General features: G+C 63.0%; 58 protein-coding genes (2 of these 58 running past the window's edge). 41 read left to right on the forward strand and 17 right to left on the reverse strand.

The genetic code is table 11. The annotated features are described in order from the left end of the window. The 3 genes from R3C98_RS04695 to R3C98_RS04705 all read right to left on the reverse strand — a co-directional run. On the reverse strand, positions 1–526 hold the 5' portion of the coding sequence (locus R3C98_RS04695; protein WP_371312956.1) for an enoyl-ACP reductase. The gene continues 293 nt to the left of window position 1, outside the view; 526 of the gene's 819 nt are visible here — the first part of the coding sequence; it begins with the start codon at positions 524–526; its stop codon lies beyond the left edge, outside the window. A 71-nt stretch (positions 527–597) separates the two neighbouring features. Next, on the reverse strand, positions 598–1,134 hold the full coding sequence (fabA, locus tag R3C98_RS04700) for a bifunctional 3-hydroxydecanoyl-ACP dehydratase/trans-2-decenoyl-ACP isomerase (RefSeq protein WP_371312957.1): 537 nt from the start codon (positions 1,132–1,134) through the stop codon (positions 598–600). Positions 1,135–1,216: 82 nt separating this feature from the next. Further along, the gene (locus tag R3C98_RS04705; protein ID WP_371312958.1) at positions 1,217–1,720 is read right to left on the reverse strand and encodes an SH3 domain-containing protein; all 504 of its coding nucleotides are present in this window, start codon (positions 1,718–1,720) and stop codon (positions 1,217–1,219) included. 140 nt (positions 1,721–1,860) lie between these two features. Between R3C98_RS04705 and R3C98_RS04710 the strand changes: the two genes are divergently transcribed. Further along, positions 1,861–2,847, forward strand: coding sequence for a 2-hydroxyacid dehydrogenase (locus R3C98_RS04710; RefSeq protein WP_371312959.1), 987 nt, complete (start codon positions 1,861–1,863; stop codon positions 2,845–2,847). A gap of 22 nt (positions 2,848–2,869) precedes the next feature. Here R3C98_RS04710 and R3C98_RS04715 read toward each other — a convergent pair whose 3' ends face one another. Further along, positions 2,870–3,400 carry a phosphoribosyltransferase gene (locus tag R3C98_RS04715; protein WP_371312960.1) on the reverse strand — a complete coding sequence of 177 codons (531 nt, stop codon included), beginning with the start codon at positions 3,398–3,400 and terminating at the stop codon, positions 2,870–2,872. After that, positions 3,397–4,128: a zinc-ribbon domain-containing protein gene (locus R3C98_RS04720; protein ID WP_371312961.1), complete on the reverse strand. Its 732-nt coding sequence runs from the start codon at positions 4,126–4,128 to the stop codon at positions 3,397–3,399. Before R3C98_RS04720 ends, R3C98_RS04715 begins: the two co-directional genes overlap by 4 nt. 62 nt (positions 4,129–4,190) lie before the next feature. On the opposite strand from R3C98_RS04720, the gene ftsE reads away from it, so the two are divergent. The 14 genes from ftsE (at position 4,191) to R3C98_RS04790 (ending at position 15,779) form a co-directional block, all read left to right on the forward strand. Then, positions 4,191–4,949, forward strand: coding sequence for a cell division ATP-binding protein FtsE (gene ftsE / locus R3C98_RS04725; RefSeq protein ID WP_371312962.1), 759 nt, complete (start codon positions 4,191–4,193; stop codon positions 4,947–4,949). Beyond that, on the forward strand, positions 4,949–5,818 hold the full coding sequence (locus R3C98_RS04730; protein WP_371312963.1) for a cell division protein FtsX: 870 nt from the start codon (positions 4,949–4,951) through the stop codon (positions 5,816–5,818). Before ftsE ends, R3C98_RS04730 begins: the two co-directional genes overlap by 1 nt. Beyond that, positions 5,815–6,405 carry a YdcF family protein gene (locus R3C98_RS04735; protein ID WP_371312964.1) on the forward strand — a complete coding sequence of 197 codons (591 nt, stop codon included), beginning with the start codon at positions 5,815–5,817 and terminating at the stop codon, positions 6,403–6,405. Before R3C98_RS04730 ends, R3C98_RS04735 begins: the two co-directional genes overlap by 4 nt. A 28-nt stretch (positions 6,406–6,433) precedes the next feature. Next, a complete protein-coding gene (locus R3C98_RS04740) occupies positions 6,434–7,180 on the forward strand; it encodes a lysophospholipid acyltransferase family protein (protein ID WP_371312965.1) in 747 nt (248 codons plus the stop codon). A 14-nt stretch (positions 7,181–7,194) separates the two neighbouring features. After that, entirely contained in the window at positions 7,195–8,217 is a 1,023-nt protein-coding gene (locus R3C98_RS04745; protein ID WP_371312966.1) for a DUF2125 domain-containing protein, read from the forward strand. Next, positions 8,214–8,855: a DNA-3-methyladenine glycosylase gene (locus R3C98_RS04750; protein WP_371312967.1), complete on the forward strand. Its 642-nt coding sequence runs from the start codon at positions 8,214–8,216 to the stop codon at positions 8,853–8,855. The genes R3C98_RS04745 and R3C98_RS04750 overlap by 4 nt, the downstream gene beginning before the upstream one ends. 141 nt (positions 8,856–8,996) lie before the next feature. Next, complete coding sequence (locus R3C98_RS04755; protein ID WP_371312968.1) at positions 8,997–9,560, forward strand: HNH endonuclease; 564 nt, start codon at positions 8,997–8,999, stop codon at positions 9,558–9,560. Between the two features lie 84 nt (positions 9,561–9,644). Beyond that, positions 9,645–10,466 carry a UDP-2,3-diacylglucosamine diphosphatase gene (locus R3C98_RS04760; RefSeq protein WP_371312969.1) on the forward strand — a complete coding sequence of 274 codons (822 nt, stop codon included), beginning with the start codon at positions 9,645–9,647 and terminating at the stop codon, positions 10,464–10,466. A gap of 97 nt (positions 10,467–10,563) precedes the next feature. Beyond that, positions 10,564–13,317 (forward strand): helicase-related protein, encoded by a 2,754-nt coding sequence (locus tag R3C98_RS04765; RefSeq protein WP_371312970.1) that lies wholly within the window; start codon positions 10,564–10,566, stop codon positions 13,315–13,317. Positions 13,318–13,326: 9 nt separating this feature from the next. Beyond that, positions 13,327–13,611: an RNA-binding S4 domain-containing protein gene (locus R3C98_RS04770; RefSeq protein WP_371312971.1), complete on the forward strand. Its 285-nt coding sequence runs from the start codon at positions 13,327–13,329 to the stop codon at positions 13,609–13,611. Beyond that, positions 13,608–14,045, forward strand: a complete 438-nt coding sequence (locus tag R3C98_RS04775) for a TerB family tellurite resistance protein (protein ID WP_371312972.1) — start codon at positions 13,608–13,610, stop codon at positions 14,043–14,045. Before R3C98_RS04770 ends, R3C98_RS04775 begins: the two co-directional genes overlap by 4 nt. A gap of 93 nt (positions 14,046–14,138) precedes the next feature. Beyond that, positions 14,139–14,480 carry a ferredoxin FdxA gene (gene fdxA / locus R3C98_RS04780; protein ID WP_371312973.1) on the forward strand — a complete coding sequence of 114 codons (342 nt, stop codon included), beginning with the start codon at positions 14,139–14,141 and terminating at the stop codon, positions 14,478–14,480. A 251-nt stretch (positions 14,481–14,731) separates the two neighbouring features. Next, positions 14,732–15,253, forward strand: coding sequence for a CarD family transcriptional regulator (locus tag R3C98_RS04785; protein ID WP_321488073.1), 522 nt, complete (start codon positions 14,732–14,734; stop codon positions 15,251–15,253). A gap of 256 nt (positions 15,254–15,509) precedes the next feature. After that, a complete protein-coding gene (locus R3C98_RS04790) occupies positions 15,510–15,779 on the forward strand; it encodes a hypothetical protein (protein WP_371312974.1) in 270 nt (89 codons plus the stop codon). Positions 15,780–16,136: 357 nt separating this feature from the next. Here R3C98_RS04790 and R3C98_RS04795 read toward each other — a convergent pair whose 3' ends face one another. Together R3C98_RS04795 and R3C98_RS04800 are read right to left on the reverse strand one after the other, a co-directional pair. Beyond that, complete coding sequence (locus R3C98_RS04795; protein ID WP_371312975.1) at positions 16,137–16,544, reverse strand: hypothetical protein; 408 nt, start codon at positions 16,542–16,544, stop codon at positions 16,137–16,139. A 326-nt stretch (positions 16,545–16,870) separates the two neighbouring features. Beyond that, positions 16,871–18,439: a long-chain-fatty-acid--CoA ligase gene (locus tag R3C98_RS04800; protein WP_371312976.1), complete on the reverse strand. Its 1,569-nt coding sequence runs from the start codon at positions 18,437–18,439 to the stop codon at positions 16,871–16,873. A 106-nt stretch (positions 18,440–18,545) separates the two neighbouring features. Between R3C98_RS04800 and R3C98_RS04805 the strand changes: the two genes are divergently transcribed. From R3C98_RS04805 to R3C98_RS04890, 18 genes are all read left to right on the forward strand, one after another. Beyond that, on the forward strand, positions 18,546–19,460 hold the full coding sequence (locus R3C98_RS04805; RefSeq protein WP_371312977.1) for a DUF2785 domain-containing protein: 915 nt from the start codon (positions 18,546–18,548) through the stop codon (positions 19,458–19,460). 69 nt (positions 19,461–19,529) lie between these two features. Then, positions 19,530–20,816, forward strand: coding sequence for a glutamate-5-semialdehyde dehydrogenase (locus R3C98_RS04810; protein ID WP_371312978.1), 1,287 nt, complete (start codon positions 19,530–19,532; stop codon positions 20,814–20,816). Continuing rightward, positions 20,813–21,409: a nicotinate-nucleotide adenylyltransferase gene (locus R3C98_RS04815; RefSeq protein WP_371312979.1), complete on the forward strand. Its 597-nt coding sequence runs from the start codon at positions 20,813–20,815 to the stop codon at positions 21,407–21,409. Before R3C98_RS04810 ends, R3C98_RS04815 begins: the two co-directional genes overlap by 4 nt. Next, complete coding sequence (locus tag R3C98_RS04820) at positions 21,406–22,149, forward strand: ThiF family adenylyltransferase (protein ID WP_371312980.1); 744 nt, start codon at positions 21,406–21,408, stop codon at positions 22,147–22,149. Before R3C98_RS04815 ends, R3C98_RS04820 begins: the two co-directional genes overlap by 4 nt. 82 nt (positions 22,150–22,231) lie before the next feature. Further along, entirely contained in the window at positions 22,232–23,227 is a 996-nt protein-coding gene (locus R3C98_RS04825; protein WP_371312981.1) for an alpha/beta fold hydrolase, read from the forward strand. A gap of 61 nt (positions 23,228–23,288) precedes the next feature. After that, positions 23,289–23,837, forward strand: a complete 549-nt coding sequence (locus R3C98_RS04830; RefSeq protein WP_371312982.1) for a lipocalin family protein — start codon at positions 23,289–23,291, stop codon at positions 23,835–23,837. Between the two features lie 51 nt (positions 23,838–23,888). Further along, complete coding sequence (locus R3C98_RS04835) at positions 23,889–24,353, forward strand: YbgC/FadM family acyl-CoA thioesterase (protein WP_371312983.1); 465 nt, start codon at positions 23,889–23,891, stop codon at positions 24,351–24,353. A 238-nt stretch (positions 24,354–24,591) separates the two neighbouring features. After that, positions 24,592–25,305: a protein TolQ gene (gene tolQ / locus R3C98_RS04840; protein WP_371312984.1), complete on the forward strand. Its 714-nt coding sequence runs from the start codon at positions 24,592–24,594 to the stop codon at positions 25,303–25,305. A gap of 4 nt (positions 25,306–25,309) precedes the next feature. Next, entirely contained in the window at positions 25,310–25,747 is a 438-nt protein-coding gene (locus R3C98_RS04845) for a biopolymer transporter ExbD (protein WP_034761129.1), read from the forward strand. Positions 25,748–25,763: 16 nt separating this feature from the next. Continuing rightward, positions 25,764–26,684, forward strand: coding sequence for a cell envelope integrity protein TolA (locus R3C98_RS04850; protein ID WP_371312985.1), 921 nt, complete (start codon positions 25,764–25,766; stop codon positions 26,682–26,684). Between the two features lie 22 nt (positions 26,685–26,706). After that, positions 26,707–28,068 carry a Tol-Pal system beta propeller repeat protein TolB gene (gene tolB, locus R3C98_RS04855; protein ID WP_371312986.1) on the forward strand — a complete coding sequence of 454 codons (1,362 nt, stop codon included), beginning with the start codon at positions 26,707–26,709 and terminating at the stop codon, positions 28,066–28,068. Positions 28,069–28,296: 228 nt separating this feature from the next. After that, entirely contained in the window at positions 28,297–28,842 is a 546-nt protein-coding gene (pal, locus tag R3C98_RS04860) for a peptidoglycan-associated lipoprotein Pal (RefSeq protein ID WP_371312987.1), read from the forward strand. A 78-nt stretch (positions 28,843–28,920) separates the two neighbouring features. Then, positions 28,921–29,481, forward strand: coding sequence for a peptidoglycan-associated lipoprotein Pal (pal, locus tag R3C98_RS04865; RefSeq protein ID WP_371312988.1), 561 nt, complete (start codon positions 28,921–28,923; stop codon positions 29,479–29,481). A gap of 110 nt (positions 29,482–29,591) precedes the next feature. Continuing rightward, a complete protein-coding gene (gene ybgF / locus R3C98_RS04870; RefSeq protein ID WP_371312989.1) occupies positions 29,592–30,644 on the forward strand; it encodes a tol-pal system protein YbgF in 1,053 nt (350 codons plus the stop codon). Continuing rightward, a complete protein-coding gene (gene tilS / locus R3C98_RS04875) occupies positions 30,632–31,687 on the forward strand; it encodes a tRNA lysidine(34) synthetase TilS (RefSeq protein ID WP_371312990.1) in 1,056 nt (351 codons plus the stop codon). Before ybgF ends, tilS begins: the two co-directional genes overlap by 13 nt. Before the next feature lie 94 nt (positions 31,688–31,781). After that, complete coding sequence (ftsH, locus tag R3C98_RS04880; RefSeq protein WP_371312991.1) at positions 31,782–33,710, forward strand: ATP-dependent zinc metalloprotease FtsH; 1,929 nt, start codon at positions 31,782–31,784, stop codon at positions 33,708–33,710. A gap of 406 nt (positions 33,711–34,116) precedes the next feature. Then, the gene (locus tag R3C98_RS04885; protein WP_371312992.1) at positions 34,117–34,707 is read left to right on the forward strand and encodes a hypothetical protein; all 591 of its coding nucleotides are present in this window, start codon (positions 34,117–34,119) and stop codon (positions 34,705–34,707) included. 236 nt (positions 34,708–34,943) lie between these two features. Then, on the forward strand, positions 34,944–35,537 hold the full coding sequence (locus tag R3C98_RS04890) for an N-acetyltransferase family protein (RefSeq protein ID WP_371312993.1): 594 nt from the start codon (positions 34,944–34,946) through the stop codon (positions 35,535–35,537). Between the two features lie 14 nt (positions 35,538–35,551). Here R3C98_RS04890 and R3C98_RS04895 read toward each other — a convergent pair whose 3' ends face one another. The 4 genes from R3C98_RS04895 to sdhC are packed head-to-tail and all read right to left on the reverse strand — an operon-like array spanning position 35,552 to position 38,969. Further along, positions 35,552–36,334, reverse strand: coding sequence for a succinate dehydrogenase iron-sulfur subunit (locus R3C98_RS04895; protein ID WP_035569426.1), 783 nt, complete (start codon positions 36,332–36,334; stop codon positions 35,552–35,554). A gap of 15 nt (positions 36,335–36,349) precedes the next feature. After that, positions 36,350–38,137: a succinate dehydrogenase flavoprotein subunit gene (gene sdhA, locus R3C98_RS04900; RefSeq protein ID WP_371312994.1), complete on the reverse strand. Its 1,788-nt coding sequence runs from the start codon at positions 38,135–38,137 to the stop codon at positions 36,350–36,352. 24 nt (positions 38,138–38,161) lie between these two features. Next, a complete protein-coding gene (gene sdhD, locus R3C98_RS04905) occupies positions 38,162–38,557 on the reverse strand; it encodes a succinate dehydrogenase, hydrophobic membrane anchor protein (protein WP_371312995.1) in 396 nt (131 codons plus the stop codon). A 13-nt stretch (positions 38,558–38,570) separates the two neighbouring features. After that, complete coding sequence (gene sdhC / locus R3C98_RS04910; RefSeq protein WP_371312996.1) at positions 38,571–38,969, reverse strand: succinate dehydrogenase, cytochrome b556 subunit; 399 nt, start codon at positions 38,967–38,969, stop codon at positions 38,571–38,573. A gap of 108 nt (positions 38,970–39,077) precedes the next feature. Here sdhC and R3C98_RS04915 point away from each other — a divergent pair, with 108 nt between their 5' ends. The 4 genes from R3C98_RS04915 to R3C98_RS04930 all read left to right on the forward strand — a co-directional run bounded on the left by R3C98_RS04915 (position 39,078) and on the right by R3C98_RS04930 (position 45,085). After that, positions 39,078–40,820, forward strand: coding sequence for a DUF885 family protein (locus R3C98_RS04915; RefSeq protein ID WP_371312997.1), 1,743 nt, complete (start codon positions 39,078–39,080; stop codon positions 40,818–40,820). A 70-nt stretch (positions 40,821–40,890) separates the two neighbouring features. After that, the gene (locus R3C98_RS04920) at positions 40,891–42,750 is read left to right on the forward strand and encodes an ABC transporter ATP-binding protein (protein WP_371312998.1); all 1,860 of its coding nucleotides are present in this window, start codon (positions 40,891–40,893) and stop codon (positions 42,748–42,750) included. Between the two features lie 6 nt (positions 42,751–42,756). Further along, positions 42,757–43,476 carry a type 1 glutamine amidotransferase gene (locus R3C98_RS04925; RefSeq protein WP_371312999.1) on the forward strand — a complete coding sequence of 240 codons (720 nt, stop codon included), beginning with the start codon at positions 42,757–42,759 and terminating at the stop codon, positions 43,474–43,476. Positions 43,477–43,570: 94 nt separating this feature from the next. Continuing rightward, positions 43,571–45,085: a phosphomannomutase/phosphoglucomutase gene (locus R3C98_RS04930; RefSeq protein WP_371313334.1), complete on the forward strand. Its 1,515-nt coding sequence runs from the start codon at positions 43,571–43,573 to the stop codon at positions 45,083–45,085. 14 nt (positions 45,086–45,099) lie between these two features. Here the strand turns inward: R3C98_RS04930 and R3C98_RS04935 are convergent, their stop codons facing one another. After that, positions 45,100–45,738: a glutathione S-transferase family protein gene (locus R3C98_RS04935; protein WP_371313000.1), complete on the reverse strand. Its 639-nt coding sequence runs from the start codon at positions 45,736–45,738 to the stop codon at positions 45,100–45,102. Between the two features lie 169 nt (positions 45,739–45,907). On the opposite strand from R3C98_RS04935, the gene R3C98_RS04940 reads away from it, so the two are divergent. From R3C98_RS04940 to R3C98_RS04955, 4 genes are all read left to right on the forward strand, one after another. Continuing rightward, entirely contained in the window at positions 45,908–47,218 is a 1,311-nt protein-coding gene (locus R3C98_RS04940; protein WP_371313001.1) for a UDP-glucose/GDP-mannose dehydrogenase family protein, read from the forward strand. A 31-nt stretch (positions 47,219–47,249) separates the two neighbouring features. Next, positions 47,250–47,900: a fructose-6-phosphate aldolase gene (gene fsa, locus R3C98_RS04945; RefSeq protein WP_371313002.1), complete on the forward strand. Its 651-nt coding sequence runs from the start codon at positions 47,250–47,252 to the stop codon at positions 47,898–47,900. A gap of 4 nt (positions 47,901–47,904) precedes the next feature. Then, positions 47,905–48,723, forward strand: coding sequence for a bifunctional hydroxymethylpyrimidine kinase/phosphomethylpyrimidine kinase (gene thiD / locus R3C98_RS04950; protein WP_371313003.1), 819 nt, complete (start codon positions 47,905–47,907; stop codon positions 48,721–48,723). An 84-nt stretch (positions 48,724–48,807) separates the two neighbouring features. After that, positions 48,808–49,626, forward strand: a complete 819-nt coding sequence (locus R3C98_RS04955) for a PhzF family phenazine biosynthesis protein (protein WP_371313004.1) — start codon at positions 48,808–48,810, stop codon at positions 49,624–49,626. 72 nt (positions 49,627–49,698) lie between these two features. On the opposite strand, the gene purH is transcribed toward R3C98_RS04955, so the two are convergent. The 5 genes from purH to R3C98_RS04980 form a co-directional block, all read right to left on the reverse strand. Further along, the gene (gene purH, locus R3C98_RS04960; RefSeq protein ID WP_371313005.1) at positions 49,699–51,300 is read right to left on the reverse strand and encodes a bifunctional phosphoribosylaminoimidazolecarboxamide formyltransferase/IMP cyclohydrolase; all 1,602 of its coding nucleotides are present in this window, start codon (positions 51,298–51,300) and stop codon (positions 49,699–49,701) included. 55 nt (positions 51,301–51,355) lie between these two features. Further along, complete coding sequence (locus R3C98_RS04965) at positions 51,356–53,248, reverse strand: polysaccharide biosynthesis protein (protein WP_371313006.1); 1,893 nt, start codon at positions 53,246–53,248, stop codon at positions 51,356–51,358. Then, positions 53,245–54,975, reverse strand: coding sequence for a heparinase II/III family protein (locus R3C98_RS04970; protein ID WP_371313007.1), 1,731 nt, complete (start codon positions 54,973–54,975; stop codon positions 53,245–53,247). The genes R3C98_RS04965 and R3C98_RS04970 overlap by 4 nt, the downstream gene beginning before the upstream one ends. Positions 54,976–54,993: 18 nt before the next feature. Then, positions 54,994–55,662 carry a ribulose-phosphate 3-epimerase gene (gene rpe, locus R3C98_RS04975; RefSeq protein ID WP_371313008.1) on the reverse strand — a complete coding sequence of 223 codons (669 nt, stop codon included), beginning with the start codon at positions 55,660–55,662 and terminating at the stop codon, positions 54,994–54,996. A 79-nt stretch (positions 55,663–55,741) separates the two neighbouring features. After that, on the reverse strand, positions 55,742–56,208 hold the 3' portion of the coding sequence (locus tag R3C98_RS04980; RefSeq protein WP_371313009.1) for a glycine zipper 2TM domain-containing protein. The gene runs 31 nt beyond the window's last position; 467 of the gene's 498 nt are visible here — the last part of the coding sequence; the start codon falls outside the window, past its right edge; the stop codon is at positions 55,742–55,744.

Here is a 56,208-nt window from a genome sequence, read left to right on the forward strand (position 1 = left end):
CGAGCGCGGCCTTGGCGACGCCCATGACATTGTAGGACGGCACGGTCCGCTCGGCGCCGAGATAGGTCATGCAGATCATCGCGCCACCATCCGGCATGATCTCTGCCGCGCGGCGGGCGCTGTCGATGAAGGAATAGACCGAAATGTCCATCGCGCGGCGGAAGCCTTCGCGGGACGTGTTGGCGACCATGGAGCCGACCAGCTCGTCCTTGCCGGCAAAGGCGATGGAGTGGACGAGGAAGTCGATCTTGCCCCACTTCTCCTTCACGGAGGCGAAGGCGGCATCCATCGAGGCGTCATCGGTCACATCAGCCGGGATCATGAAATCCATGCCGATGGACTCGACCAGCGGGCGTACGCGGCGCTCAAGGTTCTCGCCCTGATAGGTGAAGGCAATCTCGGCGCCCTGGGCAGCCAGCTGTTGGGCGATGCCCCAGGCGATGGAGTTCTGGTTGGCAACGCCCATCACGATGCCGCGCTTGCCCTTCATCAGGGTGCCTTCGGGCGGGGTCCAGTCATCAGCCATGGCGCGAATCCTTCCTGTTTGTCTTTGCAGAACGGCTAGGGGGGCGGTTGGCCCCCGTCAAGCAGGCCGAATCAGGCCGGCTGATCCATGTTCTTGAGGCCAACGCGCATATCGGTGGCGGTGTAGACATGCTCGCCATCGACATAGACGCGGCCGTCGGCGATGCCGAGCACCAGCTTGCCGCGGCGCACGCGCTTCATGTCGATCTCGTAGCGGACCAGCTTCTTGTCCGGCGTGATCTCGCCAGTGAAGCGGACATCGCCCACGCCGAGGGCGCGGCCTTTACCGGGGCTGCCCGACCAGCCAAGCCAGTAGCCGACGATCTGCCACATCGCATCGAGGCCAAGGCAGCCCGGCATGACGGGGTCACCCGGGAAGTGGCAGGAGAAGAACCAGAGGTCCGGCGTGATGTCGAGTTCGGCGACCACGCGGCCTTTCCCATACTCGCCGCCATCCATCGTGATCTCGGTGATCCGGTCCATCATCAGCATTGGCGGGGCCGGAAGCTGGGCGTTGCCAGGGCCGAAATAGCCGCCCTTGCCGGATTCGAGCAGGTCTTCCTTGGAGTAGGAGGATTTGGGCGTGTGATAATCGTGCGGTCCGGACATGCGTGATTTTCCTTAACGTCAGTAACCGGCCTTGAAGGCACCGGACCGCCGGGATTGTCAACTCATGAGGCGCGTTTTGGGGTCAGAGGCCCGTTTCGCCGGGGTCTGATCCCCAGAGCGACGGCTGGGGCGCATAGCCCCGGAAATCCTGTGCCTGAATGCGGCACCAGCCCTTCGTGCAGGCGCCAAGCTCGACGAGGACGCCCCGACCGAGGTCTGCCACCGGCGTGGCGGTCGGCAGCGGATCCTCGCGCATCACGGTCGGCGTCTGGACATAGGCCTTGTGCCCCTCTTCCAGCATGCGGGCATGGACCCAGACTTCGGTGCCGGACGGGTCGCGCACCCGCCGCCAGTTCTCGCTCTCCTTGATGACCAGCAAGGGCAGGCCCTTGCGCTGGTATTCCCACAGGACCGGATGCTGCTTTGACGGGCCCGCCCGGCCGTTGACCATGGCGAATTTCAGGGTTTCGAACCGGGGGACGGGCTTTCCGGAGAATCGCGACACGCGCACCAGTTCCGGTGCCTGTGCCATGGCGGCGCCTCCGAGGAAGAACACGGCCGAGATCAGAAAGGGTGCCCACTTCATGTGCATCAGCTTCCAAAGCGAAATCTGCGACAAGATTCCATGGTCTGGTGAATTAGCCGTAAAATCTTCGCCATTGGCGTTCCGGCAGGGCTTTGCTAAGGCCTCCGCAGAGACCACAGAAAAAATTACAAAGGGTGCTCATGCCGACCAGGAAGCTGAAGATCGTCGTCACCCGCAAACTGCCTGCTACGGTAGAGTTGCGGATGAAGGAATTGTTCGACGCCCGCCTCAATGAGGACGATCACCCTTTCACACAGGAAGAACTGGCCGAGGCGATGCAGACCGCCGATGTGCTGGTGCCCACCGTGACCGACCATATCGACGGCCGCCTCCTGGCGCGGGCAGGCGAGCAGCTTCGCCTGATCGCCCAGTTCGGGGCCGGTGTGGACAATATTGACGTGCAAAGCGCCATCCAGCGCGGCATCACTGTCACCAACACGCCGGGCGTGCTGACCGATGACACAGCCGACGTCGCCATGGCGCTGATCCTGGCTGTGCCGCGCCGCCTGCATGAAGGCGCGCAGATCATGGATGGCGGCGGCTTCGATGGCTGGACGCCGACCTGGATGCTCGGCCGCCGCCTGGCAGGCAAGCGCCTCGGTATCATCGGCATGGGCCGCATCGGCCAAGCCGTGGCGCGCCGGGCCAAGTCCTTCGGCCTGCAGATCCATTATCACAACCGCAAGCCGGTCGGCGCCCGGATCGAGGAACAGCTTGAAGCGACCTATTGGGACAGCCTCGACCAGATGCTGGCCCGCATGGACATCGTTTCCATCAACTGCCCGCACACGCCGGCCACGTTCCACCTGATGAATGCCCGCCGGATCGAACTGATGAAGCCGGACGCCTATATCGTGAATACGGCCCGCGGTGAGGTGATCGACGAGGCAGCGCTCGCCCGCGCGATCAAGTCCGGGAAACTCGCCGGGGCAGGGCTCGACGTGTTCGAACGCGAACCGGCGGTGAACGAGGAACTGATCGGCCTGCCGAACGTGCTGCTCCTGCCGCACATGGGCTCGGCCACGATCGAAGGCCGCACCGAAATGGGCGAGAAGGTCATCATCAACATCAAGACCTTCGCCGACGGCCACCGTCCGCCGGACCGCGTGATTCCTGCGATTCTCTAAGAGAAAATTGTTGGGGGACTGATCAGTCCAGCGCGCCGATATAGGGCAGACCGCGATATTTGCCGGCGTCGTCCATGCCGTAGCCGACGAGGTAGCGGCCGGGTGAATCGAAGGCACAGAAATCGACGCCGTTCTCGCCACGCGGCGCCCATGGCTTTTGTGTCAGCGTGCAGGTGATTACTTCCTTCGCGCCCTTGGCCAGAAGGTGGTGCTTGGCGAAATCGAGTGTCCGGCCTGTGTCGAATACATCGTCCAGCAGCAGCACGCCGCGATCCTTGACCTGACGCGACAGGTCTGCGCGCACAACGACCCGCCCGGAGCTTTCGCGCGCATCGCGGTAACTCTCCAGCCAGATCACATCCAGCATCGGGTGCACGCCGCGCCGGGCCAATGCCTTCATCAGGTCAGACGTGAACGGCGTTGCCCCGATCAGGATGGAGACGACCGTCCAGTCGCCGGTCAGACGCGGGGCCAGCCGGTCGGCCAGTTCATCGATCCGCGCCATCAGCTGGTCTTCGGACACGATGACTTCGATCTTCGGGTCGCCGCTCATTCCGTTCCGTCTCCGGTGCCCGGTTCGGCCGCTGCGGTGTCTTCCGGAGCTTCGGGGGCAGGGGGCGCAAGCGCCTCTGGCGGCGCGCTCGACCGGTCGACCAGCGAGAGTTCGATCTGGAAGCTTTCCATCGGCGCCTGTTCCAGCACGACCTGGAAACTGCCGTCCGATCCGGCGGGCAGGCGCGCCGGGCTGATCGCGCCATAGCGCGTGGCAACCGTGCGGCCGCGCTCGTCCTTCAGGTCCACCTTCACGAGCGGCGTATCCACGGTGGAGCGCGCGACATTCATCGCACGGCCCGAAACCGTGACGACGGGCACGGTGTCGTTGAACGTGCGGGAGCGCTCAATGTCGGCGAATTCGATGCCGAACCGGTTCACCGTGAAGCCGGCCATCTTGTAGGCCCCGGCCGCGCGCGGGAATACTTTCACCACATCGTTGCGCAGCATGATGGCCGAAACGCCCAGCACAAAGAAGAGAACCGCCGTGCCGATCCAGGAAAGGAGGGCGACGGTGCGGCTTTTGCGGCGGCGCTGTTCGCGCACCCGCTCGCGATAGATTTCATGGGCGGCGGCGGGGTTCGCACGCGCCTTGTCCACTTCCAGCCCCGGTGGGGCGACAAACCATGAATGCCCGCACGCGGCGCACTTCACAGTGCGGCCGCTTTCACCGATTGTTGAGTCATCGGCGAAATACTGTGTCTCACAATTCGGGCAGGTGAGGATCATGCCTTGGTCTTTCCCGCAATTCGCCTCAATAATCCAGCCATCCGAGCCAATCGATGGAGCCGATGACCCTTTCGAGACTCGACCCTTTTGACGATATTGCTGTGCGTCTGGATAACGTGTCGTTACGCTATGACACTTCGGATGACGTTCTTAGCGGTATTGATCTCAGCCTGAAACAGGGATCTTTCACATTCCTGACAGGCGCGTCCGGTGCTGGAAAATCCAGCCTTCTCAAACTCTTATACCTGGCGCTCAAGCCAACCTTCGGCGAGGTCTCGCTGTTTGGCCGCCCCACGGGGCGGCTTGCGCGCGACCAGCTCTCGGCGCTGCGCCGCCGCGTGGGCGTCGTCTTCCAGGAGTTTCGCCTGCTGGAGCACCTCTCGGCCTATGAGAATGTGGCCCTGCCGCTGCGGGTCGTCGGCCGGAAAGATGCAGATTATCGCGCCGATGTGGAGGAATTGCTCGCCTGGGTGGGCCTCGGCAAGCGCCTGCATGCCAAGCCGCCGACCCTGTCGGGCGGGGAACAGCAGCGCGTTGCCATTGCCCGGGCGGTTGTGACCCAGCCGGACATCCTGATTGCGGATGAGCCGACCGGGAACGTCGATCCCGAAATGGGCTCTCGCCTGATGCGTCTCTTCCTGGAGCTGAACAAGCGCCGGGGCACCACGGTGATCATCGCAACCCACGACCTCGGCCTCGTCCGGCAGGTCGAGGCGCCGGTCTACCGGCTGAACAATGGCCTGCTGGTGCGCGATGTGGAATTTGGCGAAGACGGCTCGGCCGGGCGCCGGCGGACAGATCCGGCAAAGGCGGAAGACTGATGGCGCGTGAGACCCCCCTCCTGCCAGTCGAGGACGCCCGCGAGGCGGCTCTCTTCTTTGTGGTCGGCGCGCTTTGTTTCCTTGCGGCGCTGGCCGCCCTGTCTGCCAAATCCACCTATGGCGCGGCCCGCGCCTGGACCGCGGAAGTGGAAGGCGAGTTGACGATCACCCTGCAGGATGTCGACCGCCGCGCGGCAGAGGATGCCCGCAAACTGATCGAGAAGACCGACGGCGTCACCTCGGCACACTTGCTGACCAAGGAAGAGATCGATGAGCTGCTGGAGCCGAATTTCGGCAATCGCGGCCTGCCGGACAGTCTGCCATTGCCACAGCTGATCGCGGTGACGGCTGATCCCGGCATGCCCGATATGGGGCCAACGCTGCAGGGCGTGCTGGCCACGGCAGGATATGACAGTGCGGTCGATGAACATGCCGACTGGGCGGGCGATGTGCGCCGGGTGCTGGCGATCACGCGGCTCATCGCCCTGACGGCGGTGGCGCTGCTGGCCTCGACGGCGGTGGCTGTGATCGCCTTTGCGACCCATGCCGCTCTGCTGGCCCGCCGCGATATTGTCGATGTCCTGCACCTTTCGGGCGCGCGGGACCGGTTCATCGCCAGCCTGTTCGAGCGGCGTTTCTGGGTCCTCGGCCTGAGGGCCGGGGCAGTCGGGGCCCTGCTGGCGCTCGGCGCGGCTGCGGCAGCCATCTTTGCTGCGCGGGCTCATGGCGGACATGCAGGCCTTCTTCCGGAGCTCAGCCTCGATTACACTGACCTTGTCGTACTGGTGATGACCCCGGTGACTGCCGGACTCGCGGCCCGTGTTGCGGCGCGCGTGACGGTGATCCGAGCCCTGAAGAGCATGGTGTGAGCAAAGGCAGCCGCCCCCGGCGTCGAAATTCCCGTCTCGGCACGATGTTGGTCGTGTTCGTGCTCGGCCTCTTTGCCATAGACTTCCTCCTGTTTGCCCGGCGCGCGGCGACCATGAAACCCGACCCGGCCATGCAGGGAGATGCGATCGTGGCGCTGACCGGCGGGTCCGGCCTGCGCATTGCGGAGGGGGTGAGGCTGGTCTCCGAGGGCAGGGGCGGCCATTTGCTGATCTCGGGTGTACATCCGGATGTGACGATGGACGACCTGATGACGCTCGCCGGTGGCGACCCGGAGGTCTGGGCCTGTTGCGTCACCATCGGGCACGCTGCCGAAACGACGCTGGGCAATGCCGACGAGACCGCTGCCTGGGCCTATGAGAATGGCTATCACGACCTGATCCTGGTCACGTCGGACTATCACATGGCGCGTAGCCTGCTGGTACTGCAGGACGCGATGCCGGACATCACGCTGGAGCCATGGCCCGTTCGCACCGTGATCGACCCGTCGCATCTTTTTACCGATTTCAAATCGCTAAAGGGGGTCTTTCTGGAATGGGCCAAGTGGCGGGTAACGACGCTGGAATGATGGCGCGCGATTGGCTAAGCCAGCGGACATGAGAGTTTTCACCTCCCTCCTGTTCGTGGTCTGGCTGTACCTGTGGATGGCCCTTCTGGGCATCATCTTCCTGCCGGCGCTTGTCCTGCCACGCTGGGTGACCATTTTCGGCATTCGCACCTATGCGCGTACCGTGCGGATTGGCTTGCGGCTGATCTGCGGCATCAGCACCGAGATCCGCGGGCGGGAGAACATGCCGGAAGGCCCTGTCCTTTATGCGGGCAAGCACCAGTGCATGTATGACGTGTTCATTCCCTTCCTGGTGACGCGCGATCCCGCCATCATCATGAAGCGGGAACTGCTCTGGTACCCCTTCCTTGGCTGGTATGCGCTGAAGGCCGCGATGATCCCGATTGACCGGGCCGGCACCACCAAGACGCTGAAAGCCATGGTCGGAGAAGCGAAGCAGCGCGCGGAGAATTACCGCCAGATCGTCATTTTCCCGGAAGGTACCCGCAAGGCGCCGGGCGCGCCGCCGGAATATCATGCCGCCGGCATCTCCGCGCTGGCCAAGGCGATCGAGGCGCCGATCGTGCCGGTGGCGACCAATGCCGGCCTTTGCTGGCCGGGCAGGGGCTTCCTGCGGCGGCCCGGCAAGATCGTCTACGAGATATTGCCGCCAATACCGGGTGGCCTTCCGCGCAAGGACATGATGGCAAGGCTGCAGGGCGAACTGGAACCGGCGACGGATGCGCTGGTGAAGGAAGGCCTCGCCGTGCAGGGCCGCGAATTGCCGGCCTTATAAAGGATTTCCCGGATATGGCGTCGCCCTCAACCCCGAAGAAACGCTCACGCCTCGGCCTGTTCCTGCCGTTCATCTTGTTGCTGCTCGCTATCGGGGCCTGGTCGGCCTGGTGGGTGATCGCCAGCAGCCGGATCGAGCAGTCCGTGGATACATGGATCGCAGAGCAGAACGCGGGCGGCGCGGAGTTCACCTATGCCGGCCGCCATATGGGCGGATACCCGTTCCGCTTCGAACTGGTTTTGGACCAGCCGAACTATTCTGGCAGGCCGGGAGAAGCCTCATGGGAAGGCGACCGCCTCGAATTCGTGATGCAGGCCTGGAACCTGACCCACATGATCGGACGCATGCCAGGCCATCATGTGATCACAGGCGCGGATGGCATCCGCAACAGTGTCGATTTCGACGGCCATGCCGCCTTCAGCCTGTCCTGGGACAAGGCCGGCCTGAACCGGTTCGGTTTCCAGTCCGGTGAAGCGCAGGCGCTGGTCGCCGGGCAGGTCTACAATATTAGCAATCTGTCGCTGAACCTTGCCCCGCGCCCGGAGAGCCCGGACGATCTGATGATTGCGATGCAGTGGGACAAACTGGCACTCGACGCAGCGCCCGCCGCGGCGCCTTATCTGGGTACGGAGCTTGGGCCGTCCCGTCTGATCGGGGAAGTGCGCGGTTTCTTCCCGGCTTATGAAGCGGCGGGCCGTGAGGTAAGCGGCGTGTGGCCGCAGCTGCTCACCGATGGTGGCGAACTGGAAGTTGCGCAACTGCTGCTGGACTGGGGCCCGCTGGATCTTGGCGCGCAGGCAAACCTCACGCTGGCGAATGGCCGCTCGAACGGCGCCTTCAAGGTGCGGATAGAGAATTCCGACGACCTGAAACAGGCGATGATCGATGCGGGCCACTGGAGCCAGCAGGAGCAGATCGTGTTCGGTACGCTGGCGCCTGCCTCGCGCGATGGCGGCTTCCTGACGCTGCCGGTGATCGACGACACAGTCTTCGTTGGCCCTGTGCCGCTGGGCAAACTGCCCGGCAACCGGTCGTGACCGCGCCGTCCAGAGCGGCAATCCAGTCGGCCTGTGAGGCCTTGTCCGACATCGATCCGGCGCTAGCCCGCGCCTATGCGACCACCGGTGTGCCGGACTGGCGGACACATGCGCCAAGCTATGTGCTGTTGGCGCGGACGGTCGTCTACCAGCTGGTCTCCACCCGCGCAGCTGATGCGATCTGGGGCAGGGTGGAAGCGTTCCTGGGCGAGGTGACACCGGACCGTGTGCTGACCTGCGACCAGGAAAAGCTCCGCGCCTGCGGCCTTTCCCGGCCGAAACTCTCACATCTGAACACAATCGCTGCCGCCATCAGTGAAGGCGCGCTGGATCTTGCGCGCGTTGAAGCTGCGGACGTGGAGGCGGCACGCGCCGAATTGCTGGCGGTGAAGGGGATTGGTCCGTGGACGGCGGATTTGTACCTGCTTTATGCTGCCGGAAAGATCGATGCTTTCCCGCATGGCGACGCCGCGTTGATGGAGGCACATAGACGGCTTGGGGGCTATGAGGCGCGTATGGAAAACAAGGCCTTTTCGGCGCATGCGGAGCGATGGCGTCCGCACCGGGGCGTTGCCGCGCACCTTCTCTGGGGATGGGTGAACGCGGAGCGCGCCAAAGCGGGCGTTCCGCCTGCCTGACCGGAAAGCGTTGCAAAACGCCGTCCCTGTCATATTCTCTTGATAAGAATCGCCTAGATGAACGGGTGAAACGAAGAGGAGCGTGCGCTTTCAGTCGGTTCAAACAACAGGTTTCCAGATTCTACAGCATGGAGGGTCTCCATGGCTGAGATTCTTACGGCGCCGCCCAGCGGGCGGCCGGCCCTGGTTCTGAATGCCGATTACAGGCCGCTTTCCTATTATCCGCTATCGCTGTGGCCCTGGCAGGAAGTCGTGAAGGCGGTTTTCCTCGATCGTGTCGATATCATTGCAGAATACGACTATGTGGTGCGGTCTCCGAGCACGGAATTCCGTCTGCCGAGTGTCATCGCGCTGCGCGATTTCGTCCGTCAGGACCGCCCGCCGGCCTTCACACGCTTCAACGTGTTCCTGCGCGACGGCTTTCAGTGCGCCTATTGCGGCACGCACGACCAGCTGACGTTCGATCATGTGGTGCCGCGCTCCAAAGGCGGGCGCACGACGTGGGAAAATATCGTTGCGGCCTGTTCGCCCTGTAATCTGCGCAAGGGTAACAAGCTGATGAACCAGACGGACATGCACCTGCTGCGCCGGCCGTTCCGGCCGAACAATTACCAGCTGCAGGAAACCGGCCGCCGCTTCCCGCCCAACCACCTTCACGAGACGTGGATGGATTATCTCTACTGGGATGTTGAGCTGGAAAGCTGATTAACCATCAGCGCGCTGTATTTGTTACATATTCGCACGCGAATTGTCACAAAAACCATATGAAATCAGGCTATCCGCCAACGGATGTCCTCCTCGCGCGCGCAGCCGACGCCTGATTACAAGGCGATTTTCATCTCCGATGTGCACCTCGGCAGCGCCGGGTGCCAGGCAGATGCGCTGTGCGCGTTCCTGAAAACGCATACGTCGCAGCAGCTCTACCTCGTCGGCGACATCATCGATGGCTGGCGGATGCGCAAGAAATGGTACTGGCCACAGTCCCACACGAACGTCATCCGCCGCATCCTGACGGCAGCGAAGCGCGGCACGGAAGTCACCTATATCATCGGCAATCATGACGAATTCCTGCGGGCCTTCCTGCAGTTCCGGCTGGCCTTTGGCGATATCAGCGTAAAGAACCGCGCCCTGCATGAGGGCGAGGACGGAAAACGCTATCTCGTCGTGCATGGCGACATGTTCGACGGCATGATGCGGGCCGACCGCAAATGGATCATGCACCTTGGCGACCATGCCTATAATTTCCTGCTGTGGGCGAACACCAAGCTGAACGCCATCCGGCGCCGCCTCGGCATGCCTTACTGGTCGCTGTCTCAGGCGCTGAAAAAGCGCACCAAGCGGGCGCTGAACCATATTCACAATTTCGAGGGCCATGTGGCGGACTATTGCCGCCGCAAGGGCTATGACGGCGCGATCTGCGGCCACATCCATGTCGCCGAAATGCGCGACATCGACGGCATCACCTACATGAATGACGGCGACTGGGTGGAAAGCTGCTCGGCCCTCGTCGAGCATCATGACGGCCGCTGGGAAATCCTCCACTTCCAGCCGCACGCCGTGAAGGCCACGGAACCGGTGGCAAAAGAGGCCCGCATCAGGGCAGTCGCGTAAGCCCGTCCTTCCTTGTTACCCCGTAAGGAAGGGCGGGTCGCGAATGCCGCTATCTGCGCCGCTTGACTTCCCAGTCCCATACGGCCACCTCACGCCGATGACTTCCTCCCTGAAGGCCATTCTGGGCCCCACCAATACTGGCAAGACGCATTACGCGATTGAACGGATGACCGGCTTCGGCACCGGCATGATCGGCCTGCCGCTGCGCCTGCTGGCACGGGAGGTCTATGACCGGGTCGTGGAGCGCAAGGGTGAGGCTGCGGCGGCGCTGATCACGGGGGAGGAGCGGATTGTTCCGCCTACGGCGCGATACTTTATCTGCACGGTCGAGGCGATGCCGGTGGAGCTGCGCACCGACTTCGTTGCCATTGACGAGATCCAGCTCGCCCAGGACGAAGATCGTGGCCACATCTTCACCGACCGCATCCTGAATTTGCGGGGTAATCACGAGACGCTGCTGCTCGGCTCCGACACGATGCGCGGCCTCTTGCGAGAATTGAAATTGCAGGCGGAAACTGAGCCACGCGAGCGCTTCTCCGAGCTTCGCTATATCGGCCACACCAAGATCACCAAGCTGCCGAAGCGCACGGCGATTGTCGGCTTCAGCGCCGAAGAGGTCTATGCCATCGCCGAGCTGCTGCGCCGTCAGAAGGGCGGGGCGGCCGTGGTGATGGGCGCGCTCAGCCCGCGTACCCGAAACGCGCAGGTCGAGATGTTCCAGTCCGGCGAGGTCGATTACATCGTCGCGACGGACGCGATCGGCATGGGGCTCAACCTCGATGTCGACCGGGTGGTCTTCGCTTCGCGCTCGAAATTCGATGGGCGGCGCCACCGGCCGCTGACACTGGCCGAATGCGGACAGATCGCTGGCCGGGCCGGGCGCTTCAGACAAGATGGCGAATTCGGTGAAACGGGAGATTGCCCGCCTTTCGAGGAAGAACAATGGCGTGCCATCGAAGCGCACCGGTTCGATCCGGTCGATGCGATCCAGTGGCGAAATTCCGATCTTGATTTCTCATCGCTGAAGACGCTGATCCGCAGCCTGGAAAAGCCGTCCGGCAATCCGGTGCTGATCCATACGCCGCATGCGCTGGACGAATGGGTGCTGCGCCGGATGAGCGAGGACGGCCATATCGGGCCGGAAGTCTCCGGAGCACGCAAGGTGCGCCGCCTCTGGGACCTTGCCCGCCTGCCGGATTTCCGCAAGCTCGGCCCGGAAGGCCATGGCCGGCTGGTGCTGGGCCTTGCCGAAACGCTGATGGACCCGGATGCGCGCCTTTCGAATGCGGGCATGGAGCGGCGCCTCGGCGATTTGTCTTCCACCGAGGGCGACATCGCAAAATTGCAGCAGCGACTTGCCAGCATCCGCACATGGACGTATGCGGCCAACCGCCCCGACTGGTTGGAAGACCCTGCTTATTGGCAGGAAAAGACCCGCACGATAGAAGACGCCTTGTCGGATGCGCTCCACCAGGCGCTGACAGCAAGATTCGTGGACCGAAGAACAACAGCGCTGCTCGCCAGCCTGAAAAAGGAAGATGCACTCGTGACTGACCTGACGCCGGAAGGCGACGTGACCGTCGAAGGCCACATCGTCGGCCGCCTGAAAGGCCTGACCTTTGAACCGGTCCTGGACGCCCGAACCCTGGAAGGCAAGGCTGTGCGCGGTGCGGCCGCTGCCGCCATCCGCCCGATGCTGCTTGAGCGCCTCGGCCAGATTGCGGGGGCGCCGTCCGAAGCCTTCACGCTGGCCGATGATGGCTCGATCGAACATGGCGGCGCTGCCGTGGCGCGCCTGTCGAAAGGCGCAAGCTGGATGGCCCCGCGTGTCGATCTTGTCGGCGCGACGGAAACAGAACCACACGACCGTGAACCAGCCCGCCTGCGGATCGAGGAATGGCTGCGCAGCGAAATCGCGCGCGTCCTGCCCGTGCATTGGAAACTGTCGGCCGAAAAATCCGGCGAGACGCTGGACGGTCTGCCGCGCGGTCTTGCGTTCCGCGTGCTGGAAAGCGGCGCGGCGGTGGATCTCCGAAATGACGATCAGTCTGTCCGCCTGACGCCGGAACAGCGCGAAGCCCTGAAAGGCATCGGCATCCGTGCCGGCCGCGTCGCCGCCCATGTGCCGGACGCGCAGAAGCCTGCTGCCCAGCGCATGATCGCCATCCTGCGCGCCGTGTTTGCCGATGAAGGCTTCCCGCTGGCACCGGAAGGGGCCGGTTCTTTCGCGCTCGACGGCACCTGGCCGGAAGATGCGCTCGCCGCAAACGGCTATCTCCGCTTCGGCAAGCGCGCCGTGCGGGCAGACCTTGCCGAGCGTCTCGGCTGGGAACTGTCCAAGCGCCGCCGTGAGGCCGGCAAGAATGCATTTGCCATTCCGATTGATCTCGCCTCGGTCGTGTCCTGCCCGGCAGACGACTGGCCGGCCGTGCTGAAAGGCTTCGGGATCGCTCCCGCTGAGAAGGACAAGGAAACGGGCGCCGTCACGCTCTGGCGCTATGGCGCGCGCTCGCGGCCTGATGAAGGTGGCGCCCCTCGCGGGAACCGTCCGCCGCGCCGTGACGGCGGGCACGGACAGGGTAAACGCCCGGAAAACCAAGGGGACAACCGGGGTGGCGGCAAAGGCGGCCCGCGTCAGGGCCGAAGGGGCGGTCCGCCGCGCGGAGGCGCGCCGCAAAGTCGCCAGCCGGACCCGAACAGCCCGTTCGCCGCGCTCGCTGCCCTGCTGCCGCCGGAACCTCCGCCAAAAAAGAAGCGCAAGCCCAAGAAAAAGGGTGGGCCGAAGCCGGATGCCGGCAATGCCAAGGCCGCACCGGAGGCAGGCAGCTTCACCTACACTCCGTTCAGCTGAGCCCCGCCCATGGCTGACACGCTGCGCCTTGATGTCTGGCTGTGGCGGGCGCGCTTTTTCAAGACACGGTCTCTCGCAGCCGGCCATGTGCGCGGACGCGGGGTGCGCCTGTCACACAATGGCCAGACCCGCCGGATCGACAAGCCCGGCCAGGTGATCACACCGGGTGATGTTGTAACCCTTGCGCGCGGGGCGCATATAACCAGCTTCGAGATCCTGGACCTTGGCACCCGGCGCGGACCGCCGGCTGAAGCCCAGGCGCTCTACAGGCTATTGGAAGGCGGACCTGAATGAATATCCTTCGAAACCTCTTCCGGTCCCGGACCCCTGCAGAGCGGGACATGGATCCGAAGCTGGCCGCTGCTGCACTTCTGGTCGAAGCTGCCCTGGTCGACGGCGTTTATGTGAACATCGAAAGCGACATGATCGCGGAGATCCTGCTGGATGCGTTCGATCTGGAAGCCGATCAGGTAGACAGTTTGATTTCCGAGGGCGAAACCCTCGCCGAAGAGGCCGTGGATTCCTTCAATTTTACCCGCCATGTGAAAAAACTGCCAATGGAAACAAGGGTTTCTGTGATCGAGGGGCTCTACCGCGTGGCGCTCTCCGATGGTGAGCGGTCTGACGAGGAGGATGCCTTTATCCGCCATGTCGCTTCGCTGCTTTATGTGGACGATGTTGCCCGCGCAGGGGCTCGCCAGCGCGCCGAGGCCCGGCGCACTGCATAAAGCTAAACACACCGTGCAGGACGCCGCATTGACAGCGCCCGCTGCGCGCGCCATTTCGCCCCTGCAAAAATCCTCTGAAGAGGCCTTCCGCCCATGACCTATATCGTTGTCGACGCCTGTATCCGCTGCAAATACATGGATTGCGTCGAGGTTTGCCCTGTCGATTGTTTCTATGAAGGCGAGAACATGCTCGTCATCCATCCGGAAGAATGTATCGACTGCGGTGTCTGCGAGCCGGAATGCCCGGTCGAGGCCATCAAGCCCGATACCGAGGACGACCCGGACGGCAAATGGCTGAAGCTCAATTCCGATTATTCGAAGACGTGGCCAAACATCACGCGAATGAAAGAACCGCCGGCCGACCGCGAAGAGTTTGCGCAGGAAACGGGTAAACTTGAGAAATACTTCAGTGCCAATCCCGGCGCGGGCGACTGAAGACCGGACCCTACCGGAAGCCCAACAAATGCTGCAGGACTGAGGAAAAGTTAACGATTTCCGGCGCTTCGTTAACTTCATACATGGTTAACGCTTGCGCAGACCTGTTGAAAAAGCTGCAGATTTGTGATAGTGTTCAGGCTTGAGCAATAAATGAAAAGAGCTGCAACTTCCTAACTCAGACCGTAAACACAGCGGACTGGGGTGGGGTTCTTCGGCTCTTATACGCGTAGAAAAGGGCGATATCCGACATGGCGAAAAAAACAGATGCGTCACTGACGTTCGGGGTGGGTCAAAGCGTCGTTTACCCGGCACACGGGGTCGGCAAGATCACCGGGGTCGAGAAGCAGACTGTCGCCGGGATGGAACTGGAAGTTTACGTCGTTGCCTTCGATCAGGACAAAATGATCCTGCGCGTGCCGACGAATCGCGCCGAAGCCTCCGGCATGCGTGCACTGGCCGGCTCCAAGCTGGTTGACGATGCCCTCAAGACGCTGGGCGGCAAGGCCCGCATCAAGCGCACCATGTGGTCGCGCCGCGCCCAGGAATACGAAGCCAAGATCAATTCCGGTGACCTGATCTCCATTGCCGAAGTCGTGCGTGACCTGCACCGCGGCGAAGACCAGCCGGAACAATCCTATTCCGAGCGCCAGCTCTACGAGAACGCGCTGGACCGTATGGCCCGTGAACTCGCGGCTGTCGAAAACATCGACAAGACCGACGCCATGGAAAAACTGGCAAAGTCGCTGGCCAAGAAAAAAGTTGCGGCGTAACGGCGAAAGCCTGACCGTCTCATCATGCGAGAACGCCCTGCAGCCCGTCTGCAGGGCGTTTTTGCGTCTGGATCCTAACAAAGCCGCCCCTTCCGTTTACGAAGTGATTCGGCGGGCCACTTCCTGTTAACCTTAATGAAAACCTGAAGGCGCACTCTTTTCTCCGTCGCCGGACATTCCGGTGACCCTTGGGTTGATCCCCGAAAGCACGGAGAAAACTCCGGCCGGAAGGGAAAATGGGTGACAGGAGAACGAGATGCCCTATTCAGATATGCCATTGCCGCCAGGAGCCCTGCTGGGCGCTGACGCTTGCGCAGAAGACCTCTACCAGGCCGGCCTTGTCTGCGCCGCCGGGATCGATGCCGACATCGATCTGGTCGCAGCACACAAATGGTTCAACCTCGCCGCGTCCCGCGGACACGAGGACGCCAAATTCCAACGCCAGGAAATGGCCGAGCTGCTGACTTCGGAAGAAGTGAAGATCGCGCTGTCTGCTGCACGCGACTGGCTGAAGCTCGCCCACTAAAGGCACCTTGCCTGGTCAGTGCCGGGGTGTTCCGCCCTGGCAGGTGCGCGCCTTTTCACAGGCGACTGCAAGGCTCCTTTCCGCCGCATAGGGACGTATGCGGGGGATGAGTATTGCGCGCGCGACGTACGGCTCTTCCACTAAGAGCGGAAGGAAAAGAGTGTCCGGGACAGCGCCTGTTGCCACTGGCGGGATCACTCACATGCGCGCTGTCATTGTTCAGGATACTGCTGAAAAGAAAAAGTCCCCGAAGTGTCAGCTGCCAGGGCAGGCGCACTCCGGAGACAGTTCAATTGCAGCGAACTGCAAATGTTTGCCAGTGCTGTGGGGATGTAGCGCCGGCAAGGATGGGTTGCGTTACGAGCTCACCGCACGATTGGCCTGAAACCCGGTTTTCTTCTGGGCTGGCCGAAGAAGGAAATAGAGGAAAGCCGCGATGAAGCCCATGTCGATCAGGACAATCAGGGTGGTCGCGAGCGGGATGGAGCCCTGATACCAGTCCGGCAGGTAGACATAGGCGACGCCCAGTTTACCGAGGAGGCCCGCCCAGACGACCGGGCGATAACGTTGCGGGTCACCGCCGACAATCGCATAGACCACGCCAAAGCACAGAATGAGTGCGCCAGTGACTTTCATCAGCGCCGGATCGATGGCTTCCACCGTGCCGGTCATGCCGACCATGATCTCCGGAGAGATGAAAAGTGGCGCGCCGATTGCAAAGTTGAAGAAGGCGGCGGCCCAGAAAAAGATCTGCCAGTCTTTCATGTTCGTCTCCTGCTGCGGCGTTCCGGACGAGCCCTGACCCGCCGCTTTTCTGAACATTGCCCCCAGAATTCACTGGAAACCTTTATGTCAGTTTTCGCCGATCGATCGAATTGATCGGAACTGCCATGGATAGCAGGAATTTTACGGAAAATACGTGTGCGGAGTGGCTGAAAGACCAAACCGGCCATATATTATATGGATTATGTATCGCCTGAATTGAGGCGCTGGTAACCATCAGCGGAGCGTCAGACGGGCGGCTTCCCTGTTCCAGGCCGGGACGCCCGTGCCGGGGCGTCCCTGTCTCCCGGCGAGACAAGTGTCCCGTCTCAGCCCACCCGCCGGTCCATGTCCTTCCAGTAGGGTTCCCTCAGATCCTTGCGCAGGATCTTGCCGGACGGATTGCGGGGCAGGGCTTCGATGATGTCGACCGTCTTCGGACATTTGTATGCGGCGATACGTTCCTTCGCCCAGGCGATAACGCTTTCCGGCGTTGGCGTTTCGCCGGGCTTGGCCACAATGATGGCTTTCACGGCTTCGCCCCATTTCTCGTCCGGTACGCCGATCACGGCGACATCGGCGACAGCCGGATGGCCGAAAATCGCATTCTCGACTTCGGCCGGATAGACGTTCTCCCCGCCGGACACGATCATGTCCTTCACGCGGTCGTGGATATAGAGAAAGCCGTCCTCGTCGAAATAGCCGGCATCGCCGGTGTGGAAGAAGCCGTCGCGGATCGCCTCTTCGGTCGCCTCCGGACGATTCCAGTAGCCTTTCATGACGAAGCCCGCCTTGATGACGATCTCGCCGACCTCGCCGGTCGGCACCGGCGCGCCGGTTTCGTCAACACAGCGGATCACAGCGCCCGGATAGGGCGCACCGCAGGACCGCAGCTTGCCCCAGGAAGGGTCATGCGCCTCCGGCGGCAGGAAGGCTCCGGCCCCGACCGTCTCGGTCAGGCCATAGAGCTGGGTGAAGCGCGCGCCCGTGATTTCCTTCGCTTCCAGCAGCAGGCTCTCTGCAATCGGAGAGGCGCCGTAGAAGATCTGCTTCATCCTGCTCCAGTCGACCTCGCGCACGTTCGGCTGCTGGGTCAGCATCAGGATCACCGCCGGCACCCAGAAGGCGTGCATGATTTCCTGCTCCTCGATCAGGCCGAGGATCACTTGCGGGTCGATCTCTCGCAGCACGACGGTCCGGGCGCCCTGAATGGTGGCGAGCAGGCCGATATTGACGCCCGCCACATGAAAGAGCGGCATCGCGTTCATGACGCCTTCGCCGACGCCATAGGTCGACCATTCCAGCATGCCGGCCTGTTTGAACATCGCGCGGTAATTCGCATTGGTCAGCTGCACGCCCTTGGGCAGGCCGGTCGTGCCGGACGTGTAGAGCTGAATCACATCATCGTCCGGTTTCGGGGTCAGGCCGCAAAGGGCGGCGCTCTGGCTGTCGCGCCATTCGCGATAGTCCGGCCATTCCGGGTGTTCGCCATCAATGGCAATGATCTGCACAAGGTCAGGCAGTTCTGCGCGGATCTGCTCGGCCATGTCATAGAAGTCGCGGCCAACGAACAGCACCTTCGCCCCGGCATCGGACAGGATGAACTTCACCTCCGGCGCGGCGAGGCGGGTGTTGACGGCTGTCATCACGGCGCGGGCTTTCGCGGCGCCATACAGCATCTCGTAATATTGCGATGTGTTCTTGGCGAGGTAACCGACGCGGTCGTCCGGCTCGACACCCAGCGCGACAAGGCCATTGGCGACCTGGTTGGAATAGATATCCAGCTCGCGATAGGTCGTTGTCTCGCCTTCGAACCAGAAGGCGGCGTCCTCGGGACGCATCTGGGCCTGCACGCGCGGGACATCTGCCAGGAAGGGCATTGCCTCAGTGTCGATCATGGGTTCCTCCGGCATGTGTTTTATCAGGCCTGACTGTAGACGGATCTGACCGCTTGTCAGCCCGGTCACGGTAGGCAAACCTGCAGGAAAGACGGGAGCAGCCCATATGAGCCGAAACGTGCCTGTGTTCGTTTGCCTGATGCTGGCGGCCCTAAGTGCCGGACAGATGAAAGCGCATGCGCAGCCGCCTGCCTGCATACCGGCAGGTCTCGCCCAACTTTCCGAGGAAGACCGCGCGATTGCACTGGAAACGATCGCGCCGCGCAACATCGGCAAGTTCGCGCTCGATCTCATTCCCTGTCTCGAAGACCCGGACCCGGAAGTCCGCGATGGCTTCGCCTATGAATCCCTGAGCAAGCTCATGCGGGCTGGCCGTCTCAAGCCGGACATGCTGCAGGCGATGAAAGCGTCGCTTCTGTCGAACCTCGCCGCTGCCGATGAGGATCCGAAAGGCTTCCGGGGGCCGTTCGCAGCGCTCGTCCTCGCCGAAGTCGCCCGGACAGACCGTATCTCGCCATGGATGACCGAGGCTGAGCGCAGCGAACTGATCGCGTCCGCCCATGCCTATCTGGGAGGCCTGACGGATTATCGGGGCTTCGATGAGACTGAAGGCTGGCGTCATGGCGTGGCGCATACGGCGGATCTGCTGATGCAGCTCTCACTCAATCCGGCGCTCACCAGACCGCAGGCAGAAGCAATCCTCGCCGCTGTGGCGCTGCAGGTCGCACCGTCCACGCACGCCTATGTCTTCGGCGAAAGCGGTCGCCTTGCGGCGCCGGTCGTCTATCTTTCCCGGCGGGATATGTTCTCGGAAGAAGAGTGGACGGGCTGGCTGCTCGGCCTCTGGCCGGCGGATGATCCGCTCCGCCAGAATGTGTATGGCTCGGTAGCGGCCCTGATGAAGCGGCATAATCTCAATGCATTCGCCAACGAAATCTATGTCGCCTCCGCCGCGTCTGCAGGCGAAACGCCCGGTTCGCTTGAAGGACCGGCTTTGGCCCTTATGTCAGAGCTTCCTTAGCCTGCGCAGGCGTCCGCCGCTGCAGGCGGAACCCTTGCAGCCGCCGCGCGTTTGCGGCACTTGAAGCCCATGACTATTCAAACTCCCGCTCCGAACGCCGATCTCGCCGAAACCATGCTGCAACTGAGCCGCAATGCCCGGGCAGCGTCTCGCGCGCTCGGCAAACTGACCGCTGACGACCGTACCCGTGGCCTGAAAGCCATCGCCGCTGCCATTCGCGCCGCTGCGCCGGACATCCTGACCGCCAATGCCGCAGACATGGAAGCCGCCCGGGCCAAGGGCCTGGACGCGGCCATGCTCGACCGGCTGGCGCTGGACGAGGCGCGCGTGGAAGGCATTGCCAAAGGCGTTGAGGCTGTTTCCGGCCTGCCGGACCCGATTGGCCGGGAACTCGCCCGCTGGACCGTGCCGTCGGGCCTCGACATTGCGCGCGTTGCCGTGCCGCTGGGCGTCATCGGCATCATCTATGAAAGTCGTCCTAATGTGACGGCAGACGCTGGCGCGCTTTGCCTGCGCTCCGGCAATGCCGCGATCCTGCGCTGCGGCTCTGAAAGTGCTTTGTCGTCCCGTGCGCTCGTTGATGCGATGCGCGGCGCGCTTGAGAAAGAAGGCCTGCCGAAGGATGCGATCCAGCTGGTGCCGACGCAGGACCGCGAGGCCGTCGGTCATCTGCTTGCTGGCCTGGACGGGGATGTCGACGTGATCGTGCCCCGCGGCGGGCGCGGCCTTGTCGAACGTGTGCAGATGGATGCGCGCGTGCCGGTGATCGGCCACCTCGAAGGCCTTTGCCATGTTTATGTCGACGGTGCGGCAGACCCGGAAAAGGCGATCGCGATTGCCGTCAACGCCAAGATGCGCCGCACCGGTATTTGCGGTTCGGCCGAAACGCTGCTGGTGGATTCGGCGATTGCCGGCACGCTGCTGCCGAAACTGGCGGACGCGCTGAAAGAGGCCGGCTGCGAACTGCGCGGCGACGAACGCGCCCGTGCCATCGTGGCGGACATGAAACCTGCGACCGAAGAAGATTGGGCCACGGAATACCTGGCGCCGATCCTGGCGGTGGCGGTTGTCGACGGCATCGATGGCGCGCTCGCGCACATCTCCCGCTGGTCGTCAGGCCATACCGAAGCCGTGATCACCGAAGACCAGGCCGTGGCCGACAAGTTCTTCGCCGATGTCGACAGCGCGATCCTGCTGCACAATGCCTCCACCCAGTTTGCGGATGGCGGCGAATTCGGCATGGGCGCGGAGATCGGCATCGCGACGGGCCGCATCCATGCGCGCGGGCCGGTGGGCGCGGAACAGCTGACGACCTACAAATATCTCGTCCGTGGCAAGGGGCAGGTCCGTCCTTGAGGCCAGTCCGGTTACCGGGTCCTGCAAAGGGGCTGCGCATCGGCCTGTTCGGTGGCAGCTTCAACCCGGCCCATACCGGGCACCTCCATGTTGCCGAGACAGCCATGAAACGGCTCCAGCTCGACTGGGTCTGGTGGATCGTTGCGCGCGGTAATCCGCTGAAAACGGACCATGGCGACTTCAAATCCCGGTTCGCTTCGGCAGAGGCGGTAGCGGGGCATCATCCGCGCATGATCGTCACCGATATCGAGAAGCAGCTGGGCTATACCTATTCCTGGCAGACGCTGCTGACGCTGGCCGTGCATGCGCCACAGGCCGATTTCGTCTGGCTGATGGGCGCCGACAATATGGTCGGCTTCCATTACTGGCAGCGCTGGCAGGACATCGCCCGGTTGATGCCGATTGCCATTGTCGCCCGGCCGGGCGTCGGCCCCGGTGCACGCAACTCGAAATTTGCCCGCACCTTTGCGAAAGACCGCATTCCCGAAGACTACGCCCCGCTGCTGCCGGATATGGCGGCGCCGGCATGGGTCTATCTGAAAGGTCCGCTGGACAAGTCTTCCTCCACCGCCATCCGCGAGGCGAAGGCATGAGCCTGACCCCGGAAGAGCTGGACCGCCACCGCCGCCATATCCTGCTGAAGGAAATCGGCGGGCCGGGGGTGCAGAAGCTGCGCGCCGCAAATGTCTCCATCATCGGGGCAGGTGCCCTTGGCGGGCCGTGCGCGCTTTATCTGGCTGCGGCAGGCGTGGGCCGGATTGAACTGTGGGACGATGACCGGGTCGAGCGCTCAAACCTCCAGCGCCAGGTTCAGTTCACGGATGAAGATGTCGGCCGGCTGAAGGCAGAAATCCTCGCCGCGCGCCTGCAGGCGATGGATCCCTCCATCAATGTGGATGTGGTGTCCCGGCGGTTCGGCGAGGGCGCCGCGCCAGCAGGCAATATCCTGATCGACGCATCCGACAATTTCCCGACGCGCTACGCGCTGAACCAGCTGGCACACGCAACGGGGCGGGCGATGGTGCATGGCGCTGCGGCGGGCTGGAACGGGCAGGTGAGCGTCTTTGCGTCTGGCCTTCAGGCGGAGGCGCCGTGCTATCGGTGCTGGGTGCCGGAAACACCGCCAGACGCAGAAGCCTGCGATGAAGTCGGCGTCGTCGGCGCGCTGACCGGCATGACCGGCACGGCCATGGCGATGGAAGCCGTCAAACTGATCACCGGCGCGGGCAAGCCGCTGGTCGGCCGGGTCCTGCTGATCAATGGCCTTGGCGGCGAATCGCGCACAGTTACCTTGCGCCGCGATCCGGCCTGTCCGGTTTGTGCCATCAGGTGAGTCCCGGAATTGACACAGCAGGAGCGGGCGCGCTTACTCTGCGCACCTGATTCAGAAATCAACCGGGAGGAAGGAAACGGGTATGCGCCGTTTTCTGGTGGTTCTGCTGACCCTTGTCGCGATTTTGTCCGCTGGATGGTTCGCCCTCCAGCGCGCCGATATCGGCTATGACCGGCTAGAACTCGTCTATGCGAACTCGGACAGCCGCATCCTTCCCCTCGAGAACGGCCTGCGCGTGCATTACCGCGATGTTGGCCCAAGGAACGCGCCGGTCATTGTGTTGGTGCACGGATTTTCGTCTTCGTTGCACACGTGGGAGCCCTGGGTTGCAAACCTGAAGCGCGATTATCGCGTGATCTCGCTGGACCTGCCGGGCCATGGCCTCACCAATTGCCTTGAGGGCGAGCGGGTCGGCACCGAGCAATTCGTCGAGACGGTCGATGCGGTGACGCGTGCGCTTGGCATCGACACGTTCACCCTGGCAGGCAATTCCATGGGGGGCGGCGTGGCGTGGGCCTATGCGCTCGCCCATCCGTCGCGGCTTGAGGGTCTGGTTCTGGTCGATGCGTCCGGCTGGCCGGAAAACGCGCAAGAGGAAAAGACCGACCCGCTTGTCTTCAAGCTGCTGTCGAACCCGGTCGCCCGGCGCTTGATGAAGAACACCGACATGACCTGGCTCGTCCGTGACGGCCTGCGTGACAGTTTCGCCGATCCGGACCTGGCCACCGATGACATGGTCAACCGCTACACCGCGCTCGCCCGCGCGCCTTGTCACCGCGACGCACTGATGGCGCTGACGTCTGGCGGAGGGGACCGTGCCCGGGCGACGAAGGAAGCGCTGGCCAAGGTCACTGTCCCGACGCTCGTCCTGCATGGTGAGCAGGACAAGCTGATCCCGGTGGCGGCAGCACAGAAATTTGCCGACGCGATTCCCGGTGCCAAGCTCGTCACCTATGCCAATGCCGGTCACCTGCCGCAGGAAGAACTGGCCGAAGACTCAGCCAGCGACCTGCGCGCTTTCCTTGCAGGCCTGAACGCGTCGGAGACGGCGTCGACGGATCCGACCGAAGGCGGCTGATGCAGTCGCCGGGAAACCGGAGCGGGGTTTTGTGCGTATCCGGGGGAGAAGGAGATTTCCCATGCGTATCGCCGTTCCTGCCATCGCCGCCCTGATACTCGCGGCTTGCACCAGCCAGCCTGACCATCGCGATGAGACCGCCGCCCCGCCGACCGTGTCGTCTGTGGACCTCACGCGCTATGCTGGCCTCTGGTACGAAATTGCCCGCTATCCGAACTGGTTCGAGCGGGACTGTACGGGCGTGACAGCGGAATACGGCCTGAAGGATGATGGGACGGTCTCCGTCACCAATACCTGTTTCAAGGGGACGCTCGATGGAAAGAAGAAGGTGGCCGAGGGCCGTGCGCGTATCGTTGAAGGGTCTGGCAACAGCCAGCTGAAGGTGAAGTTCGCACCATCCTGGGTGCCGTTTGCCGAAGGGGACTACTGGATCCTCGCGCTGGAGCCGGACTATTCCGCCTCGCTCGTCGGCAGCCCGGATGGCAAGTATCTCTGGATCCTCTCGCGGACGCCGCTACTGGAACCAGCCATACTGGACACACTGAAGGCGCGGGCCGAAGACCTCGGATATGACGCAGCACCTCTCGAAATGACGGTCCAGCCAGACTAGTCCGGGCGCAACAGGGGTGACGGGTCACGCCGCCTCTGGTACGGCGGAACCATGAGCCTGCCTGCCCTTGATGACCGCAATTTCGACGCTGAACGCCAGCACTGGATCGAGGTCCGCGTCTATTACGAAGACACCGATTTCACCGGCATGGTCTATCACGCGAACTATCTTCGCTTCTTCGAGCGGGGACGATCCGACTGCCTGCGTGATGCGGGCGTGTCACATCAGGATCTGCTGAACCGGGAAGACCCGGCCGCCTTCACGCTGACCCGAGTGGCGGTGGACTACAAGCGTGCCGCCAAAGTGGATGATCTCCTGCAGATCCGTACGCGGTATCTGGGGCTCGACGGGCCGCGCTTCCTGTTCCGTCAGGCCTGCCTGCGGGACGGGGAGGTGATTGCCGAGGGCGAGATCACCGCCGTGATGATCCATGCCGATGGCCGCCCGCGCCGACCGGTCCGCGAAATGATGGACACGCTGGCTGCTTTCCGCTGGACTGGTGCGGAAACGGCCTGACTCGAATGGCGCGAGGCGGGCGAAATCGCGATGCCTCTTTCCCGTGCAGGGTTAATAAAATCGAACAAAATCTTAACCCTTCCCGCCTAGCCGGGAGACAAGCTGCGGAATCAGGGCGCTCTGCCGTGTTTCTGCCGGAATTGTTGTAGAAACAGGGGCACAACGCGCCCGTTCCCACGGGACGCTAGCCTTATCTGCGGGCTGCCGGCCTGCCATCTTCAAGGAGCACATTCGTCCTATGGAATCGGAAGCGATCGGCACAGCGGCCAGTAATACCGACTTTTCCCTGATTGCCCTCATTTTCGAGGCAGATCCCGTCGTCAAACTGGTCATGTTCATGCTGTTCCTGGCCTCGGTCTGGTCATGGATCGTGATCGGCGAAAAGCTCTTCTCGCTGGGCTCTGCCCGGAAGAAGGCCCGCCAGTTCGAAGACGCGTTCTGGAACGGCCGGACAGAAGACATCGACATGCGTCCGGGCTCGGGCGGCGCCGATGCGGCCAGCCGTGTCTTCCAGGCAGCGGCCCGCGAATGGTCGGATGCCCGCCGCGTGGCGCCGGGCTCTGGTGAAGCAACGGCTCTGGTCAACCGTGCGGAGCGCTCCATGCGCGCCACAATCGACCGCGAGCTGGGCCGCGCCGGGAACGGCCTCGGCGTTCTCGCCACGATCGGGTCTGCCTCGCCCTTCATCGGCCTCTTCGGCACGGTCTGGGGCATCATGAACGCCTTCCTCAACATCGCCGCCCAGCAGGACACCAGCCTTGGCACCGTGGCCGGCCCGATTGCCGAGGCGCTCTTTGCCACCGGCATGGGCCTCGTCGCCGCGATCCCGGCCGTGATTTTCTACAACAAGTTCACCGGCGACCTGACGCGCTTCGCCGACCAGCTCGACGCCTTCTCGCAGGATGTGCTGGTGCGCCTGTCGCGCCGCGCATCGGATCCGGGACGGGACTGATCGCATGGGCATGATCCTTGGCTCCGGTGGAAAAGGCGGACGGCGCGGGCGCCGGTCCCTGAATGCCGAAATCAACGTGACGCCCTTTGTGGACGTCATGCTCGTCCTGCTGATCGTGTTCATGATCACCGCGCCCATGCTGGTGCGGGGTGAGGACATCAGCCTGCCGAAAACGAAGTCCGGCCCGATCCAGACCGACCCGAACGATGCGCCGCTGGCGATCACGATCAAGGCCGACGGCGCGGTGTTCATCCAGAACACCGAGGTTCAGGTCGATACGCTCGGGCCCCAGCTGCAGGCGATCATCGGTGAAGGCTATGACAAGCCGATCTATGTGCGCGGGGACGAAGCGACGCCTTACGGCATCATGATGGAAGTCATGTCCGAGATCCGGGCCGCCGGTTACACGCGCGTCTCGCTCGTGACGGAACAGAAGAAATAAGGAGCGGCCGGCAGGAATGCTTCGCGGCCTGACAGTCTCCACGATCGTGCACGCGTCCGTCCTTGCGATGGCGATCTTGTCATGGCCGCATGAGAAGTCGGACTGTGACAAGATGATCGAGCGCCTCCAGAGGGAGGAGCCGGGCCTCGCGCCGGTCGATATCCTGATGCGCATCCCGCAATGCGCCAGCGCCATCGACGTGCCGATCGACTTTGTCGAGATCGGCCTCGTGACCGATATCGCCCCCGTCCAGAAGGCTGAGGAGCCGCAGGAGGAAGAGGAGGCCGTCCCCGAAGAGGTGGAGGAGGCGCCAGAACCTCCGCCGCAGGAAGAATCGGCCCCCGAAGAGGAAGAGGTCGTCATTCCCGACGAGGAGCCCGAACCTCCGCCGCCGGAGAAAAAGGAAGAACCCAAGAAGGAAGAGCCGCCGCCGAAAAAGGAAGAGCCGAAGCTGATCGAGAAGCAGAAGCCGAAGGCGACGGACGATCTCGATTTCCTGAATGAGTTCGAAGATATCCTGAAAGACAAGGCACAGGACGAGCGCCGCAAGCCGCGCGAGGAAGCGCCGCCTCAGATCAACAAGCCTGTGCTGAGCGATACGCAGGAAACCCGCCCCGGAGCAGGGGAGCGCCGCGGCAACACCGCTTCGCTGCAGGCTGCCATGCGCCGCCAGATCTATACCTGCTGGCGCGGTGTGTCCGACCTGCCCAAGGAAGACCAGATCGATGTCCAGATGCGTATCACGCTGAACCGTGACGGCACGCTGAAAGGCAATGTCGAACTGGTCAGCCCGCGTTCGCGTCCGATCGGCCGCTCCGGTATCGCCGTGGACGTAGCATTGCGCGCGGTGCGCAAATGTGCCCCTTACCAATTGCCCGAAGACGATTATGACCTGTGGAAAGACATCAATGTCACCGTCAGCCCAACCCAGCCCTAGAACCGTTCAAAGGAGGACGCCCATGACCCGCCTGCTGCTTGCCCTGGTGATGGCCTTCACCGCCGCCATCGGACTTGCGCCGACCGCCTCGGCCGAACTCAAAGTGCTGGTGGAAGGCAGCGGCAACTTCCAGCCGACGCCGCTGGCCATTCCGGATTTCGAAGTCCGCGGCGGCACCAACACGGATCTCGCCCGCCAGATCGCCGATGTGGTCCGCAACGACCTCGAATCGACCGGCCTGTTCGAAATGCAGAACCCGGCCTCCTTCATCCAGAAGGACCTGTCGATCGACGTGCAGCCGCGCTTCGCCGACTGGAAGATCATCAAGACTGACGGCCTCGTCGTCGGCGCGTTCGAAGAACTGCCTGACGGCAAGATCGCCGTCTCGTTCCGTCTGTGGGATGTCTATGCCGGCGATGTCATGCGTATCAACGGCCAGCCGGGCCGCCGCCTGACCACGACGCCGGACAACTGGCGCCGCATCGCCCACAAGATTGCCGATTCGATCTACACCCGCCTGACCGGTGAAGACCCGTACTTCGACACGCGCATCGTCTATATCGCAGAGACAGGCCCGAAGCTGAACCGTGTGAAGCGCCTCGCCATCATGGATTCCGATGGGGCCAACCAGCAATATCTGACACCGGGCACCAATACGGTTCTGACGCCGCGCTTCAGCCCGTCGGCCCAGGAAATCACCTACATGTCGTACGAGGGCGGACGGCCGCGCGTCTATCTCTTCAACATCGAGACCGGCCGTCAGGAATTGCTGGGCAATTTCCCCGGCATGACCTTCGCGCCGCGTTTCTCGCGTGATGGGGAAAGCGTGCTGATGACCCAGGCCGAGCACGGCAATTCCGATCTCTATATCATGAACCTGCAGACGCGGCAGTCGCGCCGCCTGACCGACCATCCGGCGATCGATACATCGCCGTCGATGTCTCCGGACGGACGGGCCATCGTGTTCACGTCGGACCGTGGCGGCAGCCCGCAGCTTTACATCATGAACACGGACGGATCGCCTCGCACCTGCCCGTCGGGCGGACGTGACGTGGCTTGCCGCATCACCTTCAACAAGGGCCAGTATTCGACCCCGGTGTGGAGCCCGCGCGGCGACCTCGTCGCCTTCACCAAGCAGCTGGGCGGCAAGTTCTATATCGGTGTCATCGGCACCGACGGCACCGGCGAGCGCCTGTTGACCGAGGCCTATCTGGACGAAGGCCCGGACTGGTCGCCGAATGGCCGTGTCATCGTGTATTTCCGCGAAAGCCGCCCCGGTGCCGGTCCTCAGCTCTGGTCGGTGGACCTTTCCGGACGGAACGAACACCGCCTGCAGACCCAGACCGAGGCCTCTGACCCGGCCTGGTCGCCGCTTCTGCAATAATCTGCTGATTAATCTACAGGTTTCGCCCCCGATTCTTCGGTCGGGGGCGTTGCTTTAGGGAGACAGCGCGAAAATCTTTGTGTAAAAGGCCACACGCAGCAGCTTGCGCCCGATTATTGCCGGAATTCGGCCTGATTGTGCGGGCACCACCGGTCGTTCGCCGGCTGCTGGTAATACAGAGGCCGTAAGGCGTCACCAAGCTCAGGACATCCAGGGGAGTCTGACTGAATGAAATCCTATCTCAAAATCTCCACAGCAGCCGCTGTGCTTATCGCCCTCGGCGCCTGCGCATCGCAACCCGAGCCGCCGCCGCCGGTTGAAGAAGCACCGCCGGTCGAACAGCCGGCACCTCCGCCGCCGCCGCCTCCGCCGGCTCCGGTCGTCGAGAATCTCGGCCCGACCCCGGGTTCGCTGGAAGATTTCCGCGTGAACGTTGGTGAGCGCGTCTATTTCGACCTGAACGAATATGGTCTGGACCCCGATGATCAGGAAATCCTGAAGCTGCAGGCCGCTTGGCTGCAGTCCTATCCGGCTGTCCGCATCATGGTTGCAGGCAACTGCGACGAGCGCGGCACGCGTGAATACAACCTCGCCCTCGGCGAGCGTCGTGCTTCCGTCGTGAAAGACTACCTGGTTTCGCTCGGCGTTGACCCGTCGCGCATCGACACGATTTCCTACGGTAAGGAACGTCCGATCGCTGCCGGTTCCGATGAAGCCGCATGGGCTCTGAACCGTAACGGGTTCACCCAGATTGTTTCGGGCACCAACAGCTAACGAAACATTCAAAATCAGCAATATGCAGCCGGGCGCCACCATGTGGCCCCGGCTGTTTTGTTTAGGAGCAGGGATTTCGTGCGTCCCCCTGTCTCTGTTTTCATCATGAAAGGCATGTCCATGAACATCCGCACCGCATCTGTTCTCGCAGGTGCATCGCTTGTCCTGCTTGGCGCTTGCGCGTCCAAGCCGGCCCCGATTACCGAAGGCACCACCGAAGCCGTGGTCGAAGACGTCCAGACCGTCGACACCGGCGCTGTGGACGACGGTAACGTCGGCCAGATCGCACAGGCACCCGCCCTCGGCGACCGCGTCTATTTCGACCTGAATGGCGATTCGCTCGACGGCGACGACCAGTCCCTGCTGAAACAGCACGCGCTGAAATACACGGCCGACCCGTCGGTCCGCATCCTCGTTGCCGGTAACTGCGACGAGCGCGGCACCCGCGAATACAACCTCGCCCTCGGCGAGCGCCGCGCGGCCACCGTGAAGGATTACCTTGTCAGCCTCGGCATCTCGCCGAACCGCATCGACACGATTTCCTACGGCAAGGAACGTCCGGTCTCGGCCGGCTCCGACGAAGCCGCCTGGGCCATGAACCGGAACGGGTTCATCCAGGTCGTTTCACCGAACAGCTGAACCCGGTTGCCCTTTCCGGGCTCCTGATTCAGAAAGTATTTGCAGCCGGGTGCCATATTTTGGCCCCGGCTGTTTTATTATGGTCCCGCAAACTCCGGAGACATTTGCTCATGTTCAAGACCCCGGCCCTGGCGCTTGCCAGCTTCCTGCTTCTTGCGGCGCCTGCTGTTGCCCAGCGCAGCGCACCGATCACGCAGGGCACGACGAGCCTCGACCTGGCTGACCAGATCTCGCAGGCCCGCCAGCTGAGCGCCGACACGAAGGTGCAGGTGAACGGCCTGTCCAGCGACCTGATGACCCTGACGGGCCGTGTCGAAACGCTGGAATTCCAGCTGCAGCAGGCGCGCAACGACAATGAGACTCTGGTCAACGACAACGAGGCGCTCGCCCGCGAGATCAACGCCCTGAAGAATGAGCTGCGCGCCCAGTCGCGCGCCATCCAGGACCTGCAGGCCCGCTCGCTCGGCATGGATCCGCCGGAAGGGGAGGCTGCGTCCAGCCTGTCCGACTATCCGGGCGCGGCTTCGCCGGATCCCTATGCCGCAACGACCGCGCCAGCCGTGTCAGCCCCGCCGCCACAATCCATGACCGGCAGCATGTCCCGCACGGCAGTCGTGGAACCGGAAACCTCGGGCCCGAGAAGCCTTCTCCCGCGCTCCGGCGCAACCGGCGCCGCGGAAAGTGTGACGACGGTCGATACGACACCGGCCTCTGCCGTGCCGCCGGGTGCACCGCAGGGCTCGCTCGGGACACTCCCGGCCAGTGCGCTGCCGGGTGAAGCCGGTCCGCTGTTCGCAGCGGCCAAGGCCAAACTCGTCCAGTTCGATTATGCCAGCGCCGAAGAGGCCTTCCGGGCTTTCCTCGACCGGTTCGGCAACGATCCGCAGGCAGGCGAAGCCCATTACTGGCTTGCCGAGTCGCTCTACCAGCAAAAGGCCTATGCCGAATCCGGCGCGGCCTACACGACCATGATCCGGTCGCATCCGGATGATCCGCGTGCCCCGGACGCGCTGGTGAAGCTTGCCCGTTCGATGCGTCTCATCGGCGACAAGGACAAGGCCTGCGTGGCGCTCGACACGCTGCCGAAACGCTATCCGAACGCCTCCGGCGTGACGCGTGACCTGGCTGCCGTCGAACGGACCCGGTCAGGTTGCGACAATTAGAGATCCCCAAAACCCCTGAGGGCCTGACAGAGTCGCTGGACAGGCATTGCCGTTTTGTTGCGGGGCCTGTCTGTGTTGCGGTCTCCGGGGGAGGGGATTCGCTCGCTCTCCTGCTGATCGCCGCAGACTGGGCCCGCAAGCGGGGGCGCAGCGTTCTTGCGCTGACGGTGGATCATGGCCTGCGCCCCGAAGCTGCGGCGGAGGCCCGTTTCGTCGCGGATGTGGCTGCCTGGTACGGGATCGCGCACCGCACTTTGTGCTGGCAGGCGCCTCGGTCCGGTCAGGCGAAGGCCCGCGCGGCCCGGCACGGCCTGCTCGCTGCCGCCGCCCGCGAAGCCGGCAGCGTGCTCATCCTGACCGCCCACACAGAAGACGACCAGGCCGAAACCTTTCTGATCCGCGCCCGCGCCGGGTCCGGCTGGTACGGGCTGGCGGGCATCCAGCCGCTCTCCCTTTCACCAGCAGAAGCGAGCGGCGTGCCGGTCTTCCTGTCCCGTCCGCTGCTCACCGCCTCTCGCGCAGACCTGCGAGACCTGCTGCGCGCCAACGGGCAGAACTGGGTGGAAGACCCGACGAACGACAATCCGGCCTATGAGCGCGTGCGTATGCGCCAGCTGCTCGCCGCCGACCCGTCCCTGCGCACGCGGGTGCTGGCTCTCCAGAAGCGGCTGCAGCTGTTGCGGAAGGTACAGGACAGGTCACTGGGCCGCTGGCTGTCCGGTGAAGTCGAGACCCGGCCTGACGGCACGTTGCGCGCGCCTCTGCCGCTGCCCGATGGTGAGTTGGGGGGGCGGGCCCTTGCCGCCTTGATCACGCTTGCCAGCGGCCGGACGCGGCCCGTCCGGTCCGATGCACTTTCCCGTCTCGCGCACCGCATCGCCCATCCTGACACGCTGCGCCCGGCGACGCTCGGCGGGGCGGCCATCTGGATCCGGAACGGACACCTGGAAGTGGGCGCCGAGCACGTCTTGCCGCCGGAACAGGTTAACGCAATCCCTGCACGCCTTTCGGCCATGGTCACCACCTGTTCAGGGGAAATGTGAGATAAAATGTCCACGGCGCAGCTAAAGAGTCGTTTTTCGGGCCTGGTGGCCCTATGTTATCTGTCGAGAAGCTTTCCAAACTGAGAGAGATAAAATGAACGTTCGGAACCTGGCCATCTGGGGTGCAATTGCGCTGCTCGTGATCGGAATGGCGGTCGCGATGGGCGGGAATCCCGAGACCGCCAGTGCCAAACGCGCAAAACTCTCCGAGATCTACACGCTCGTCGACAATGGCCAGGTCGCTGAAGCCACGCTGGGTGATGACCAGATCATCGTCAAAACCACCGATGGCAACACCATGGTCAGCGAGCTGCGCGCCCTGGACATGAGCACGCAGGACTATCTGCGCGATCACAATGTGCCGTTCACGGTGGACGCTGACAGCGGCCGCAACAATTTCGCTTCGCTCCTGTTCTCGATCCTGCCGATCCTGCTGATCGTCGGCTTCGTCTTCTTCATGATGCGCCAGATGCAGGGCGGCGGTGGCCGCGGGGCGATGAGCTTCGGCAAGTCGCGCGCCCGCCTGCTGACGGAAAAGCATGGCCGCGTCACCTTCGATGACGTTGCCGGCGTCGATGAAGCCAAGGAAGAGCTGCAGGAGATTGTCGAATTCCTGCAGGATCCGTCCAAGTTCCAGCGCCTCGGCGGCAAGATCCCGAAAGGCGCGCTGCTGGTCGGCCCGCCGGGGACTGGTAAGACGCTGCTGGCCCGCGCCGTGGCCGGTGAGGCGGGTGTGCCCTTCTTCACGATTTCCGGCTCTGACTTTGTCGAAATGTTCGTCGGCGTCGGCGCCAGCCGTGTCCGCGACATGTTCGAGCAGGCGAAGCGCTCTGCGCCGTGCATCATCTTCATCGACGAAATCGACGCGGTTGGCCGCTCACGCGGTGCCGGCCTCGGCGGCGGCAATGACGAACGCGAGCAGACGCTGAATCAGCTGCTGGTCGAGATGGACGGCTTCGAGGCCAATGAAGGCATCATCCTGATCGCCGCCACCAACCGGCCTGACGTGCTTGACCCGGCGCTGCTGCGCCCCGGCCGTTTCGACCGTCAGGTCACTGTCGGCAATCCGGACATCATGGGCCGCGAAAAGATCCTGCGCGTTCACATGCGCAATGTGCCGCTGGCCAAGGATGTCGACGCGAAGACGATCGCGCGCGGCACGCCGGGCTTCTCGGGCGCCGACCTTGCAAACCTCGTCAACGAGGCGGCGCTGCTGGCGGCCCGCCGCGGCAAGCGCGTCGTCGCCATGCAGGAATTCGAGGACGCGAAAGACAAGGTCCTGATGGGGCCGGAGCGCCGCTCCATGGTCATGTCCGAGAAGGAAAAGGAACTCACCGCCTGGCACGAAGCCGGCCACGCCATCGTGGCCATGAAAGTGCCGGCCGCCGATCCGGTCCACAAGGCGACCATCATTCCGCGCGGCCGCGCGCTCGGCATGGTCATGCAGCTGCCGGAAGACGACAAGCTGTCCATGTCCAAGATCGAGATGACCTCGCGCCTCGCCATCATGATGGGCGGCCGCGTGGCGGAAGAACTGAAATTCGGCGACGACAATGTCACCGCCGGCGCCGCGTCCGACATCCAGCAGGCGACCCGTCTGGCCCGCGCCATGGTCACCCGTTTCGGCCTGTCCGACACGATCGGCCCGGTGGATTACGGTTCCGATCAGGGCGATGTGTTCCTCGGCCAGCAGATCGTGCAGTCGAGCCATGTCTCGGAAGAGACCTCGCGCAAGATTGAGGAAGAGGTTCGCCAGCTGATCCAAACCGGGATGGACGATGCCCGCCGCATCATGACCGAGAGCCATGACGAATGGTCTGCCATCGCGAACGGCCTGCTCGAATACGAGACGCTGACCGGCAGCGAGATCACCGATCTCCTGAACGGCAAGCCGCCGACCCGTCCGGACCTTGGCGCCGAAGACACCGGCCCCGCCTCCGCCGTGCCGGTCATCGGCAAGCGCCGCAAGCCGAAGGATGATGGCGGCGAAGCGGCAGGCGACCCGGAACCGAACCCGGCCTGATCCGGAAAACAGATCAAGGACAAAGCCCGCCGGCGCGACCTCCGGCGGGCTTTTCTATTCGGCTGGAGCGGCGCCCCGGTCCGTCATAGTCCGTTATAGTCATGCCAAGTCATGCCAAGTCATGCATGATCATGCTGAAGTCAGATTTCGTGCGCTTCTGGTCATGACGGAGACGCGGCGAGGGACAGACCAGCGCCAATCCCTCACCTCCCACGCCCTTGCGGGCGCGGGTCCCTCCTCTCCCAAAGGGAGAGGGGTGAACCCGGCGCCGCCGCGAATCTGTTGAAATAATGAAAGAAAACCCCTCTCCCGCTCGCGGGAGAGGAGGGGGCCGCCGCCGCAGGCGGTGGGAGGTGAGGGCTCATCTCTATCCACCCCATAAACCCTTCATGGCACGTTCCCCGCCATGACCGACCGCACCGCTTTCCTCTCCCAGGCTTTCAACACGCTTGCCCGTGCCATCGCGGAAGCAGGCGTGAATGTGGACCTGTATAAGACACCTGAAACGATCTCGAAATCGGTGAACCGGCGCGTGCGGGCGGAGCTGAAGCGGCTGGCTGTGCTGCTCCGCCGTCTGATCTTCCTGTTGGCGCTGCAGATGGAGCTGGCGCCGCTGAAGCCGCGCGTGGGCAGCAACTACTACGAGCCTAAGCAGGAAGATGCGGAATACCGCTACATCTTCACCATGGTGCCTGTGCCATCCCGCCCATGCCCGTACTTCCTGAGAGGGCCGGTGACGCTGCCCGTGCCCGGACCCGTTCCCGCCGCGCCGCTGATCGCGCGGTGGCAGGCCATGCTGGACACGATGAAGCATCACAAGCGCCGGGCGCGCTGTCTCGCCCGTACGATCCAAAGCTGGCAAGCCGCTGGGGAGGCGCGCCCGCACGTGCCGCCGATCCCGAACACGCACCGCATGCCCGCGGCCATCGCCCTCGTGTCCGGTGGGCTGACCGTTCAGCTGCTCGACGCGCTGAAGGCCTGGCCGGATTCAAGCTGAACTCACGCACAATCAGGCATTTTGCCGGAACGCTGGGGCGTCTCCGGGCGGACGTGCTGGCGCACATGCTTCGGCTTTGCGCCGCAGCGCCTTTTCCTGTCACCTGGCCGGGATTCAAATTACACTCGCACATGGGAAACACAGCCCCGCTGCATTCCAAAGATTGCTGCACTGCAGCATTCTGGTTTCTAAGGGGCATTATTCGATCGGAGCTTCCAGGCAGGCGGGGACACGCAATGCCCATCAAACCGGTAGATATCGTCCTCTCGAACGGGGTGGAGGTTATTCTGCGCCCGGCCGGACCCGCGGATGAACCGCGGTTCGAGCATATCGTGGCGAACATGTCGGAAGAGTCGCGTTACCTGCGCTTTTTCTCCGGCGCCAAGGTCATTCCGAAATCGATCATTCATGCGCTCGCCGATGCCGACGGGCACCGGCACATCGCCTGGGCGGCGGCGCTGAAGAATGAGCCGGGCCAGCCTTTCATCGCGGCGGCGCATGCGATCCGGACGGCGAATGAGCTGGAAGAGGGTGAACTCGCCATGGGGGTGCTGGACGCCTATCACGCGCAGGGGCTTTCCCGCATGCTGATCGCCTGCGTGGCGCTCTGCTGTCATGCCGAAGGGATCATCACGCTGGAAGCCGAAACGCTGCCGGAGAACCGGAAGGCCAACAGCCTGTTCAAGGCGCTGGGCGGCCATGTGATCCGGCCAATGCCGCCGACCACGGTGTGGCAGTTCCATGTGGGCGAACTGATCAGCGTGCTGCGCGCGATGGAAACCCCGCGTGGGCTCCGCGAGGTATTCCGGATCAACGGCGCAGAAGACTGAAGGCTGGCGCGTCCTTAGGAGACGCGCTCAACCATCATGTGCTTGATCTTGGCGATAGCCTTGGCCGGGTTCAGACCTTTCGGGCAGACCTGCGCACAGTTCATGATCGTGTGGCAACGATACAGTTTGAACGGGTCTTCGAGGTCGTCGAGGCGCTCGCCGGTGGCTTCGTCGCGGCTGTCGATCAGCCAGCGATAGGCCTGCAGCAGGGCCGCCGGGCCAAGATACTTGTCGCCGTTCCACCAATAGGACGGGCAGGACGTCGAGCAGGAGGCGCAGAGGATACACTCGTAAAGGCCGTTCAGCTCTTCGCGGTCGGCCTCGGACTGTTTCCATTCCTTTTCAGGCGCCGGTGTGTCCGTCTTCAGGAAGGGCTGCACATAGGCGTGCTGGGCGTAGAAGTTCGTCAGGTCCGGGATCAGGTCGCGCACCACCGGCTGCGAAGGCAGGGGGCTGATCGTGATCACGCCCTTCGGCAGATCGTCGAAGCCTTTGGTGCAGGCGATCGTGTTGCGGCCGGCAATGTTCATTGCGCAGGAGCCGCAAACGCCTTCGCGGCACGAGCGGCGGAAGGCCAGCGTCGGGTCGATATTGTTCTTGATGTAAAGCAGGACGTCCAGGATCATCGTCCCGGCCTTGTCCATGTCCACCCAATAGGTGTCCCAGCGCGGATTGCCGCCTTCTTCCGGATTGTAGCGATAGATCCGGAACTGGCGGAGATTGGTCGCGCCCTGCGGCTTCGGCCAGGTCTTGCCTTTGCGGACCGTGGAATTCTTGGGAAGCGTAAGCTGTACCATGTTCGTGCGGTCCTCTTAGTAAACCCGGGCCTTCGGCTCGATGTAGCTGATTTCGTTCGACATCGTGTAGTCGTGCACCGGGCGGTAATCGAGGGTCACCTTGCCGGTGCCGTCGTTCCACGCCAGCGTGTGCTTCATCCAGTTCACGTCGTCGCGGTCTGCAAAGTCCTCGCGGGCGTGTGCGCCGCGGCTTTCCTCGCGGGTGGCGGCGCCGTTCACGGTGACGGCGGCCTGGGCGAGGAGGTTGTCGAACTCGAGCGCTTCGACGAGGTCGGTGTTCCACACCATGGTGCGGTCCTGGACATCGATGCCCGGCAGCTTCTTGTAGACTTCCTCGATCGCATCGACGCCGTCCTTCAGAACGTCGCCGGTCCGGAACACGGCGCAGTTGTTCTGCATGGCGCGCTGCATTTCGAGACGCAGCTTGGCCACCGGCTGGTCGCCGGATGCATTGCGGAATTTGTCGAGGCGGGCGAGGTGGCTGTCGGTTGCGCCTTTCGGCAGTTCCGGCTGCGTGGCGCCAGCCACGGTGGTCTCGCCGCAGCGCAGGCCCGCGGCGCGGCCGAACACGACAAGGTCGATCAGCGAGTTGGAGCCGAGGCGGTTGGCGCCGTGGACCGACACGCAGGCCGCTTCGCCAACGGCCATCAGGCCCGGCACGACCGAGTCCGGATCGCCATTCTTCTTGGTCAGCACTTCCCCGTGATAGTTCGTTGGGATGCCGCCCATATTGTAGTGGACCGTCGGCAGGACCGGGATCGGTTCCTTGGTGACGTCGACACCGGCGAAGATCTTCGCGGTCTCGGAAATCCCCGGCAGGCGCTCGGCCAGCACTTCGGCGCCGAGGTGTTCGAGGTGCAGGTGGATGTGATCCTTTTCCGGGCCGACGCCGCGGCCTTCGCGGATTTCCACGGTCATGGCGCGGGAAACAACGTCGCGGGAGGCGAGGTCTTTCGCGCTCGGGGCGTAGCGCTCCATGAAGCGCTCGCCTTCGGAGTTGGTCAGGTAACCGCCTTCACCGCGCGAACCCTCGGTGATCAGGCAGCCCGAACCGTAGATGCCGGTCGGGTGGAACTGGACGAATTCCATGTCCTGCAGAGGCAGGCCGGCGCGCAGCACCATGGCATTGCCGTCGCCCGTACAGGTGTGGGCGGAAGTACAGGAGAAGAAGGCCCGGCCGTAGCCGCCGGTGGCCAGGATCACTTTCTGCGCGCGGAAGCGATGCAGCGTGCCGTCATCAAGTTTCCAGGCGGTGACACCGCGGCAGGCGCCTTCTTCGTCCATGATCAGATCCATGGCGAAGTATTCGATGAAGAATTCTGTCTCTTCCCGTACGCACTGGCCGTAAAGCGTGTGCAGCATGGCGTGGCCGGTCCGGTCGGCAGCGGCGCAGGTGCGCTGCACCGGGCCCTGGCCGAAGTCGCGGGTCATGCCGCCGAAGGCGCGCTGGTAGATCTTGCCTTCCTCAGTCCGCGAGAAGGGCATGCCCCAGTGCTCAAGCTCGTAGACGGCTTTCGGCGCGTTGCGGGTCAGGTATTCGATGGCATCCTGGTCGCCCAGCCAGTCAGACCCCTTGACGGTGTCGTACATGTGCCAGCGCCAGTTATCCTCGCCCATGTTTCCGAGCGAAGCAGCGATGCCGCCCTGCGCGGCAACCGTGTGCGAGCGGGTCGGGAAAACCTTGGTGATGCAGGCCGTTTTCAGGCCGGCCTGGGCCGCGCCGAGGGCTGCGCGCAGGCCGGAACCGCCCGCGCCGACAACCACGACATCGTACGTATGATCGATCCAGTTATAGGTGCTCATGTTCTAACTCTCCCGCGGGGCCGCTTACGCGCCCGCGCCAATCCACAGTTTCAGGACCGAAAGGGCGATGGCCGCAAACAGCGCGATACAGGCGAAGGTGTTCAGGATCAGCAGCGCCGAGCGCATCCCCGTCTTCGCGATATAGTCTTCGATCACCACCTGCATGCCGAGGCGCATATGATAGACGGTCGCCCCGGCCGTCAGGATCAGCAGGATCGCAGGCAGCGGCTGCGAAATCCATTCGATTGCGGCAGCTTCACCGCCCTGAACGGCGTTGATGACCGAGAACAGGAACCACGGCACCAGGAAGATCAGGGCAATGGCGGAAACGCGCTGGCCGATATGATGATGCGTGCCGGATTTGGCGGAGCCGAGGCCGCGGGCGGCTTTGGTCGGGGTCAGGAACTGGCTGTTCGACATGGGTCTTTGCCTCCTACAGTCCGGCGGCGGCAAACCAGATGGCGGCCGCGCCCAGAATGGCAAATGCGTAGTTGAAGACGGAAACGGCGCTGGCCCGTCCCGGATCGAAGCCGAGGTTCGGCCCGTCCCAGAGCAGGTGGCGGATGCCGTTCACGAGATGGAACAGGACCGCGACGGCCCAGAGATAGAGGATCACGCTGCCATACCAGGAGAAGAGGATCCCCTCGATGGCGTCGTAGCATTCGGCGCCAGTGGCGAGCGCGATGATCCAGCCCGCAATCAGGAAGGTGCCGAAATAGAGGGCAACGCCAGTGATGCGGTGGGTGATCGAAGCGGCCATGGTGACATGGGGGCGCCAGACCTGGAGGTGGGGCGACAGCGGGCGGGCATCAGCCCCGGACGATCCTGACATGCGAAGGACACCTTCCGATGAATGTAAGAGTTTCACTCAAGTGCTTGGTCTGGGGTTCTAGGAGTCTCTATGATCCTGTCAACGCACGGCGCGACATGGAGTGACATTATGAAACGTTTTCTGTGTGTTGTGGCCCTGTTTCTGATCACACCTGCGGCATCGGCGGACCCGATGGATGCGCTGATTGCCGAATATGAGGCGTATGTTCGTGACTCTTCCCCAGAGGAAGGCGCGCGTGCCGTCGGGGAAGCGCCCTCAAGGTGGAGAAACGTGTCACCGGAAGCGGTCTCAGAGCAGGCAGAAAAGGCGCGCGCGCTTCGCGATTCGATTGCGGCGGCGCAGACGGAGCGGACCGCCGATCAGGCCATTCTGGAACGCCTGCTGGCCGCCGATATCGACGACGCCCGCTTCGATGTCGCGCGGATCCCGTTCACCGGGGACTGGGGCTTCCAGGCCGAACCCGTGTTTGCCGCCATGCAGACCCGGATCACCAGTGAGGCGGAAGGCGATGCCTGGATTGCCCGGCTGAACGATATCCCGCGCTATTTCGCCGAAAATGTCTCGAACATGCGCCGGGGCCTTGCCACGGGCTGGGTGGCGCATGCCGATCCGCTGAATGTGATGAGCGATCAGGTCCGCGAGCAGATCGGAGACGATCCCAGCGCAAGCGACCTGTACGCGCCGTTCCACAACTTGCCGGCTGACATGGACCCGGCCATTGCTTCCCGACTGAAGACAGACGGGCTGACAGCTGTGGCGAATGCCATCTCGGCCTATCGCAAAACGCTGGCCTTCTTAGAAGACGAATATGCGCCTCACACGCGGGACGGGGCGGGGATCGCGGACCTGCCGGACAGCGAGGCGGTGTATGCCGCGGCCATCGAGCAGCACACTGCCGGTGCCGGATATACGCCTGAGGAGATTCACGAACTGGGCCTCACCGAAGTCGCCCGCATCCGCGGCGAGATGGAAGCGATCCTCCGCGAGATCCGCTTCGAAGGCGACTTCCAGGATTTCATCACCTTCCTGCGCACTGACCCGGCCTTCTATGCGAAGACGCCGGACGAACTGATGGACCGGGCAAAAGCCGTCGCGGCAAAGCTGGATGCGATCCTGCCGGACTATTTTGGGAAGCTTCCGGAACATGGGTATACCGTGGAGCCCGTCCCAGTGGCGATTGCGCCCGGCTATACGTCGGCGCGCTATGTGCAGGGAGATCCGGAGAAAGACCGGCCGGGCACTTATCTCGTGAATACCTACGCGCTGGATCAGCGTCCGCTTTACGAACTGCCGGCCCTGTCTGCGCACGAGGCCGTGCCGGGGCATCATCTCCAGATCATGCTGGCCATGGAAATGGAGGGGCAGCCACGTTTCCGGCAGCAATACTATGCGACCGCCTTCGGGGAGGGGTGGGGGCTCTATGCCGAACACCTCGCCATGGAGGCCGGTCTGAATGAAACTCCGTATGAGCGCTTCGGCGGTTTATCCATGGAGATGTGGCGCGCCTGCCGGCTCGTCGCCGACACAGGCCTTCACCTTTATGGCTGGACGCGGGAAGAGGCCGAGGCCTGCTTTGTCGAGAACTCCGCCCTCGCGCCTTTGAACATCCGGAACGAAGTGACCCGCTATATGGGCTGGCCGGGGCAGGCGACGGCCTACAAGATCGGTGAACTGAAAATCCTGGACCTGCGCCATCAGGCCGAAGCGGCGCTGGGCGATGCGTTCGATATCCGCGCCTTCCACAATGCCGTGCTGTCGCAAGGCGCTGTGCCGCTGGATGTTCTGGACGGGCAGATCCATGACTGGATTGCCGTGCAGCTTGGAGCTGAGCCAGACCCCGTCGTGCCCTGAGTGTGACAGCTTTTAAATTTGTTCCGGGCAGGGTTGTTTCGCGCTGCGGGGGACGCCAAATGGGCTGGCCATGTTCCGCTTCTTCGAACACCGCCTCGCACCGTTTCCGGACAAGGGTCTGGACGTGCCGCCGGAAGGCTTCTGGCCTTTCGTCTGGCACTATATCCGCGATGCCGTGCCCTGGCTGGCGGTGACGGCGACTTTCACGGCGATCATCGCTGTGGGCGAGGTGATGCTGTTCGGCTTTCTTGGCGGGATTGTCGACTGGCTGTCCTCGGCCGACCGGGAGGGGTTCCTCCAGCGCGAAGGCCCGCGGCTTGGCCTGATGGCAGGCGTGGTGCTTGTCGGCCTGCCGCTGGCCACGCTGATCCATGCGCTGATCGTTTATCAGGGGCTCATGGGCAATGTGCCGATGAGCGCGCGCTGGCGCATGCACCGGCAGATGCTGGGCCAGTCGATGAACTTCTTCGGCAATGAGTTTGCCGGGCGCGTCGCGACGAAAGTGATGCAGACGGCGCTCGCCGTGCGCGAGACGGTTATGAAGATCCTCGACGTCTTCGTCTTTGTGGTCGTCTACTTCATCTCGGCGCTGGTTCTGGTCGCCTCGTCCGATTGGCGCCTGATGCTGCCATTCCTTCTATGGGGTGGGCTCTATTGCCTCGTCATGACCTGGTTCGTGCCACGTCTCGGCAAGGTCGCCGAGGAGCAGGCCGATGCGCGCTCTGTCATGACCGGACGCATCGTCGACAGCTACACCAATATCCAGACGGTGAAATTGTTCGCCCATGCCGGGCATGAAGAAGCCTATGCAAAAGACAGTATGGAAGGCTTTCTGGGGACGGTGTATCGGCAGATGCGCTACGTCACCGGCTTCAACGTCATCGTGTATCTCAACAATTCGCTGCTGGTTTTCCTGGTCGGCGCGATTGGCATTTACCTCTGGATGGGGAACCTGGTTGGCGCAGGCGCTGTGGCCGCGGCCATCGGCCTGACCCTGCGCATCAAGTCCATGTCGCAATGGATCATGTGGGAAGTGGCGGGCCTCTTTGAGAACATCGGCGTCGTCTATGATGGCAAGGCGATGCTCAACCATCCTGTCACGGTCACCGATGCGCCGGATGCGGAAGACCTGAAGCGAGGGCCGGGTGCCATCGAATTTCAGAATGTCTCTTTCCACTATGGCAAGGGCTCCGGCGTGATTGAGGATTTCTCGCTCTCCATCCGGCCCGGTGAAAAGATCGGCCTTGTTGGTCGGTCCGGCGCGGGCAAGACGACGCTCACAAATTTGCTGCTGCGCTTCTACGAGGCGGAAAGCGGCGCCATCCTGCTGGACGGGCACGATGTTTCGCATGTGACGCAGGATTCGCTCCGGGCACAGATTGGCGTGGTAACGCAGGATACGTCACTCCTCCACCGGTCCATCCGCGAGAACATCGCCTATGGGCGTCCGGGCGCGAGCGATGCCGAGATCCTGGCCGCGTGCGAAAAGGCCGCCGCGACAGATTTTATTGCGGACCTCGAGGATTCGAAAGGCCGGCGCGGCCTCGACGCGCATGTCGGTGAGCGCGGCGTGAAACTTTCCGGCGGCCAGCGCCAGCGGATCGCGATTGCCCGCATCTTCCTGAAGGATGCGCCGGTGCTGATCCTTGACGAGGCGACCTCGGCGCTCGACTCCGAGGTCGAGGCCGTGATCCAGGAAAAACTGTTCGAGCTGATGGAAGGCAAGACCGTGATCGCGATCGCTCACCGCCTGTCGACCATCGCCGCGATGGACCGCCTGATCGTGCTGGATAAGGGCCGCATCGTGGAGCAGGGGGGGCATGCTGATCTGGTTGCCGCAGGCGGGCTCTATTCAGAGCTTTGGGCGCGCCAGTCCGGCGGCTTCCTGGTCGGGCCGGAAGAGGCAGACAGTGGCGTTGCGGCGGAGTAGGCATTCATGAAACTCACTATCATCGAAACCGGCCTCGTGCCGGAACCCATCCGCGGCGACTTCGAAGACTATCCGGCCATGTTCCGGCACATGATGGCGGGCGTCGGCACCTATGAATTCGACACCGTCTCGGTGATCAAGGATGAGGCCCTGCCGGAGCCGGACGGGCTGGAAGCGGTGTTGATCACCGGATCGCCTGCAGGCGTGTACGACGATGAGGCGTGGATCGGGCCGCTGGCCGATTTCATTCGCGCCGGTGCCGCGGCTGGTGTGCCGCAGGTGGGGATCTGTTTCGGCCACCAGATCCTTGCCGAAGCGCTGGGCGGAAAGGTCGTCAAATCGGACAAGGGCTGGGGCGTTGGGCGCCACACCTATGACGTCGTCGCCTGCCCGCGCTTCATCCGGGAGGCTTGCCCGCCCACAGTGTCGGCAGCGGTCAGCCACCAGGATCAGGTTGTCGCCCTGCCGCCGGGCGCGGAAGTTATTGCGGCTTCGGATTTCACCCCCTTTGCGGGCCTTTACTATCCAGAAGCCCCAGCGCTCAGCTTCCAGTGCCATCCGGAATTTGCCGACGGCTATTCCGCAGCGCTTTATTCGTTACGTCGCCCACGGCTTGGCGAATCTCTGACCAATGAGGCGCTTGAATCGCTTGAAATCGAAGGCGATCACACACGATTGGCACGTTGGACCGCGGAATTCCTTACGGCGCACCGGCGCGGGCGTTAACTCTTTGGATCTGGTGTGAAACCTGCATCCGGTTGCGGAAACAGGCGCAACAGTGTTCAACACGCGCACACAACCCGTGGAGATTTCCGACATGATGCCGAAACCGCTGACCGACATCGCTCCGAACACGTTCGAGTTCGAGGTGTTGCCACTGGTGAAACCGACAGGCTTTCGCGAATACGATGCCCGCTGGTGGTTCAACGGTATCGGCAAGGAAAAAGCACCCGAGCTGAACCTGACGGGTGTTCAGGCCCTCGGCCTCGGCATGGCGACGCTCTTCCACGAACTTGGCGTCGAGCCCAAAGTGGTGACCGGCCACGATTTCCGCTCCATCAGCCAGCCGATCAAGAATGCGCTGATCCTGGGCCTCACGGCAGGTGGCTGCGAAGTGATGGATGTCGGCCTCGCCCTGTCACCGATGGTTTACTGGAGCCAGTTCGAGCTGGACGCGCCGTGCTGCGCCATGGTCACCGCCAGCCACAATGAGAATGGCTGGACCGGCGTGAAAATGGGCGCCAACAAGCCGCTGACCTTCGGGCCGGAAGAAATGGGCCGCCTCAAGGAAATCGTCATGGGCGGCGCCTTTGTGGAACGTGCCGGTGGCAAGCACTACCGTATCGAAGGGATTCGCGAGAAATACATCGCCTCGGTTGCCGATGGCGTGAAGCTCTCCCGTCCGCTCCGCGTGATCGCGGCGTGCGGCAACGGTACGGCAGGCGCGTTTGCGCCGGACGCGCTGCGGGCCATGGGCGCCGAAGTCATCGAGATGGATTGCAATCTCGACATGACTTTCCCGAAATACAATCCGAATCCTGAAGATTCCGAAATGCTGCATGCGATGGCAGCGGCCGTCAAAGAACATGGCGCCGATGTCGCGCTGGGCTTCGATGGCGATGGCGATCGTTGCGGTGTGGTGGACAATACGGGCGAGGAAATCTTCGCCGACAAGATTGGCCTGATGCTGGCCCGCGACCTGTCGAAACAATATCCGAACGCAAAATTCGTGGTCGATGTGAAATCGACGGGTCTCTACAAGACCGATCCTGTGCTGAAGGAAAACGGCGCAACGGTAGATTATTTCAAGACCGGCCATTCCTATATCAAGCGCCGCACGACCGAGCTGGGCGCGCTGGCAGGCTTTGAAAAATCCGGCCACTTCTTCTTCCGCCCGCCGATCGGGCTCGGCTATGACTGCGGCCTCGTTGCCGCCAAGGCCGTGCTGCAGATGCTGGACCGGAACCCGGACAAGACCATGGCAGATCTGAAGGGCGAACTGGGCACGGCCTGGACGTCGCTCACCATGTCGCCGCACTGCGATGACGAAACCAAGTACGGCATCGTCGACAAGATGGTGGAAGAGTACAAAGGCCTGAACGGCACCGAGATCCTTGGCCGCAAGGTCGTCGACGTGAATACCGTCAACGGCGCCCGCGTGACTCTGGAGGATGGCTCCTGGGTGCTGGTCCGTGCCTCATCCAACAAGCCGGAACTGGTTGTCGTGGTCGAATCCATGGCCAGCGACGCCGACATGAAGGACCTCTTCCACAAGGAAGTGAAACCGCGTCTTGGCAAGCATCCGGAAGTCGGCGCCTACAACCAGGAAATCTGATCGGCTGTCTCTGATCAACTGCCGGCGGGCGGCATGCCCATTTCGGCACCGGCCGCATCGTCGAGTTCCCCGGCGCGTTTCCAGGCGGGCCGGGATTCGAGGCGGCTCCAGTAGGCTGCCAGCGCATCGTGTGGCGGGATGGAGCCGAACTGCAGTCCCCAGCCGACCTGCGCGCCCAGATAGACGTCGGCTGCGGTGAACTGGTCGCCGCAAAGATATGGGCTTGCGTCGGAGACGGCCTTGATCAGAACCCCGTACATGTCGTCGAACTCGCCATAGCCGGCCATCATCTTCCGGTCCTCTGCCACGGTGAAGCCGAGGGCCCGGTTGGTGACGGCCGATTCAACTGGCCCGGCGGCAAAGAAGAGCCAGCGGTAATAGGCGCCGCGGCGGTCCACCGGCGGGGCGAGCTCGGCTTCCGGAAAGGCATCTGCCAGATAGGCGCAGATTGCGGCGCATTCGGTGACGACCTGGTCGCCATGCACGATGGCCGGAACCTTGCCCATCGGATTGATGGACAGGTATTCCGGCGCCTTCATTGTGCCGCCATAGGTGAGGTATTCCACTTCATAGGGTGCACCGGTTTCTTCCAGCATCCAGCGGGCGATCCGGCCCCGCGACATCGGGTTGGTATACAGTTTCAGACTGGTCATGCGCCCCTCCATTTGTTCACGTTTTGATCTTGTCTTTTCAGGGTGGGTGAGTCAATGCTGAATCGTTCTGGTCGAAACTGCCTGACGCACAGCCGTCCCCCCTTGACCAGTTGGCACAAAAATCGCACCCCTCCGCGCAGATTGAACAGGCAGGATTGAGGGTTTCCCTATGCGCGTCACAATGATTGGCACAGGCTATGTGGGGCTGGTTTCCGGCGCCTGCTTTGCGGACTTCGGCCATACGGTTACCTGTGTCGACAAGGACGCAACCAAGATCGAGAAACTGAAGGCTGGCATTATGCCGATCTACGAGCCGGGCCTCGATGACCTGGTGGCGAAGAATGTCGAGGAAGAGCGGCTGTTCTTCACGACCGATCCGGCTGAAGCCATTCGCGATGCCGATGCTGTGTTCATTGCAGTCGGTACGCCGTCCCGCCGAGGTGATGGCCATGCGGACCTCTCCTACGTCTATGGCGCTGCGGAAGAGATCGCCCAGTTGATGGATGGGTTCACGGTGGTTGTGACCAAGTCCACCGTGCCGGTCGGTACCGGCGACGAAGTTGAAGACATCATCCGCAAGGCGCGCCCGGATGGCGATTTCGCTGTCGTCTCCAACCCTGAATTCCTGCGCGAAGGCGCGGCCATCAAGGATTTCAAGATTCCGGACCGTGTGGTCGTTGGCACCGAGGATGAGCGCGCCCGCGAGGTCATGAAGGAACTCTACCGACCGCTGTTCCTGAACGAAACGCCGATCCTGTTCACGGCCCGGCGGACATCCGAGCTGATCAAGTATGCCGCCAACGCCTTCCTCGCCGTGAAGATCACCTTCATCAACGAGATGGCAGACCTTTGCGAAAAGGTGGGCGCAAATGTCCAGGAAGTATCCCGCGGCATTGGCCTCGATGGCAGGATCGGCAAGAAATTCCTGAATGCCGGTCCAGGCTATGGCGGCTCCTGCTTCCCGAAAGACACGCTGGCGCTGACCAAGACCGCAAACGACTATGACAGCCCGGTGCGCATCGTCGACACGGTGGTGGAGGTGAATGCAGCCCGCAAGAAAGCAATGGCCAGCAAGGTGATTGCGGCCATGGGCGGCGATGTCAGCGGCAAGACGATCGGCGTGCTCGGCCTCGCCTTCAAGCAGAACACCGACGACATGCGCGATGCGCCGAGCCTCGATATCCTGCCAGCGCTTCAGGCTGCCGGGGCAACAATCAAGGCCTATGATCCAGAGGCCATGACCGAGGCCAGTCACCTGCTGAAAGATATCCAGTTCGCCAAGAACGCCTATGAGGCAGCCGAAGGCGCCGACGCCCTCGTCATCGTGACGGAATGGGACCAGTTCCGGGCGCTTGACCTTGAGCGCATCAAGGCTGCCCTGAAGACCAATGTCGTGGTAGACCTGCGCAATATCTATTCGCCGGAAGACATGGCCGCAAAAGGCTTCGCCTATACTTCCATTGGCCGCCCGGCCGTCTGATCTGCCCACTGCCAATCCAAGGACAGGATCCATGAAATTCTTTGTAGACACCGCGAACATCGACGATATCGCCGAGCTCGCCGCGACCGGCCTGATCGACGGTGTCACCACGAACCCGTCGCTGGTCGCCAAGTCCGGCCGCCCGTTCAAGGATGTGATCAAGGAAATCTGTGCCCTGGTCGAAGGTCCGGTCAGCGCAGAAGTCGTCGCCACGGACTATGACGGCATGATCAAGGAAGGCCGCAAGCTGGCCAAGATCGCTGAAAACGTCACTGTAAAGCTGCCGCTCACCTGGGATGGCCTGAAGGCGTGCAAGACGCTGACCGGCGAAGGCACGATGGTGAACGTCACCCTCTGCTTCTCGGCGAATCAGGCCCTGCTGGCCGCCAAGGCAGGGGCGACCTTCATTTCGCCTTTCATCGGCCGCCTCGACGATATCAATCTGGACGGCATGGAGCTGATCTCCGACATCCGCCAGATCTATGACAATTACCTGTTCGACACCGAGATTCTGGCGGCGTCCATTCGCACGGCGAATCACGTGAAAGAGTCGGCTCTTGCCGGCGCAGACGTTGCGACCATGCCGCCAAATGTGATCAAGTCGCTGGCCAACCATCCGCTGACGGACAAGGGCCTCGAAACGTTCCTTGCCGATGCCAAGAAAGCCGGCATCAAGGTCTGACGTCATGACCGAGGCCGGTGGCCCGAAGGGCAGGGTCCTCATTATCGCCGGATCTGATTCCGGCGGCGGAGCAGGTATCCAGGCCGACATCAAGGCCGTCACCATGCTGGGTGGCTATGCCATGACGGCGGTGACGGCGATTACCTCTCAGGACACGACCGGCGTACACGGCGTGTGGCCCGTGCCGCTTCAGGCCGTGACCGAACAGATGCGGGTGACGCTGGCAGACATTGGCGCCGACGCCATCAAGACCGGCATGCTTGGTAGCGCCGCGCTTGTCGAGGCCGTCGCAGAATGCCTGTCCGAGAATGCGCAGATGATCCCGCGCGTGATCGATCCGGTTATGGTTGCCACATCGGGCCATCGGCTGGTCGACGCGAAGAGCGTCGATGCGATCCGCTCCGAACTTGTACCCCACGCCAGGCTCGTCACGCCGAATGCGCCTGAGGCTGAAGTTTTGACCGGGAAAGCAGTCGAGAATATCGACGGCCAGCGCCGCGCAGCGGACCGGCTGCTCGAACTTGGCGCCAATGGGGCCCTTGTGAAGGGTGGACACATTTCCGGTAGCAAGGTGACCGATGTCCTGCAGACGACGACTGGCGAATGGATCTTCGAAAGCCCGCGCATCGATACAAACTCCACACACGGTACGGGCTGCACGCTGGCCTCAGCGATCGCGGCCTTGCTGGGACAAGGCGAGAGCGTGCCCGATGCGGTGGAGCAGGGCCGCGAATACCTGATGGGGGCCATTCGCGCCGCGAAAGGGTTCGGCAAGGGCGCCGGTCCCGTCCATCATGGCTGGGTGCTGGACGAAGAGGATTAGCCGGCCTCAACGATCGATCAGAAATGATCGATTTGCCGTCTGCGGAGAGTGTGGCAAAGGAAGCGCCCCAATCAGGAGGCGTCCATGCCGAAACTGCCATTCTACCAGATCGATGCTTTTGCCTCGCGGCCGTTCGAAGGAAACCAGGCTTGCGTGATGCCGCTGGAGGATTTCCTTCCGGATGCGATCCTTCTGGCCATTGCGGCGGAGAACAATGTCGCCGAGACGGCCTATCTGGTGCACAAAGGCGGGAATACCTGGGCGCTGCGCTGGTTCACCCCGGCTGTGGAAGTGCCGCTCTGCGGTCATGCAACGCTCGCCAGCGCACACGTCCTGTTCGAGGAGCAGGGGTTCGGCGGTGAGGCCATCCTCTTCGAGACGGTCCACTCCGGGACGCTGATTGTGCGCCGTCTGGCAGATGGCCGGTTGGAAATGGACTTTCCGTGCGGTCCTGTACAGGAAATTCCGGTGACTGACGAAGTCGCCGAGGCACTGGGTGCCCGGCCGGTTCAGGCCTGGGGCGGCATGTTCTATGCGGCCCGGTTCGAGACGCCAGAAGAGGTCAAGGCCCTGGTGCCTGACCAGAAGGCCCTGAAAGAGCTGGGTGTTCCAGGCGAAGGCTGGGATCGCGGCAATTTCGGATGCTTCGCCGCCGGAGGGGAGGGCGTGGATGTCACCAGCCGCTTCTTCGCGCCCGGCAGCGGTATCGATGAGGACCCCGCCACCGGCAGCTGGCACACGATGCTGGCCCGCGTGATGAGCGAACGCTTCGGTAAATCCGAACTCAAATGTCACCAGGCCTATCCCGGCCGCGGCGCCTTCATCGACACGAAGCTGGGAGGCAACCGCGTGAAACTGATCGGCACCTCCGTCACGGTGATCGAAGGTAGCTTCACACTTTAGCAGTCGCTATTTTATTCCCCACGGCGCTGCCGGCATATCGACCGGGTGCGCGGTGTCGAAGGCGATGTCTGCCTAGTGCCGGAAGTGGCGCATGCCGGTGAAGACCATTGCGAGGCCGGCTTCGTCGGCGGCGGCGATCACTTCGTCGTCGCGGATGGAGCCGCCCGGCTGGATCACGGCACTGGCGCCGGCGGAAGCCGCCTGCAGAAGGCCGTCAGGGAATGGGAAGAAGGCGTCGGAGGCGGCGACGCAGCCCTTGGTCTTCGGTTCGGCCCAGCCGGCCACTTCGGCGGCATCCTCGGCCTTGCGCGCGGCAATGCGGGCAGAGTCGACGCGGCTCATCTGGCCGGCGCCGACGCCGACGGTTGCGCCGTCTTTCGCATAGACGATCGTGTTGGATTTCACGTGCTTGGCGACGCGCCAGGCGAAGAGCAGGTCATCAAGCTGCTGGTCTGTTGGCGCAATCTTGGTGACGACTTTCAGGTCGGCCTTGGTGATGCGGCCGAAGTCACGGTCCTGCATCAGGAAGCCGCCAGCGACGGTCTTTACAAAGCGGCCCGCTGCGGCCGGGTCCGGCAGGCCGTCGGTGATCAGGAGGCGGAGGTTCTTCTTCTTGGCGAAGATGGCCTCGGCTGCCTCATCAGCGCCGGGGGCGATGACGACTTCGGTGAAGATCTGGGAGATTTCTTTCGCAGTCTCTTCGTCGAGCGCGCGGTTCAGCGCGACGATGCCGCCGAAGGCGGAGGTCGAGTCGCAGGCAAGCGCGGCGCGGTAGGCCTCGATGATGCTGGACCCCTGCGCCACACCGCACGGGTTGGCGTGCTTGATGATGGCGACAGCGGGAATTTCCGCGCCCAGTTCTCCGATCAGCTCATAGGCCGCATCGGTGTCGTTGATGTTGTTGTAGGAGAGTTCCTTGCCTTGCAGCTGCTTCGCCGTGGCAACCCCGGGGCGGGCTTCGCCGGTGACGTAGAAAGCCGCCTTCTGGTGCGGGTTCTCGCCATAACGCAGGGATTGCTGAAGCTTGCCGCCGAGTGCGGCCCAGTCCGGCGCGGTCTCGCCCAGCTGGTCGGCATACCAGGACGAAATGGCGGCGTCATAGGCCGCTGTGCGGGCATAGGTTTTCGCGGCGAGCTTGCGGCAGAGGGCGACGGAAACCTCGCCATTATTGGCTTCCATCTCTTCCAGAACCTTGTCGACATCGCCGCCATCGGTGCAGACGGCAACGAAGGCGCCGTTCTTGGCCGCCGCGCGCAGCATGGCCGGGCCGCCAATGTCGATATTCTCGATGCAGGTCTCGAAGTCTGCGCCGGAAGCGACGGTGGCTTCGAATGGATAGAGGTTCACATAGATCAGATCGATCGCGCCAATGCCGTGGGTCTCGGCGTCTTTCACATGTGAAGGGTTGTCGCGCAGATAGAGCAGGCCGCCATGCACGGCCGGGTGCAGCGTCTTAACGCGGCCATCCATCATTTCCGGGAAACCGGTCAGGTCGGCGACGTCTTTTACGTCGAGTCCGGCTTCCTTGAGCAGTTTGGATGTGCCGCCGGTGGAGACCAGTTCCACGCCTTTTTCCGCCAGGCGCTTTGCCTGTTCCACGAGGCCTGTCTTGTCGGATACGGACAGGAGGGCACGGCGAATGCGGACGGGGGCTCCGCTGGCGGCGTCGGACATGGGGATTCTCCAGGACATTTTGTTGCCGCGCGGGGTAGCACGGCAGGGCAGGGCGTCAAGCGATGTCCTTGAAGGCTTTTGCAGCCCGTTCCACGCCATATTCCGGCACCATCGTGCCCAGCATGCGTAGCGCCTCAGACCGTTCCCGCCGGCTGGCCGCTTCGACAAGGGCGGCGAGATGCTTGTCGAACAGCTCGGAGGGAGGCGTGCGGCTGGCGACGCGCAGGACCCCGTCGACATCGGTCCGCGTGACCGTTTCATGTTCGTAGGTGAGCGCCTCGTGCATCTTCTCGCCAGCCCGCAGGCCTGTCTGCACGATATCGATGTCCACGCCGGGGATCAGCCCTTTCAGGCGGATCAGCGTTTCGGCGAGTTGCAGGATCGGCATCGGCTCGCCCATGTCGAGGACGTAGATGTCCGAATGCCCGCAAGTATGCTGGAGGACTCCGGCCTGCAGAACGAGGGCAGAGGCTTCTTCTACTGTCATGAAATAGCGGGTGACGCCCATGTCGGTAATGGTGACCGGGCCGCCATCGGCGATCTGCTTCTCGAACAGAGGCACGACAGATCCGGACGAACCAAGCACATTGCCGAACCGGACCATGGCCGCCGCCATGCCGGATTCCTCGGCAATTCGGGAAATGGCGATCTCGGCGAGCCGCTTGGTGGCGCCCATCACATTGTCCGGGTCGACGGCCTTGTCAGTTGAGATGAAGACGAAGCTGCCCGCTCCGACGGCCGCAGCAGACCGGGCGCAGTTCATCGCACCTGCGACGTTGGTCAGGATCGCCTCACAGGCATTGCGTTCCATCAGCGGCACGTGTTTCAGCGCGGCCGCGTGGATCACGACCTCCGGCTGGGCCGCCTGGAAAATGTCGCGCACGCGTTGAGGATCGCGGACGTCGCCGAGGCGCGAAGAGATCGTTATGTCCGGGAACTGTTTCGTCAGCTCCAGATCGATACTGTAGAGATTGAACTCGCAGGAATCGATGATGGTCAGATGGCTGGGTTTCAGTCCGGCGACCTGCCGGGCAAGTTCCGATCCGATTGTGCCGCCACCGCCCGTGATCAGCACGCGGGCGCCCTCGATCCGGTTGCGGACCGGGACGATGTTGAGGCGCCGTTCCGGCCGGGCCAGAAGGTCTGCCGGGCGTACTTTTTCAAGCAGCTGGGCCGTCTCCTCGCCGGACAGTGCCATGATTTGCGTGCCGTGGGCTGACGTGGTCTCAAGAATTTCCAGCATGGTCTTGCGGTCGCGAGCCGCACCGGTGACGGCAATCCACGGCGCATTCCCGTAGCGCACCGTGAGGAGATCGATGACATTGGAGAGGTCATCCAGTCCGCCGAGAATGGGGACCCCGCGGATGGCGCGGCCGAAATCATTGCCGTCCGTGTCGATCAGGCCAAGCAGCCGGAAATTCTGGGTTTCATTCGGAGCCTGCAGGCGCCGCATGACGCTGATACAGCTTGGAACGTCCCCGATCAGAAGGATGGGCATTGCATCGCGGGCGATCGGACTGAAAATCTGCAGTGGTGTATGTGTGGAGCGGGACAGGGCGACCATACGGCCGGAGAACAGGCTGATCGTCCAGATCAGCAGGGCCGTCAGCAGAGTGCCCCATGGATGCGCCAGGGCCCCATTGAGCATGCCAGCAATGGGCAGATAGATCAGGCCGGACAGGGCAATCGCCTGCATGATCCGCACCGCATCCGGCCAGCCCATGTGACGCCAGACCTGCGTCTGGATGCGCAGGATCAGGAAGCCTGCTGCCACAGCTGCGGTGAAGCTGATGGTGCTGAACAGGGTAGAAGCTATCGGAAAATGTCCGCGCGGTTCGCCTGTCCACCAGAACAGGATGTTCGAAACGACCATAGCGGCAGCCGCCGCACAAAGGTCGAAGCCCAGGGTCAGGAACATGGCTCTGCGTGCGGCACGTTGAGGCGTCATGCACTTGGTTCCTTCACAAAGGCCCAGCGGACGCAATTCGGCGGTGCGGTTCCGTCACTATTCGGGTCCGCAAAGCCAGCGATCACAATTTGCTCGGGGCGCTCAACAACGCCTCGGGCGAGATAGGCCGTCCGTTCGAGTCTTGCTCCTTCATGACTCGTTTTAAAGCGCCATACAGCCCCATTTTCGCATATTAGGCGAATTGCATCTTTTCCCATCACCGCTTCCACGGTCGGATGCAGATGGAATCGGATTTCGAAATTGATGAATTTCCGGTCTTCTGCAGGCGCTTGTGAGATCGGACGCACGAGCGAATCCTCGCCGGTGAGCCGGCGGCCGTTACCGGCCATGAACAGGCGCCGCCGGTGCAGAAGGCCATAAGCCGGCTTGTAGCCGCCATGCTGGGCGTCGAGCCAGATCTCATCCGATTCTTCCAGCCGTTTCGCCGAGATACCCTCCGGCCCGCTGGCTGACAGAAGACGCGTGGCTTCATTCAGCGAGAAGGTTGCTGAATCCCGTCCCGACAGGATGAGCGTCGAGTGTGCGCTGGTCCTGCGCACGGCCGCCTGCCAGTCGATATTCACTTCAGCGCTGAATCCGCAGGACGTAACGATCCGTGATGTCCCGTCGGATAGTTCGAACCCAAGGGCTCCGGCATGGGCCTGGTCGCCGAACGGCAAGCCAGGGGCTTCGCCGCAATCGAGCACCAGCCGCAGATCCTGCTTCTGCAGTTTCTGAAAACCGGACTTTGGGGCGAAGGTGAAACGCCGCGGTGGGGCGGGCAGGCGCGCAAGGGCCGCTTCCACCACTTCCGGGCGGGACTCATCACCATCATTGAACGGGTTCAGGGCGCCATCACCAGTCTGGAAGAAGGCGAGCATGGCGCCCATTCGCGGAATCCATTTGCCGAAATAATCCGGCGGTTCAACACCCGCACGGACCAGCAATTCCTCCAGAGCCTGTAACTGCAGCAGGCAGAAGAGGAGGCGGGAAGGGGCGCGGCTGACATGGCCGCCGTCCGGCAGGATCTGTGCAGTGCATTCCGCTTCCAGCTTGTCGAGGGCGGAGCCCAGGGCAGAGCGGTTGTTAAAACACAGTGCGCCAGCGACCAGCACGACCGCAGCCATCCACCGGGCCTTGGGATCGACAGCCGTGTCGGACTGGCTTTCAAGGTATCGCAGCTGGTGCAGCAGGCAGGCGAGACGCGCCTCACGTGCCGCTTCAGGACCTTCCTCGAACAGGTCTTCGCCGCAGCGCAACCAATGCCAGAGGCGTGCGGCAGTGGGGTCGGTGCGCCAGGCGAAGCCATTGAAGCCGCCGAACATCTCGATCCAGCTATCGACATGGGCCCGGGCCCGGATGCCGCCTGCTTCCCCCTGGGAGAACAGATCCGGCAGCCAGGCAAACCGGTGCAACCTGTCGGCGACATGTTTGGACGGCATCGGAACCGACCAGGGGCTCTGGCCCGGTTCCAGCGTCATTCGGGACATGCCGATTCGCCAGACGTCCCGCATCAGCGCCTCACCCCGAAGCGTGTCCGGCGGGACAAGGTCTGTCAGGTGGAGCGTGAATCCCTGCGGGACAGGGTGGGTTTGCTTCAGACGCTGGACGGCGCCGATCTTTGCATCTTCTCCGCCGACGCCGCGGAAACGCCGCCAGAGCGCAGCATCATCCGCTCCCGATCGCGGAGCCTGTTCAGCAGCATATTGGCTGTCTCCACCTGGCACGGGACGCGTCCGATCTTCTTAAGCGTGTACGCTGGGTCTCAGGGCTCGGATATTCTCGGCATAGGCCGTTGGACCGCCCTTGAAGACGGCGGACCCGGCAACGATGGCCGTGACGCCTGCCGCGATCGCCCGCGGCGAGGTTTCGGCATTCAGGCCACCGTCGATTTCAAGGATGATGTCGCGCCCCGTCTGGTCGATCATGCGGCGCAGCTGTTCGACTTTGCGCAACTGGCTTTCGATGAACGCCTGTCCGCCAAAGCCGGGGTTCACCGACATGACGAGGACCAGGTCGATATCGTCGATCACGGGTTCGATGATGCTCGCCGGTGTGGCGGGATTCAGGGCGACACCCGGCTTCATGCCCGCCGCGCGGATCGCCTGCAGCGTGCGGTGAAGGTGCGGACCGGCTTCGGGGTGTACGGTCAGGATGTTGGCGCCCGCCTGTGCGAAGGCGTGGATGAAGGGATCGACCGGCGCGATCATCAGGTGCACGTCAAAAGGCTTTTTCGTGTGCGGACGAAGCTTTTCGATGACCGGCGGTCCGAAGGTCAGATTCGGCACGAAATGGCCGTCCATGACATCGATGTGGATCATGTCGGCGCCAGCATGGTCGATGGCCCGGATTTCCTCTCCGAGACAGGCAAAGTCCGCAGAGAGAATCGAAGGTGAAATCAGTACGTCGCGCATACAGACTCCCTAAATGGGAAATGCCGGGCGCACAAGGCGCCCGGCATCCACAAACCGCTTATGGTTGAACAGCTTGCGCTTAGTAGGCGGCTGCCGGGATCAGCTTCCAGCCATCCGCGCCAGCGATGATGTCGACCGGCGTACCGGGCGCAATGTAGACGTCTGCGCCCTGGATGATTTCCTTGCTCTCACCGCTCGAGAAACGGACGATGTACGCGAAGGCTTTTGACGTGCCGATGGCCTTGCCGGCTTCGTTACCGGCGATCCCGCCAAGCACTGCGCCGCCGATGGCGCCAGCGGTCTGGGCTTTGTCGCCGCCGCCAAGTTCAGAACCCGCCAGGCCGCCGAGGACAGCACCTGTTGCCGTGCCAATCAGCGAACTTTCCCGCTTGATGGTCACTTCGCGGACCGATGTGACGGTGCCGTGATAGACGGTCGAGGCCTGGCCGACCGCATTCGGGCTGGCCGTGCCGACGCCGTATGTGGAGGCACACCCTGCCAGCGACAGGCTGAGCGCCAGGAAGGCACCTGCGGCCAGTTTGCCGG

It is taken from the genome of Hyphomonas sp. (assembly GCF_041398465.1).
In the GTDB taxonomy this organism is placed as follows: domain Bacteria; phylum Pseudomonadota; class Alphaproteobacteria; order Caulobacterales; family Hyphomonadaceae; genus Hyphomonas.

Bases quoted from the DNA above. Each gene is read 5' to 3' on its own strand.
- fabA (WP_371312957.1), bottom strand. From the start codon at position 1,134: ATGTCCGGACCGCACGATTATCACACGCCCAAATCCTCCTACTCCAAG.
- R3C98_RS04705 (WP_371312958.1), bottom strand. From the start codon at position 1,720: ATGAAGTGGGCACCCTTTCTGATCTCGGCCGTGTTCTTCCTCGGAGGC.
- R3C98_RS04710 (WP_371312959.1), top strand. From the start codon at position 1,861: ATGCCGACCAGGAAGCTGAAGATCGTCGTCACCCGCAAACTGCCTGCT.
- R3C98_RS04715 (WP_371312960.1), bottom strand. From the start codon at position 3,400: ATGAGCGGCGACCCGAAGATCGAAGTCATCGTGTCCGAAGACCAGCTG.
- R3C98_RS04720 (WP_371312961.1), bottom strand. From the start codon at position 4,128: ATGATCCTCACCTGCCCGAATTGTGAGACACAGTATTTCGCCGATGAC.
- ftsE (WP_371312962.1), top strand. From the start codon at position 4,191: ATGACCCTTTCGAGACTCGACCCTTTTGACGATATTGCTGTGCGTCTG.
- R3C98_RS04730 (WP_371312963.1), top strand. From the start codon at position 4,949: ATGGCGCGTGAGACCCCCCTCCTGCCAGTCGAGGACGCCCGCGAGGCG.
- R3C98_RS04740 (WP_371312965.1), top strand. From the start codon at position 6,434: ATGAGAGTTTTCACCTCCCTCCTGTTCGTGGTCTGGCTGTACCTGTGG.
- R3C98_RS04745 (WP_371312966.1), top strand. From the start codon at position 7,195: ATGGCGTCGCCCTCAACCCCGAAGAAACGCTCACGCCTCGGCCTGTTC.
- R3C98_RS04755 (WP_371312968.1), top strand. From the start codon at position 8,997: ATGGCTGAGATTCTTACGGCGCCGCCCAGCGGGCGGCCGGCCCTGGTT.
- R3C98_RS04760 (WP_371312969.1), top strand. From the start codon at position 9,645: ATGTCCTCCTCGCGCGCGCAGCCGACGCCTGATTACAAGGCGATTTTC.
- R3C98_RS04765 (WP_371312970.1), top strand. From the start codon at position 10,564: ATGACTTCCTCCCTGAAGGCCATTCTGGGCCCCACCAATACTGGCAAG.
- R3C98_RS04770 (WP_371312971.1), top strand. From the start codon at position 13,327: ATGGCTGACACGCTGCGCCTTGATGTCTGGCTGTGGCGGGCGCGCTTT.
- R3C98_RS04775 (WP_371312972.1), top strand. From the start codon at position 13,608: ATGAATATCCTTCGAAACCTCTTCCGGTCCCGGACCCCTGCAGAGCGG.
- fdxA (WP_371312973.1), top strand. From the start codon at position 14,139: ATGACCTATATCGTTGTCGACGCCTGTATCCGCTGCAAATACATGGAT.
- R3C98_RS04785 (WP_321488073.1), top strand. From the start codon at position 14,732: ATGGCGAAAAAAACAGATGCGTCACTGACGTTCGGGGTGGGTCAAAGC.
- R3C98_RS04790 (WP_371312974.1), top strand. From the start codon at position 15,510: ATGCCCTATTCAGATATGCCATTGCCGCCAGGAGCCCTGCTGGGCGCT.
- R3C98_RS04795 (WP_371312975.1), bottom strand. From the start codon at position 16,544: ATGAAAGACTGGCAGATCTTTTTCTGGGCCGCCGCCTTCTTCAACTTT.
- R3C98_RS04800 (WP_371312976.1), bottom strand. From the start codon at position 18,439: ATGATCGACACTGAGGCAATGCCCTTCCTGGCAGATGTCCCGCGCGTG.
- R3C98_RS04805 (WP_371312977.1), top strand. From the start codon at position 18,546: ATGAGCCGAAACGTGCCTGTGTTCGTTTGCCTGATGCTGGCGGCCCTA.
- R3C98_RS04810 (WP_371312978.1), top strand. From the start codon at position 19,530: ATGACTATTCAAACTCCCGCTCCGAACGCCGATCTCGCCGAAACCATG.
- R3C98_RS04820 (WP_371312980.1), top strand. From the start codon at position 21,406: ATGAGCCTGACCCCGGAAGAGCTGGACCGCCACCGCCGCCATATCCTG.
- R3C98_RS04825 (WP_371312981.1), top strand. From the start codon at position 22,232: ATGCGCCGTTTTCTGGTGGTTCTGCTGACCCTTGTCGCGATTTTGTCC.
- R3C98_RS04830 (WP_371312982.1), top strand. From the start codon at position 23,289: ATGCGTATCGCCGTTCCTGCCATCGCCGCCCTGATACTCGCGGCTTGC.
- R3C98_RS04835 (WP_371312983.1), top strand. From the start codon at position 23,889: ATGAGCCTGCCTGCCCTTGATGACCGCAATTTCGACGCTGAACGCCAG.
- tolQ (WP_371312984.1), top strand. From the start codon at position 24,592: ATGGAATCGGAAGCGATCGGCACAGCGGCCAGTAATACCGACTTTTCC.
- R3C98_RS04845 (WP_034761129.1), top strand. From the start codon at position 25,310: ATGGGCATGATCCTTGGCTCCGGTGGAAAAGGCGGACGGCGCGGGCGC.
- R3C98_RS04850 (WP_371312985.1), top strand. From the start codon at position 25,764: ATGCTTCGCGGCCTGACAGTCTCCACGATCGTGCACGCGTCCGTCCTT.
- tolB (WP_371312986.1), top strand. From the start codon at position 26,707: ATGACCCGCCTGCTGCTTGCCCTGGTGATGGCCTTCACCGCCGCCATC.
- pal (WP_371312987.1), top strand. From the start codon at position 28,297: ATGAAATCCTATCTCAAAATCTCCACAGCAGCCGCTGTGCTTATCGCC.
- ybgF (WP_371312989.1), top strand. From the start codon at position 29,592: ATGTTCAAGACCCCGGCCCTGGCGCTTGCCAGCTTCCTGCTTCTTGCG.
- ftsH (WP_371312991.1), top strand. From the start codon at position 31,782: ATGAACGTTCGGAACCTGGCCATCTGGGGTGCAATTGCGCTGCTCGTG.
- R3C98_RS04885 (WP_371312992.1), top strand. From the start codon at position 34,117: ATGACCGACCGCACCGCTTTCCTCTCCCAGGCTTTCAACACGCTTGCC.
- R3C98_RS04890 (WP_371312993.1), top strand. From the start codon at position 34,944: ATGCCCATCAAACCGGTAGATATCGTCCTCTCGAACGGGGTGGAGGTT.
- R3C98_RS04895 (WP_035569426.1), bottom strand. From the start codon at position 36,334: ATGGTACAGCTTACGCTTCCCAAGAATTCCACGGTCCGCAAAGGCAAG.
- sdhA (WP_371312994.1), bottom strand. From the start codon at position 38,137: ATGAGCACCTATAACTGGATCGATCATACGTACGATGTCGTGGTTGTC.
- sdhD (WP_371312995.1), bottom strand. From the start codon at position 38,557: ATGTCGAACAGCCAGTTCCTGACCCCGACCAAAGCCGCCCGCGGCCTC.
- sdhC (WP_371312996.1), bottom strand. From the start codon at position 38,969: ATGTCAGGATCGTCCGGGGCTGATGCCCGCCCGCTGTCGCCCCACCTC.
- R3C98_RS04915 (WP_371312997.1), top strand. From the start codon at position 39,078: ATGAAACGTTTTCTGTGTGTTGTGGCCCTGTTTCTGATCACACCTGCG.
- R3C98_RS04920 (WP_371312998.1), top strand. From the start codon at position 40,891: ATGTTCCGCTTCTTCGAACACCGCCTCGCACCGTTTCCGGACAAGGGT.
- R3C98_RS04925 (WP_371312999.1), top strand. From the start codon at position 42,757: ATGAAACTCACTATCATCGAAACCGGCCTCGTGCCGGAACCCATCCGC.
- R3C98_RS04930 (WP_371313334.1), top strand. From the start codon at position 43,571: ATGCCGAAACCGCTGACCGACATCGCTCCGAACACGTTCGAGTTCGAG.
- R3C98_RS04935 (WP_371313000.1), bottom strand. From the start codon at position 45,738: ATGACCAGTCTGAAACTGTATACCAACCCGATGTCGCGGGGCCGGATC.
- R3C98_RS04940 (WP_371313001.1), top strand. From the start codon at position 45,908: ATGCGCGTCACAATGATTGGCACAGGCTATGTGGGGCTGGTTTCCGGC.
- fsa (WP_371313002.1), top strand. From the start codon at position 47,250: ATGAAATTCTTTGTAGACACCGCGAACATCGACGATATCGCCGAGCTC.
- thiD (WP_371313003.1), top strand. From the start codon at position 47,905: ATGACCGAGGCCGGTGGCCCGAAGGGCAGGGTCCTCATTATCGCCGGA.
- R3C98_RS04955 (WP_371313004.1), top strand. From the start codon at position 48,808: ATGCCGAAACTGCCATTCTACCAGATCGATGCTTTTGCCTCGCGGCCG.
- purH (WP_371313005.1), bottom strand. From the start codon at position 51,300: ATGTCCGACGCCGCCAGCGGAGCCCCCGTCCGCATTCGCCGTGCCCTC.
- R3C98_RS04965 (WP_371313006.1), bottom strand. From the start codon at position 53,248: ATGACGCCTCAACGTGCCGCACGCAGAGCCATGTTCCTGACCCTGGGC.
- rpe (WP_371313008.1), bottom strand. From the start codon at position 55,662: ATGCGCGACGTACTGATTTCACCTTCGATTCTCTCTGCGGACTTTGCC.